The 55,564-nt window shown below is 64.1% G+C and carries 58 protein-coding genes and 1 tRNA gene (2 of these 59 only partly in view); 46 read left to right on the top strand and 13 right to left on the bottom strand.

From position 1 onward, the window contains the following. The 8 genes from NX775_RS04630 to NX775_RS04595 all read left to right on the top strand — a co-directional run. On the top strand, nt 1-746 hold the 3' portion of the coding sequence (locus NX775_RS04630) for a Gfo/Idh/MocA family protein (protein ID WP_258834915.1). It extends 496 nt beyond the left edge of the window; 746 of the gene's 1,242 nt are visible here — the last part of the coding sequence; its start codon lies off the left edge, out of view; it ends in the stop codon at nt 744-746. 26 nt (nt 747-772) lie between these two features. Next, on the top strand, nt 773-2,260 hold the full coding sequence (locus NX775_RS04625) for a cytochrome P450 (RefSeq protein WP_258834914.1): 1,488 nt from the start codon (nt 773-775) through the stop codon (nt 2,258-2,260). A gap of 123 nt (nt 2,261-2,383) precedes the next feature. Further along, nucleotides 2,384-2,644: a hypothetical protein gene (locus NX775_RS04620; RefSeq protein WP_258834913.1), complete on the top strand. Its 261-nt coding sequence runs from the start codon at nt 2,384-2,386 to the stop codon at nt 2,642-2,644. A gap of 114 nt (nt 2,645-2,758) precedes the next feature. Beyond that, nucleotides 2,759-4,096, top strand: a complete 1,338-nt coding sequence (locus NX775_RS04615) for an amidohydrolase (protein ID WP_258834912.1) — start codon at nt 2,759-2,761, stop codon at nt 4,094-4,096. 22 nt (nt 4,097-4,118) lie between these two features. Continuing rightward, nucleotides 4,119-5,276, top strand: coding sequence for a branched-chain amino acid ABC transporter substrate-binding protein (locus NX775_RS04610; protein ID WP_258834911.1), 1,158 nt, complete (start codon nt 4,119-4,121; stop codon nt 5,274-5,276). Between the two features lie 201 nt (nt 5,277-5,477). Continuing rightward, the gene (locus NX775_RS04605) at nt 5,478-6,062 is read left to right on the top strand and encodes a PEP-CTERM sorting domain-containing protein (RefSeq protein ID WP_258834910.1); all 585 of its coding nucleotides are present in this window, start codon (nt 5,478-5,480) and stop codon (nt 6,060-6,062) included. 67 nt (nt 6,063-6,129) lie between these two features. Next, nucleotides 6,130-6,357, top strand: a complete 228-nt coding sequence (locus NX775_RS04600; RefSeq protein WP_183557602.1) for a hypothetical protein — start codon at nt 6,130-6,132, stop codon at nt 6,355-6,357. 5 nt (nt 6,358-6,362) lie between these two features. Then, the gene (locus NX775_RS04595) at nt 6,363-6,722 is read left to right on the top strand and encodes a translation initiation factor Sui1 (RefSeq protein ID WP_258834909.1); all 360 of its coding nucleotides are present in this window, start codon (nt 6,363-6,365) and stop codon (nt 6,720-6,722) included. A gap of 16 nt (nt 6,723-6,738) precedes the next feature. Here the strand turns inward: NX775_RS04595 and NX775_RS04590 are convergent, their stop codons facing one another. Then, complete coding sequence (locus NX775_RS04590; protein WP_258834908.1) at nt 6,739-7,215, bottom strand: hypothetical protein; 477 nt, start codon at nt 7,213-7,215, stop codon at nt 6,739-6,741. Nucleotides 7,216-7,328: 113 nt separating this feature from the next. Then, nucleotides 7,329-7,685, bottom strand: coding sequence for a cupin domain-containing protein (locus NX775_RS04585; protein ID WP_258834907.1), 357 nt, complete (start codon nt 7,683-7,685; stop codon nt 7,329-7,331). A 74-nt stretch (nt 7,686-7,759) separates the two neighbouring features. Between NX775_RS04585 and NX775_RS04580 the strand changes: the two genes are divergently transcribed. Continuing rightward, nucleotides 7,760-8,605 (top strand): AraC family transcriptional regulator, encoded by an 846-nt coding sequence (locus tag NX775_RS04580; protein ID WP_258834906.1) that lies wholly within the window; start codon nt 7,760-7,762, stop codon nt 8,603-8,605. On the opposite strand, the gene NX775_RS04575 is transcribed toward NX775_RS04580, so the two are convergent. Beyond that, on the bottom strand, nt 8,576-9,586 hold the full coding sequence (locus tag NX775_RS04575; RefSeq protein ID WP_258834905.1) for a LysR family transcriptional regulator: 1,011 nt from the start codon (nt 9,584-9,586) through the stop codon (nt 8,576-8,578). The genes NX775_RS04580 and NX775_RS04575 overlap by 30 nt on opposite strands. A 141-nt stretch (nt 9,587-9,727) precedes the next feature. Between NX775_RS04575 and NX775_RS04570 the strand changes: the two genes are divergently transcribed. From NX775_RS04570 to NX775_RS04555, 4 genes are all read left to right on the top strand, one after another. After that, on the top strand, nt 9,728-10,903 hold the full coding sequence (locus tag NX775_RS04570) for an MFS transporter (protein WP_221290818.1): 1,176 nt from the start codon (nt 9,728-9,730) through the stop codon (nt 10,901-10,903). A 4-nt stretch (nt 10,904-10,907) separates the two neighbouring features. Further along, on the top strand, nt 10,908-11,888 hold the full coding sequence (locus NX775_RS04565; protein ID WP_258834904.1) for an LLM class oxidoreductase: 981 nt from the start codon (nt 10,908-10,910) through the stop codon (nt 11,886-11,888). Between the two features lie 46 nt (nt 11,889-11,934). Then, the gene (locus NX775_RS04560; RefSeq protein ID WP_258834903.1) at nt 11,935-12,933 is read left to right on the top strand and encodes an EthD domain-containing protein; all 999 of its coding nucleotides are present in this window, start codon (nt 11,935-11,937) and stop codon (nt 12,931-12,933) included. A 68-nt stretch (nt 12,934-13,001) separates the two neighbouring features. After that, nucleotides 13,002-13,202: a globin family protein gene (locus tag NX775_RS04555; RefSeq protein WP_183557631.1), complete on the top strand. Its 201-nt coding sequence runs from the start codon at nt 13,002-13,004 to the stop codon at nt 13,200-13,202. 103 nt (nt 13,203-13,305) lie between these two features. On the opposite strand, the gene NX775_RS04550 is transcribed toward NX775_RS04555, so the two are convergent. The 4 genes from NX775_RS04550 to NX775_RS04535 all read right to left on the bottom strand — a co-directional run bounded on the left by NX775_RS04550 (nt 13,306) and on the right by NX775_RS04535 (nt 20,165). After that, a complete protein-coding gene (locus tag NX775_RS04550) occupies nt 13,306-13,890 on the bottom strand; it encodes a cohesin domain-containing protein (protein ID WP_258834902.1) in 585 nt (194 codons plus the stop codon). A 75-nt stretch (nt 13,891-13,965) separates the two neighbouring features. After that, nucleotides 13,966-16,977 carry a reprolysin-like metallopeptidase gene (locus NX775_RS04545; protein WP_258834901.1) on the bottom strand — a complete coding sequence of 1,004 codons (3,012 nt, stop codon included), beginning with the start codon at nt 16,975-16,977 and terminating at the stop codon, nt 13,966-13,968. A 355-nt stretch (nt 16,978-17,332) separates the two neighbouring features. Continuing rightward, nucleotides 17,333-18,739: a M16 family metallopeptidase gene (locus tag NX775_RS04540; RefSeq protein ID WP_258834900.1), complete on the bottom strand. Its 1,407-nt coding sequence runs from the start codon at nt 18,737-18,739 to the stop codon at nt 17,333-17,335. A gap of 10 nt (nt 18,740-18,749) precedes the next feature. Then, nucleotides 18,750-20,165: a M16 family metallopeptidase gene (locus tag NX775_RS04535; protein WP_258834899.1), complete on the bottom strand. Its 1,416-nt coding sequence runs from the start codon at nt 20,163-20,165 to the stop codon at nt 18,750-18,752. Nucleotides 20,166-20,470: 305 nt separating this feature from the next. Between NX775_RS04535 and NX775_RS04530 the strand changes: the two genes are divergently transcribed. From NX775_RS04530 to NX775_RS04375, 32 genes are all read left to right on the top strand, one after another. Then, the gene (locus tag NX775_RS04530) at nt 20,471-21,247 is read left to right on the top strand and encodes a GIN domain-containing protein (RefSeq protein WP_258834898.1); all 777 of its coding nucleotides are present in this window, start codon (nt 20,471-20,473) and stop codon (nt 21,245-21,247) included. Between the two features lie 74 nt (nt 21,248-21,321). Further along, nucleotides 21,322-21,945 (top strand): tetratricopeptide repeat protein, encoded by a 624-nt coding sequence (locus NX775_RS04525; RefSeq protein WP_258834897.1) that lies wholly within the window; start codon nt 21,322-21,324, stop codon nt 21,943-21,945. A gap of 116 nt (nt 21,946-22,061) precedes the next feature. Beyond that, nucleotides 22,062-22,565, top strand: a complete 504-nt coding sequence (locus tag NX775_RS04520; protein WP_258834896.1) for an Rv1443c family protein — start codon at nt 22,062-22,064, stop codon at nt 22,563-22,565. A 94-nt stretch (nt 22,566-22,659) separates the two neighbouring features. Continuing rightward, nucleotides 22,660-23,628: an MYG1 family protein gene (locus tag NX775_RS04515; protein ID WP_183557657.1), complete on the top strand. Its 969-nt coding sequence runs from the start codon at nt 22,660-22,662 to the stop codon at nt 23,626-23,628. Between the two features lie 114 nt (nt 23,629-23,742). After that, a complete protein-coding gene (locus tag NX775_RS04510) occupies nt 23,743-24,729 on the top strand; it encodes an NAD(P)H-quinone oxidoreductase (RefSeq protein WP_258834895.1) in 987 nt (328 codons plus the stop codon). A gap of 147 nt (nt 24,730-24,876) precedes the next feature. Beyond that, nucleotides 24,877-25,626, top strand: coding sequence for a triose-phosphate isomerase (gene tpiA, locus NX775_RS04505; RefSeq protein WP_258834894.1), 750 nt, complete (start codon nt 24,877-24,879; stop codon nt 25,624-25,626). 86 nt (nt 25,627-25,712) lie between these two features. Continuing rightward, the gene (secG, locus tag NX775_RS04500; protein ID WP_258834893.1) at nt 25,713-26,135 is read left to right on the top strand and encodes a preprotein translocase subunit SecG; all 423 of its coding nucleotides are present in this window, start codon (nt 25,713-25,715) and stop codon (nt 26,133-26,135) included. 301 nt (nt 26,136-26,436) lie between these two features. Next, nucleotides 26,437-26,521 (top strand) — tRNA-Leu (locus tag NX775_RS04495). Nucleotides 26,522-26,693: 172 nt separating this feature from the next. Beyond that, a complete protein-coding gene (locus NX775_RS04490; protein WP_183557670.1) occupies nt 26,694-27,053 on the top strand; it encodes an NADH-quinone oxidoreductase subunit A in 360 nt (119 codons plus the stop codon). Nucleotides 27,054-27,056: 3 nt separating this feature from the next. Next, the gene (locus NX775_RS04485) at nt 27,057-27,533 is read left to right on the top strand and encodes a NuoB/complex I 20 kDa subunit family protein (RefSeq protein ID WP_147933132.1); all 477 of its coding nucleotides are present in this window, start codon (nt 27,057-27,059) and stop codon (nt 27,531-27,533) included. An 18-nt stretch (nt 27,534-27,551) separates the two neighbouring features. Beyond that, the gene (locus NX775_RS04480; RefSeq protein WP_258834892.1) at nt 27,552-28,145 is read left to right on the top strand and encodes an NADH-quinone oxidoreductase subunit C; all 594 of its coding nucleotides are present in this window, start codon (nt 27,552-27,554) and stop codon (nt 28,143-28,145) included. Continuing rightward, complete coding sequence (locus NX775_RS04475) at nt 28,145-29,398, top strand: NADH-quinone oxidoreductase subunit D (RefSeq protein ID WP_183557677.1); 1,254 nt, start codon at nt 28,145-28,147, stop codon at nt 29,396-29,398. Before NX775_RS04480 ends, NX775_RS04475 begins: the two co-directional genes overlap by 1 nt. A gap of 20 nt (nt 29,399-29,418) precedes the next feature. Then, nucleotides 29,419-29,895, top strand: a complete 477-nt coding sequence (gene nuoE / locus NX775_RS04470; RefSeq protein ID WP_258834891.1) for an NADH-quinone oxidoreductase subunit NuoE — start codon at nt 29,419-29,421, stop codon at nt 29,893-29,895. After that, nucleotides 29,892-31,187, top strand: coding sequence for an NADH-quinone oxidoreductase subunit NuoF (gene nuoF, locus NX775_RS04465; protein WP_258834890.1), 1,296 nt, complete (start codon nt 29,892-29,894; stop codon nt 31,185-31,187). Before nuoE ends, nuoF begins: the two co-directional genes overlap by 4 nt. A 21-nt stretch (nt 31,188-31,208) precedes the next feature. After that, nucleotides 31,209-33,551 carry an NADH-quinone oxidoreductase subunit NuoG gene (nuoG, locus tag NX775_RS04460; protein WP_258834889.1) on the top strand — a complete coding sequence of 781 codons (2,343 nt, stop codon included), beginning with the start codon at nt 31,209-31,211 and terminating at the stop codon, nt 33,549-33,551. Continuing rightward, on the top strand, nt 33,551-34,642 hold the full coding sequence (nuoH, locus tag NX775_RS04455) for an NADH-quinone oxidoreductase subunit NuoH (RefSeq protein ID WP_183557689.1): 1,092 nt from the start codon (nt 33,551-33,553) through the stop codon (nt 34,640-34,642). Before nuoG ends, nuoH begins: the two co-directional genes overlap by 1 nt. 10 nt (nt 34,643-34,652) lie before the next feature. Next, on the top strand, nt 34,653-35,141 hold the full coding sequence (gene nuoI, locus NX775_RS04450; protein WP_183557692.1) for an NADH-quinone oxidoreductase subunit NuoI: 489 nt from the start codon (nt 34,653-34,655) through the stop codon (nt 35,139-35,141). Between the two features lie 31 nt (nt 35,142-35,172). After that, nucleotides 35,173-35,856: an NADH-quinone oxidoreductase subunit J gene (locus tag NX775_RS04445; RefSeq protein WP_258834888.1), complete on the top strand. Its 684-nt coding sequence runs from the start codon at nt 35,173-35,175 to the stop codon at nt 35,854-35,856. Then, nucleotides 35,853-36,161 carry an NADH-quinone oxidoreductase subunit NuoK gene (gene nuoK, locus NX775_RS04440; protein WP_183557698.1) on the top strand — a complete coding sequence of 103 codons (309 nt, stop codon included), beginning with the start codon at nt 35,853-35,855 and terminating at the stop codon, nt 36,159-36,161. Before NX775_RS04445 ends, nuoK begins: the two co-directional genes overlap by 4 nt. Nucleotides 36,162-36,200: 39 nt before the next feature. Then, the gene (gene nuoL / locus NX775_RS04435; protein ID WP_258834887.1) at nt 36,201-38,315 is read left to right on the top strand and encodes an NADH-quinone oxidoreductase subunit L; all 2,115 of its coding nucleotides are present in this window, start codon (nt 36,201-36,203) and stop codon (nt 38,313-38,315) included. Between the two features lie 22 nt (nt 38,316-38,337). Further along, complete coding sequence (locus tag NX775_RS04430) at nt 38,338-39,840, top strand: NADH-quinone oxidoreductase subunit M (RefSeq protein ID WP_258834886.1); 1,503 nt, start codon at nt 38,338-38,340, stop codon at nt 39,838-39,840. Nucleotides 39,841-39,855: 15 nt separating this feature from the next. Beyond that, nucleotides 39,856-41,361 carry an NADH-quinone oxidoreductase subunit NuoN gene (gene nuoN, locus NX775_RS04425; RefSeq protein ID WP_258834885.1) on the top strand — a complete coding sequence of 502 codons (1,506 nt, stop codon included), beginning with the start codon at nt 39,856-39,858 and terminating at the stop codon, nt 41,359-41,361. Nucleotides 41,362-41,364: 3 nt separating this feature from the next. Continuing rightward, complete coding sequence (locus NX775_RS04420) at nt 41,365-41,691, top strand: DUF2818 family protein (protein ID WP_258834884.1); 327 nt, start codon at nt 41,365-41,367, stop codon at nt 41,689-41,691. Between the two features lie 56 nt (nt 41,692-41,747). Then, nucleotides 41,748-42,305, top strand: coding sequence for an NUDIX domain-containing protein (locus NX775_RS04415; protein WP_258835111.1), 558 nt, complete (start codon nt 41,748-41,750; stop codon nt 42,303-42,305). A 29-nt stretch (nt 42,306-42,334) separates the two neighbouring features. Then, nucleotides 42,335-43,006 (top strand): hypothetical protein, encoded by a 672-nt coding sequence (locus NX775_RS04410; RefSeq protein ID WP_258834883.1) that lies wholly within the window; start codon nt 42,335-42,337, stop codon nt 43,004-43,006. 19 nt (nt 43,007-43,025) lie between these two features. After that, nucleotides 43,026-43,745, top strand: a complete 720-nt coding sequence (gene ispD, locus NX775_RS04405) for a 2-C-methyl-D-erythritol 4-phosphate cytidylyltransferase (protein ID WP_258834882.1) — start codon at nt 43,026-43,028, stop codon at nt 43,743-43,745. Between the two features lie 21 nt (nt 43,746-43,766). Further along, entirely contained in the window at nt 43,767-44,282 is a 516-nt protein-coding gene (gene ispF, locus NX775_RS04400; RefSeq protein WP_258834881.1) for a 2-C-methyl-D-erythritol 2,4-cyclodiphosphate synthase, read from the top strand. A gap of 51 nt (nt 44,283-44,333) precedes the next feature. After that, nucleotides 44,334-45,590 carry an MFS transporter gene (locus NX775_RS04395; RefSeq protein WP_258834880.1) on the top strand — a complete coding sequence of 419 codons (1,257 nt, stop codon included), beginning with the start codon at nt 44,334-44,336 and terminating at the stop codon, nt 45,588-45,590. A 2-nt stretch (nt 45,591-45,592) separates the two neighbouring features. Further along, the gene (locus NX775_RS04390; protein ID WP_258834879.1) at nt 45,593-45,898 is read left to right on the top strand and encodes a hypothetical protein; all 306 of its coding nucleotides are present in this window, start codon (nt 45,593-45,595) and stop codon (nt 45,896-45,898) included. 71 nt (nt 45,899-45,969) lie between these two features. Further along, on the top strand, nt 45,970-46,524 hold the full coding sequence (locus NX775_RS04385) for an NADPH-dependent FMN reductase (RefSeq protein ID WP_258834878.1): 555 nt from the start codon (nt 45,970-45,972) through the stop codon (nt 46,522-46,524). Next, nucleotides 46,521-47,438: an ion transporter gene (locus tag NX775_RS04380; protein WP_258834877.1), complete on the top strand. Its 918-nt coding sequence runs from the start codon at nt 46,521-46,523 to the stop codon at nt 47,436-47,438. The genes NX775_RS04385 and NX775_RS04380 overlap by 4 nt, the downstream gene beginning before the upstream one ends. 23 nt (nt 47,439-47,461) lie before the next feature. Further along, nucleotides 47,462-48,076, top strand: coding sequence for a flavin reductase family protein (locus NX775_RS04375; RefSeq protein WP_258834876.1), 615 nt, complete (start codon nt 47,462-47,464; stop codon nt 48,074-48,076). A gap of 51 nt (nt 48,077-48,127) precedes the next feature. Here the strand turns inward: NX775_RS04375 and NX775_RS04370 are convergent, their stop codons facing one another. The 4 genes from NX775_RS04370 to NX775_RS04355 form a co-directional block, all read right to left on the bottom strand. Next, nucleotides 48,128-48,925 carry a hypothetical protein gene (locus NX775_RS04370; protein WP_258834875.1) on the bottom strand — a complete coding sequence of 266 codons (798 nt, stop codon included), beginning with the start codon at nt 48,923-48,925 and terminating at the stop codon, nt 48,128-48,130. Nucleotides 48,926-49,044: 119 nt separating this feature from the next. Then, entirely contained in the window at nt 49,045-50,262 is a 1,218-nt protein-coding gene (locus tag NX775_RS04365; RefSeq protein WP_258834874.1) for an acyltransferase family protein, read from the bottom strand. A 79-nt stretch (nt 50,263-50,341) separates the two neighbouring features. Beyond that, entirely contained in the window at nt 50,342-51,058 is a 717-nt protein-coding gene (locus tag NX775_RS04360; RefSeq protein ID WP_258834873.1) for a LytR/AlgR family response regulator transcription factor, read from the bottom strand. Then, complete coding sequence (locus NX775_RS04355) at nt 51,046-52,119, bottom strand: sensor histidine kinase (RefSeq protein WP_258834872.1); 1,074 nt, start codon at nt 52,117-52,119, stop codon at nt 51,046-51,048. The genes NX775_RS04360 and NX775_RS04355 overlap by 13 nt, the downstream gene beginning before the upstream one ends. A 175-nt stretch (nt 52,120-52,294) precedes the next feature. Here NX775_RS04355 and NX775_RS04350 point away from each other — a divergent pair, with 175 nt between their 5' ends. Further along, on the top strand, nt 52,295-53,905 hold the full coding sequence (locus NX775_RS04350; RefSeq protein ID WP_258834871.1) for a hybrid sensor histidine kinase/response regulator: 1,611 nt from the start codon (nt 52,295-52,297) through the stop codon (nt 53,903-53,905). Nucleotides 53,906-53,914: 9 nt separating this feature from the next. Here NX775_RS04350 and NX775_RS04345 read toward each other — a convergent pair whose 3' ends face one another. Together NX775_RS04345 and NX775_RS04340 are read right to left on the bottom strand one after the other, a co-directional pair. After that, nucleotides 53,915-54,862 carry an FHA domain-containing protein gene (locus tag NX775_RS04345; protein WP_258834870.1) on the bottom strand — a complete coding sequence of 316 codons (948 nt, stop codon included), beginning with the start codon at nt 54,860-54,862 and terminating at the stop codon, nt 53,915-53,917. Then, nucleotides 54,859-55,564: the end of a S1 family peptidase gene (locus tag NX775_RS04340; protein ID WP_258834869.1), read on the bottom strand. It continues 761 nt past the right edge of the window; 706 of the gene's 1,467 nt are visible here — the last part of the coding sequence; its start codon lies beyond the right edge, outside the window; the stop codon is at nt 54,859-54,861. Before NX775_RS04340 ends, NX775_RS04345 begins: the two co-directional genes overlap by 4 nt.

Below are 55,564 nucleotides of genomic sequence, written 5' to 3'. Positions count from 1 at the left end.
CCGAGTGCCGTCAGATGATCGATGCTTGCCGCAAGGCCGGGCGCCAGCTGATGATCGCCTACCGCAGCCAGTACGAAGCGCTCGATCGCACGTTGATCAAAATGGTCCGCGACAAAAAGCTGGGCGCGCTGAAGGAATTTAACTCGGTCAACTCGCAGAATATGGGCGACCCGCAGCACTGGCGCCTCAAGAAGGCGATGGCGGGCGGCGGCGCGCTGCCGGACATCGGCATCTATTGCATCAATGCCGCGCGCTTTCTCAGCGGCGAAGAACCGACCGAGGTATTCGGCAGCATCTGGTCGACGCCAGGCGATGCGCGCTTTCGCGAAGTCGAAGAATCGTGCCAGTTCGTCCTGCGCTTTCCCAGCGGCTTTTCGGCCACCTGCAGCACCAGCTATTCGGCGCACAAGTCGCAGATGTTCCGCCTGAATGGATTTGAAGCGTGGGCCGACATGGATCCTGCCTACGCCTATCACGGCAACAAGCTGCGGATCACGCGCGTGGTCGACGGCAAGGACCAGACCACCGAGATCCCGGCCGGCAAGACCAACCAGTTCACGCTGATGATCGACCACTTCGCCAGCTGCATCCAGCAAAACAAGGACGTGCACACGCCGGGCGAGGAGGGGTTGCAGGACCAGCGCATCATGGATGCGATCTATGAGTCGGCGCGTAGCGGCCGGGTGGTCAAGCTCAAGCCGCCGACGGGCAAGACGCGCGGACCGGAGCCGGAGAGCGCCGATTAACACGCTGTTTTGAAAGAGATGCTGAGATGAACAAACGCAATCGCAACCTGCTGCTCGCAGGCGCCCTTGGCCTGGCGGGCGGCCTGGTCGCCACCAGATTGATGACGCGCTCGCGCGGCGCCCCAGGCACCCGCGAGGGCGAGCTGCCGACCGCCGGCGTGCTCGACACGCTGGCTTTGGCCGTGGACGTGCTGGCCCCGACGTTTGCCAAGGGCGTGATTATCCGTCGCCCGGCCGTGGTAGCGCTGGCCGAACGGCTGGAGCTCGACCGGCGCGCGATCGGGCGCATGCAAAAGCTGCGCAACAAATATGGCAGCGGCCCGCTGATGCTGCCACTGCCGATCCGCAAGCAGGCGGTCATACTGACGCCCGAACACGCGCGGCGCGTGCTGGACGAGTCGCCCGAACCGTTTTCTGCTGCCAGCAGCGAGAAGCGCGCCGCGTTGTCGCATTTTGAACCGCACGGTTCGCTGATCTCGCAATGTCCCGAGCGGACTGCACGACGCCGCTTCAACGAGGACGTGCTGGAGCATGAGCGCGCGGTGCACCACATGGTCGACAAATTCCTGCCGGTGGTCGACGACGAAGCAGGGCGCCTGCTGGCCAAGGCGCGTACCCAGGGCGAGCTTGACTGGGACACCTTCAATACCGGCTGGACGCGCATGGTGCGGCGCGTTGTGTTCGGCGACGCTGCTGCCGGAGACCAGACCATCAGCGACATGATCATCGAGCTGCGCAAGGCGGCCAACTGGGCCTTCATGCATCCAAAGAAGACCGGCCTGCGGTCGCGCTTCCTGGCGCGCATCCAGGGTTACCTCGACCGGGCCGAGCCGGGCAGCCTGGCGGCGGTCGCGGCCAGCGTGCCCCAGAGCGCTGACACGATGGCCAACCATCAGGTGCCACAATGGCTGTTCGCGTTCGACGCTGCCGGCATGGCCACCTTCCGCGCGCTGGCGCTGCTGGCGGCGCATCCGGAACAAGCAGCGCGCGCCCGCGCCGAGTTGCACAGCCATCCCGGCATCGAACGCCAGTACCTGCCATTCCTGCGCTCGACCGTGCTGGAGTCGCTGCGCCTGTGGCCGACAACGCCGGCAATCCTGCGCCAGAGCACGCGCGCGACGCAGTGGGAAGGGGGCACGATGCCAGAGGGTACCGGCATCCTGCTGTTCACGCCGTTCTTCCACCGCGATGATCAGCGCATGGACTGCGCTGACCGCTTTGCGCCGGAGTTGTGGCTGAAGGATGACAAGGTACGCGATGTGCAGGACCGCGACTGGCCGCTGGTGCCGTTCAGTAGCGGGCCGGTGATGTGCCCGGCGCGCAATCTGGTGCTGATGCTGACCAGCGTGATGCTGGGCGCGCTGATTGGCGAGGATGACGGGATCCACGGGCTGACGCCGTCGCAACAGGGGCGGCTGGATCCGGCGCGTTTGCCGGGGACGCTCGACAATTACAGCTTGCGTTTTGTGGTCCTGGCAGATGGCGACGTCGGTACAACCAAATCGTTTGATTGAGCCAGTCAGCAGCCGCTTCCTTCGTATGGGTGCGGCCCCCGATTCGGTACGGCAGCCTGCAAGCGTGCGGCTACCGTGTCCATGCTATGTTGGGTTCCCATTTCCTTCCGGAGTACAAGCACCATGATGTTCAACCTTAAATTTCTTGAGCACAATGTCGCGATCGACCAGGACACCTGGACCGCATTGGCGACGACAGGCAGTGATGCATCGCTGGACAACGTGCGGGCCGCGATTCTCGGCGTGCTGGAAAGCGGCGGCACCTTCACGGTAGAAGACAGCAACGACCAGGTCGTGCGGCGTGTCGAAACGTTAGCCGAGTTCGAGGGCTATATGCAGGAAATCGCGATGCAGCGGGACCAGTTCCAGCAGGAGCAGGCATAAGTTTTCACGCCGCCCGGTGTTGAATCACCCCCGATTTGCCAGGTAATCGTGCGCGGCAGCATGCAGGTAGAATGAATCGGAACTGCCTCTTCCCAACTCTTGAAGCGAGTCACGATGTCATTTTCATGCACCTTCCGCCGCACTATCCTCGCCGCCAGCCTGCTCGCTGGCCTGTCCCAGGTTGGCTCCCACGCCGCGTCGCTTCCGGCGCCATTCGACACCCAGCTGGCGGCCGACTTTCCCAAGCTCGAAGCCTTCTACCGTGACCTGCACGCCAACCCCGAACTTGGCTTTGCGGAACACAAGACCGCGGCCAAGCTGGCCGAACGGGCCAAGGCGCTCGGCTTCGAGGTGACCACAGGCGTCGGTGGCACCGGCGTCGTGGCCATCCTCAAGAATGGTCCGGGACCGACCGTGATGCTGCGCACCGAGATGGATGCACTGCCAGTGCTGGAAAAGACCGGTCTGCCGTTCGCCAGCAAGGTCACGACGAAAAATGCCGCCGGGGACACCGTGCCGGTGGCGCACGCCTGTGGCCACGACCTGCACATGGCGGCCTGGTATGGCACGGCAAAACTGATGGCGGAGAACCGCAAGGCCTGGAGCGGTACGCTGATGCTGATCGGCCAGCCGTCCGAAGAAGCGTTGACGGGCGCCGCCGCCATGCTCAAGGACGGCTTGTTCACGCGCTTCCCGAAACCGGATTACGCGCTGTCGATGCACGACGATGCGTCGATGGCATCGGGCACGATCATGTGGCACGCCGGGGCGTTCCGCGCGTCGGCCGATACCGTCACCATCACGATGTTCGGGCAGGGCGGCCATGGCGCCGTGCCGCACGAGACGCGCGACCCGGTGGTGATGGCGGCGCGGCTGGTGATGGCGCTGCAGACCCTGATCTCGCGCGAAAACAATCCGCTCGACCCGGTCGTGATCACGGTCGGCAGCATCCAGGGCGGCACGCAGGCCAATATCGTGCCGGATCAGGTCAAGCTGGCGCTGACGGTGCGCACCTTCCGGCCCGAAGTGCGCCAGCGCGTGCTGGCCAGCATCGCCCGCGAAGCAAAGGGCGAAGCGCTCGCCGCTGGTGCGCCGAAGGAGCCGCTGGTGGAAGTCAAGACCGGCACCGACTCGGTCGTCAACGATCCGCAACTGGTGGCGCGCGCCGTCAAGGCGGTCGAGCAGGCCGTCGGCCCTGATTTTGTGAAAGAAATGCCGGCCAAGATGACATCCGAAGACTTCGCCATGTACGGCCAGCAGCCCGGCGTGAAGGCACTGCTGCTGCACGTGGGCGCGGTCGATGCCGGTCGCCTCGAGGCAGCGAAAAAGGCCGGCAAGCCCTTGCCGGGCACCCACTCGCCGCAATGGGCGCCGGATCTGAAGCCGACGCTCACCAATACCATCAAGGCCGAGACCGCGATCCTGCTCGACCTGATGGCGCCACAGCGCTAAGCGCATCTTCATAAGGCCCGTCATGCATTTTCTTGTCTTCGCCGCTGCGTCCTCGCTCGTCCTTGCCGCCGTACCGCTTGCCCAGGCCCAGCCTGCAGGCAAGGTTGTGCAAGTCAAAATCGGTACGGTGTCGCCGCTGTCCGGCCCCAGCGCCCATGCGGGCAAGGACATCGAAAACGGCGCCCGCATGGCGATTGATGACCTCAATGCGAAAGGAATTGTGCTTGGCGGCAGCAAGGTGCAATGGGTCTTGCAGCCCGAAGACGACGCTGCCGATCCGCGCACCGGCACGACGGTCGCGCAAAAGCTGGTCGATGCGAAGGTGGCGGCCGTCGTGGGGCACCTCAATTCGGGCACGACCGTGCCGGCCTCGAAAATCTACGCCAATGCCGGCATCCCGCAGATTTCGCCGGCGGCCACGACGCCTGTCTACACGAACCAGGGTTTCAAGACGGCGTTTCGCGTCGTCGCCAACGACAACCTGATCGGCCGCACGCTGGCCACGTATACGCTCGGCACGCTGAAAGCCAAGAAGATTGCCGTGATCGACGACCGGACGGCCTTCGGCCAGGGACTGGCGGACGAATTCGTCAAGGGCGTCAAGAAGGCGGGGGCTGGCACAAGCGTGGTCAGCCGCCAGTTCACGAGCGACAAGGCCACCGATTTCAGCGCCATCCTGACCCAGATCCGCGCGCGCGATCCTGACGTGATTTTTTATGGCGGCATGGACGCGGTGGCCGGGCCGATGCTCAAACAGATGAAGGCGCTCGGTCTGCGCGCCAAGCTTATTTCGGGCGATGGCGTCTGCTCGGAAAAGATGCCGCTGCTTGCCGGCGACGCGCTGGTCGACGACAAGGTGTACTGCGTCGTGGCGGGCGGCGTTGGCACTGCGCAGGAAGCTGGCCTGAATGCGTTCACACAGCGTTACCAGCAGCGCTACAAGCTCCCGGTGCAGTCGTATGCGCCCTATGCCTACGATGCGGTGATGGTCTTCGCGAAAGCGATGCAGACTGTAAATTCGAGCGACCCAGCCAAGTTCCTGCCGGCGTTGGCGGCCGTCAGGCACGAAGGTGTCACTGGCAGAATCGCCTTCGATCAGAAGGGCGATTTGCGCGACGCCGCGATGACGATCTATACCTTCCGCAAAGGCAAGAAAGTCAGGCTGGCCGTGCTGCGCTGACGTGCAGCGATCAACCGCAACCAGCCTGTTCCGGATCCTGCAACAACCGGGAATCCGTCGGGATTCTTTACAGTCAGTATTTTTTAAAATGTAAATACGATAGAAATCAAGCGCCTGGAATAACGGCACGGTAATTGCTCTGTAGCGTGTGCTCGATCAACTTTCTCTTTGACACAACGCAAGCTTTTTACAGGACCTGCCATGCATCGCTCTTATTCTTCTGCTCTGGTACGCCAGGCAACCAACGCCGCCATGCTGGCGATCGGCCTTTTTGGCGCGACGCTGGCGCAAGCCGGCACGCTCACCTTCACCGACACGACGCTCGGTGGCCCGACATGGAACCGTCCGCTGAGTACCACCACGCTCAGTGCGGTAGGCACAAATGTCGCCTACGATGTCAACCGCATCCGGGTCGACCAGACCGGCAACTACACGTTCTTCAGTCAAAGCCTGGTGCCAGCCGGTTGGGACAACTATCTCGTGCTGTACGCCAATGGATTCGCTGCTTCCTCACCCTTGGCGAACCTGATCGCGCTGAATGACGATCTCACCCTCGCCAGCTTCGGCCAGGCGGGATTCACGATCGCCTTGTCCGCCGGGATCGATTACTTCTTGGTCGAAACCGGATTCAGCAATGCCGATGCCGGCAGTTACAGCACGGTCATCACGGGCCTGAACGGCGGCACCGCAACACTTGCCAACGTGACCGATGTGCCGGAACCGGCCACGATGCTCCTTCTTGGTCTTGGCATGGCCGGACTCATGGCGGCCCGTCGCCGCACGTAGCATTGGTGTCGGCTGGCCTGGCGGCGGTGGTAGGATGCTGCTTTCGTTCAGAAGTCCAGAGGAAGCAATGACCATATTCGCCATGTCCGTCTTCGATGCAACCGTGATTTACGACGGCAAGGAACTCTTCAAGGGGCAGGGCGCCGCCACTGGCTGGGCCGAGAAGCTTGCGAAGGAGATCGAGAGCCGCGTCACCGTCGAAAAGATCGGCACCGGCTGGGCGCTCGTGGGGCGGGTCGATGGCGTCGATTGCCGTTGGGGCATCATGGGACAGCGTCTCAAGCGGCTGGACTGATCACGATGCGTAGTTCGAACGGCGGTCTCGTCTATTCCACGGAAACAGGCCGCATGTGCCCGATCTGTCGCCAGCCTGTGGCGCAGTGCACGTGCAAGACAGCTGCCAGTGCTGCGCCAGTCGGCGATGGCAATGTGCGCGTGTCGTTGCAAAGTAAGGGGCGGGGCGGCAAGAGCGTCACGCTCGTCAAGGGCGTGGCGCTCGATCCGATGGCGCTGGCTGTGCTCGGCAAGCAGTTACGCACGGCCTGCGGCGCCGGCGGGACTGTTAAGGACGGTGTGATCGAAGTGCAGGGCGATCATTGCGACACCGTTCTGCAGGCACTCGCCAAACTCGGGCATCGGGCAAAGCGGGCCGGCGGCTGACGCCGGCCCAGGTACATCAGTAGTCGCGTGCGGCGCGCGTTGCCAGCGCCACCACGGCAATGCCTGCCGTGACGATCAGCGCATCTTCAATCAGGCCGCTGCGGGTCTGACCGATCTTGGCCATCGCCTGCTTGCGGGCGGCCAGCGTGGCATACGCGAGTGGCACGGCAGTTGCGACCGCAACCGCTGCGCCGGCCTTTTCACGACCTTCTGGCGCCAGCGCCGCACCGGCGATGCCGGCGCTGGCAATGCGTGCCAGCAGGCCGAGGAACACGGTGCGGTCCGGCGCCGACTTCATCTTGTCGCCGTACAGTTCGCCGGCGCCCATGGCCAGTGCGCCGTACTTGAATAGTGGGCGATCCAGCAGCATGAGGTTACCCGACGTGTTGCGGCCGGCAAGGCGTGCGGCGGCAAGCGTGGCCATCGGGGTCATCGAGCGGGCGCTGGCGACGGCGCCAATCAGGGCGGAAGAAAGCAGGCTGGTAGATTTCATGGCAAGTCCTAAGGTAGTAGTGTTGTTCGATACGTTGTTCAACCGAATACAAGATTGATTCAGTTGCCTTATTTTTAACACAAAATCGAAAATCAGCCCGTTCTGTAAGGACGCTAAATGACGCGGCGTGGGGCCGCCGTGGCCACATCGCCGCTGTTGGGCGTGCCGGTGCGTTCGATCAGCATGATCTGCGCTTCGTGGGGCGCGCGGGGCCGGTGCCGCACGCCTTGCGGTACGACGTACAGCTGGCCGGGCCCCAGCGTCACGGTCGTTCCGTCGTCGAGATCGATCTCCAGACTTCCGGCGAGCACCAGGAAAAAATCGTCCGAATCGTCGTGCACATGCCAGTGGTAGTCGCCACGCAATTTGGCAACCATGACGTCATGGCCGTTGAACAGGCTGACCGTGCGCGGTTGCCAGGCTTCGGTGAATGTGGCCAGTTTGCCGGCCAGGTCGATTGCAGCGTTCATGCGTTCTCCTTGAGTGAAAAGTGAAAACGCCATGGTGCGCCTGCGGGCGGGTAGGGGTCTTGTACAATTGTTGCATGCACCCCGCACCCGCCCGGCCAGTGAACGACGCCACCTTTTCGGCACTGGCGGGCGGCGTCACGCTGATGCAGGCAAGCTTCACGGATCACGCGTTCGAGCGCCACAGCCACGATGGATTCGCGATCGGCGTGACGACCGCCGGGGTGCAGCGGTTTCGCTGCAAGGGCGCGCAGTACGATAGCCAGGTGGGCGACCTGGTTCTGTTCAATCCGGATGAAGACCATGATGGCAGCGCCGGCACGGCCGACGGGTTCCGCTATGCGATCTGGTATGTGCCGGATACGTTCGTGGCAAGCTGCATCGCGCCCGAGGGCGAGCGCGCCGATGGCAGGTATTTCACCCGGCCATGCGTAACTGACCACCAGATGGCGGCGACGTTTGCGCAGCTGTCCAGCAATTTGCTGGCAACGCCAGCCGAGTCGCTGCGGGCGGAAACGCTGCTGCGTGCGTTTCTTGGCACGATGCTGGCGCGCCATGGCGAGCGTCCCGACGCACCGGTTGTCCGGGCCGGCACATTCGCTGCCGATGCGCGCATGGCGCAGGTCAGGGACTATATCCGCACGTACTTCCAGCGCGATCTCACGGTGGCCGACCTGGCCGCCGTGGCCGGCATGTCGCGCACACATCTCACGCGCGCGTTCAGCGCCGCGTATCACACGCCGCCGCACGTGTATCTCAATTCAGTGCGCGTCGCTCATGCCTGCACGCCGATTCGGGGCGGGATGCCGCTCGCGGCGGTGGCGCCCGAATGCGGCTTTGCCGACCAGAGCCACCTGACCCGGCGCTTCAAGGGCTGTGTCGGCGTGACCCCGTCAGGCTGGCGCGACAGGCTGCGGCGCTAACGCGCCCGCTGCCTCACTTGCTGCCTTACTTGCTGCGTTACTCGCTCCGGTATCCGCTGCGTCGGCCGCCGCAGGTCGGATCGTCAGCGTCTGCGCAAAGTGCGCGATCAGCGCCGTGACCTTGGGCGCGTGCTGGCGGCTGCGCTGCCACACCAGATACAGCGGCAGGCCGGACGTGGCCAGCTCGGGCAGAATTTTTACCAGGCTGCCGTCGCGCAGCTGCTGCTCGACGAGCCAGGTTGCCAGCTGCGCGATGCCCAGTCCCATCTCCACGGCCGTGACCTCGGCCTCGGCCTGTCCCAATATGATGCGCCCGTTCACGTGCTGGCGCGCCAGCGGCAGGGCGCCATCCTTGATTAGCCATGGACTCGTGCTGCCGTCGGCGCGACCGTACAGAATGGCGTCGTGGCCCAGTAACGCATCGAGCGTCGTTGGCGCACCGTGCCGCGCCACGTAGGCGGGCGAGGCGCAGAAGACCAGTTCTTCGTCACCCAGGTGCTGGTAGCACAGCGCCGCCGGCCAGGTGTCCGAGCCGCCGATGCGCACGACCACGTCGAGGCCATCCTCGACCGGATCGACAAAGCGATCCGTGAACGACACGTGCGGCTGCACCTGCGGATACTGCTCGGCAAACGCCAGTAGCGAGCGCACGGCGTGCATGCGCCCGAAGGTGGCCGGCATGTCCACGCGCAACCGGCCCGACGGGGCGATATGGTCGTGCGCCAGCAGGCGCTCGGCCGCTTCGAGTTCATCCAGCACGCGCACGCAGACCTTGTAGAAGACGTTGCCGGCGTCCGTCATCTCAAGTTTGCGCGTGGTGCGGTCGAACAGTGGCCGTTTCAATCGCCCTTCGAGTCGGGCAATGGCCTTGCCGACGGCGGAGTTGGTCAGATTCAGCCGGTCGGCGGCCGCCGTGAAACTGCCGGCATCGGCCACGGCAACGAAGGTTTCAAGGCCTTTCAAACGTTCTGCGGGTGTCATTAGCCCTCTCCTGGAAATTTATTCCACATGATGCAGGAATTCTTATCCAACATGCGAATTTTTATCTCTTATATGATGACAGTCAGATAATTACCGGAGTTTTCTGCAATGCCCAATTCATCTACAACCACCGTCGATACGATGGCGGACAAGCCTCAGGCGACTGGCGGCACACTCTCCATCACGATTCTGGCCATTGCCGCGTTTGTCATCGTCACCACCGAGTTCCTGATCGTCGGCTTGCTGCCGGCACTGGCGCGTGACCTGTCCATCACGGTGGCCACGGCGGGCCAGCTCGTGACGCTGTTCGCCGTGGTCGTCATGGTGTGCGGCCCGTTCCTGACGGCGTGGCTGGCCAATGTCGACCGCAAGAAGCTGTTCGTCGCCGTGCTGGTGCTGTTCGCAGCAACCAATGCATTGGCCGCCGTCGCGCAAAACATCTGGGTGCTGGCGCTGGCGCGCCTGCTGCCGGCGCTGGCGCTGCCCGTGTTCTGGGGTACCGCGAGCGACACCGCGGCCCAGATCGCCGGTCCTGAAAAAGCCGGTCGCGCTGTCTCGACCGTGTATCTCGGCATTTCGGCTGCGATGCTGTTTGGTATTCCGCTCGGCACGCTGGCGGCAGACGCCATTGGCTGGCGTGGCGCGTTCGGCCTGCTGGCCGCACTGTCGCTGCTGGTGGCCGTGCTGATGTTCTTCAGCATGCCAACGGTGCGTGCATCGCAGCCGGTTGCCATGCGTGAACAGGCAAAGATCCTGAAAAGCCCGTTCTTCATGGCCAACGTGGCGCTGTCGATCCTGGTGTTTACTGCCATGTTCACGGGTTACACCTACCTGGCCGAGATGCTGGAGAAATCGGCCGGCGTGGCGCCGGCGCAGGTCGGCTGGTGGCTGATGGGCTTTGGCGCGGTGGGCCTGATCGGTAACTGGCTGGGTGGTCTCTGGGTTGACCAGAAACCGCTGGCCACCACCGCCATCTTCAGCCTCGTGCTGGCAGCCGGCATGGCCGCGTCGATGCTGTTCGCCGGCCTGAGCATCGGGTTCGCCATCGCGCTTGGCGTGTGGGGTATCGCCAATACGGCGCTGTATCCGATTTGCCAGATCCGCGTGATGAAGGCGGCAACCGGCGCCCAGGCGCTGGCCGGCACCATCAATGTGTCGGCGGCCAACGGCGGCATCGCGCTGGGCGCCGTGATCGGTGGCCTTGCAGTGGCCAACTGGGGCGCGGGCAATGTCGGTTATGTGGCTGCGGGCATCGCCGTGCTGGCTGCGCTGGCGACCAGCCTGGTGGCACGCATGAATCCACCAACCAAGGCATAACATCATGGCACTCGCACCCATTGGCCCGTTGCCAGCCGAACTGGCAAGCCACGCCGGCTACCAGCGTATCTTCAAGCCGGGCAAGCTGACCTTCGGCTTCATCATGCCGCTTGAAGGCTATCCGGATTCACCGTTTCCGACTCTGGCCAATCACCAGACGATGGCGCGCATGGCCGACGAGGCCGGTTTCTCGACCCTGTGGCTGCGCGACGTGCCGTTTTACGATCCGAACTTCGGCGACACCGGCCAGGTGCTCGATCCGATGGTGTACATGGGCTTTCTGGCGGCGCACACGAGCCGCATCGCGCTGGGCACCGCCGGCATCGTGGCGACGCTGCGCGAGCCGTTGGTCGTGGCCAAGCAGGCGGTGTCGGTCGACCAGCTGCTGGGCGGGCGCCTGGTGCTGGGTTTGTCGACCGGTGACCGGCCCGTCGAGTATCCGGCGTTTGGCCTGGATTTCGACAACCGTGGCGAGCGTTTTCGCGAAGCGTTCGGCCTGATCAAGACCGTGACCGAACAGGACTTTCCGCATGCGCGCACGGCGCACTACGGCAACCTCGACGGGGGTATCGACCTGGTGCCCAAGCCGGCGGCGCCGCGCCTGCCAATGATCGTTGTCGGCCGCGCACGCCAGGACATGGCGTGGATTGCCCGGCACAGCGATGGCTGGATCTGGCACCTGAGCGACTTTACCCGCCTGCCGCAACTGATCGAGGCATGGCGCGCCAGCCACGAGCCGGGGCAGTGGGTGCGCCCGTACGGCTACGGCACGATGTTCGACCTGGCCGAAGACCCGGATGAGCCGATGCGCTTTGTGCGCAACGGCATTCGTAGCGGCCGCCATGCATTGGTCGAGCTGTTTTACCATCAGCAGGAACAAGGCGTGAGCCACGTGGCGCTGAACCTGAAGCCGCTGCGCCGGCCGGCGCAGGATGCGCTGGCCGAACTGGCGGAGCACGTGCTGCCGCTGTTTAACGCCGACTGATTTTTTACCATTGTCTTTTAACGCACGATCAAGAAAAAGGAATGTCATGACCATTGATTTCGACCGTAGCGACAACCTGCAACGCCCGCCGATGGGCCAGACCCGCGATCCGATTACGCATCCGCTGATCGTCACGGCGACCTTTGTCAGCCGTGTCGACAGCACGCCGCGCAGTGAGCGTCCGCAAGACGCAGGCTCTGCCAAAAGCAAGCACGGCAACGAGGTGCATCTGCCGAACTGGCGTCCCGGCGCGCTGGCGCTGGAAGGCAATGAAAACCTGGCGTTCGAGCACTGGGACGAATACTGGCGCAAGGTCCACGGCCCGAAATTCGCGTGGGATGAGCCGGGCAGTTCGTCCGAGCGCGTGCTGCGCTACGATCAGGTACACCGTATTGCCTCGGGCCCGTCGTCGTTCTTCCCGCCACCGTACCGCGCGATGATCGGCGACGATGGCAAGCTGCCGGCCGAGCCAGAAAAATGCGTGCCGCCGTATGGCCGCCCGCGCTGGGATGGCCTGGCCTACATCACGTATGCTGAACAGGACGATATCGAGCGCGTGCTGGGCCAGGAGAAATTTGCCGAGCGAATCATCGCCGATGAGCAAGTGGCGTTTCGCATGGTCACGCGTGAAATCACGCGCGAATACATCCTGATCCCGAGCGCGCGTCACCGCGATCCGATCAGCCTGGTCAAGATCCACATGCGCAACCCGGACCTGTCGCGCGAAGAATTCCAGCGCCGCCTGCTGGACGAGCACGCGCCGCTGGTCATGGGCCAGTCGGCAACGACCGAGTTCGTGAAGCGCTACGCGGTGCTGCTCAATATCGGCTCGACCCAGAAGGACCCCGAAGGCAGCAAAATCGATGCGGTCTCGATCCTGTCGTTCGCGTCACTGAACGATGTCGAGGATTACCTGGTCAGCAGCGACCATGAGGCGATCGCGCAATCCGAAGCGGCGCTGACCGGCGAAGGCTCGGAGTGGTGGACGGCGATTAACTACAGCGTCATGAATCGCCTGATGCCGGAAGTGGCCACCGAGCGCTGACCGGCTACGGTAGAATCACGCCAACGCCGGTCGCGCCGACCGGCGGTAACGTGATACGGGGATTTGCCATGGCCAAGAAGGAAGAAGAACTCGATGAAGAAACGCTGGCGTTCGTCAACTGGTGTATCGAGGTCGAGGGGTTTTTAGTCGCGGGCGGCGCGACCGTACGGCAGGCGCAAGACCATATCGAGGAAGAAATCGAATGGTTCACCGACCAGTTCTACGATTCGCTCACGCCTGAAGAGGCGGCCAAGGAAGCACTGGCGTAACGACAGCACTGTCAATGAAACAGGCCTGCACCGCGGTTACGCGGTGCAGGCCTGTTTGCTTATCGCCGTTGCTCGTTGCCCGTGGCTCGTTGCTCGTTGCTGATTATGCGCGGGCGCCTGTGCGGCGGCGACGCAGTGCGGCAGCGCCCGCCAGGCCGGCGCCGAACAGCAGGACACTGGCCGGTTCCGGCACGTCAACCGGTCCACCCGGGTCGGCGAGTACGACGCCCTGACCCGACAGCGCAGTCAAGCCGGCAATGTCGTCGCCAACCGAATCGAGGAAGATCACGTCAGCGAACGACAGCGCGGACGTGCCCGCACCGATCGCTTCAAAGGTGATGCTGGCCAAGAGGCCGCTGCCCGAGGCGCCCGGGATCGGGCCGAGCAGGCTGCCGTACACGAAGTCGATGAGCCCTGCGTCCATGCCAAGAACACCGCTGACTGTGCTGCCTGCCGTGCCCAGGAAGGCGCCTTCGGTCACGTTGAGTGCGCGCAGGTAGCGCGCATCGTAGTTGATCGAGAACTGGTACGCATACAGGTCGGCGATATCGTCGATCGCGATGTTATACGTCACGGTCGAGCCGACTTGCGCGGCCGGACCGGTGGAAAATGACAGGATGGGGGCGGCCCAGGCCTGGGTGGTGGCGCCCAGCAGGACGGCGGCGATGAAGTGCTTCCATTTGCTCATGGTGTGATCCTAAAGTTGAGTATGCATTCAATGGTTCTGGCGGGCCGGATACGTTGATCCGGCCCGCCGCCTGGATCAGTTGCAGACCGTGCCCGCTGGCACGCGCTGCGTGACGACGTTCAGGTCGCGGATATTGACGATGCCATCGCTGTTCACGTCGGCGCGCGGATCGAACCCGGCCTGGCCGGTGCGCTTGTTCAGCGATGCACGCACCACTGCCACGTCGGCGCAATTGACCACGCCGTCACCGGTCACGTCCCCCACGACCGGCGCGTTCGCCAGCGTGAAGTTGGCGTCCGAGACGTCGAAGAACACATTGCCCACCGCCTCGATCCTGATGCGGCCCTGCGTGGTTGCCACTGCCGGGAACGTGACGCTGGCGCTGCCTGTGTTCGGCACGCTGGCCGCCAGCAGGTATGGCCAGGTCGCGCCGCCGTCGGTCGACAGCGTGATCTTCACGTTCGCGGTGCTCACTGGCGCCGCGTCCGTGTTGGCCACGCTCCAGGTCACGGTCTGCGGACCGGCGTTGATGGTGGCCGCCGTGTTGGGCGACGTGACCAGGAACGGACCGGCAGCAGGTGCCAGCACCAGCGTCGTGGTGGCGCTGTTGACGCCGCCACGGCCGTCACGCGCTGTCAGCTTGAAGTTCAGCGACGCCGGTGCGGCGTTGGCCCCGAAGCCCACGTACGCAGCCGTTGGCAGGAACTCCGAGAAGCAGTCGATCTCGGTTGCCGTTGGCGTGGTGCTGGCAGTGGGGCAGGCGCCGGTGAGGGCATTGGTGTTGTTTGACAGGATCTGCGCCATGTCCGGGAAGACACGGGTTGGATCCGTGGTCACCTGGTTCTGGCCTGGCGACGAGTACTCGAGCGTGCCGGAACTGGTCACGATCGCGCGCGTGCCGAACTGGCGGAACAGCGGGCCGTTGAGCTTGACGTTATTGATCAGCGAGGTACCGGTGCTGCCGCCCCGGTCGTTCTGCTCCCACATATACGTCACGGTGTCGTCGTCGCCATCGACGGCGCTGCCGGTCAGGGCAAATGGCGTGCGTACCGGGATCGTGAAGCTTGGCGGCACGGTGACGCTCGGCGCCGAATTGGTAGTGCCCGCGACGCTGCCGCCGCGATTGGTCAGACCACCGCGTGCGACTTCACCGATGAAGCCGGTTCCGGCGCCACTGACGTTGCTGACCACCAGTGAAGGCACGTTGGTGCTGGCGAGCGTGCCGCCGAAGGTGACGGTGAAGCCCGTATCGCTCAGGGTGCTGACCGATACCGTGGCGCCACTGGGCCAGCCGGGAATGCTTTCGATGGCCGCCTTGACGCCCACCGTGGTGTAGTTGACGCCGCGCACGATCGGAGCCGACAGGTTGCCGTTAAAGCTCAGCTGGAACTGCTGGTCAGCAGCGGTAAAGCCGGCCAGGGCGGCTACCTGTACTTCGTTGATCGCGATATCGGCGCCCGACGTGTAGGCGACGATCTCGTCGAAGCTGCGTTGCGACCAGTATGGATCGCTGTGCGGCTGCAGGTTGTCGGTGGCGCAAATGCCGGCGTAGGCCATGATCGACGAGCCGCTGCCCGGTTCGACCGAGGTGGTGGCGCTGCGGTTGCCGCCGCTGCAGCTGCCTGCCGTGCCATTGAACGTATGGTTGCCCGAGAACTGGTGACCCAGTTCGTGCGCGACGTAGTCGACGGCGAAGAAGTCGCCGGTCGGGGTCGGGATGCCGGTGCAACCCTGGGCCTTGCCGTTGCCGCCCACGACACCCAGGCTGGCGACGCCGCCGCCGTTCAGACCGAAGGCGATGTGGCCGACGTCGAAGTTGCTGGCGCCCGCCAGCAGGCCGGTGACGATCCGGTTACGGCTCAGGGTGCCGCTCGTGCAGCCGGATGCCTGGGCCGGCGTGTAGCAGGCCGCGCCGCCGCAGGGACCGTTGGTGCCGGTCATCTGCTCGGGAGTATTCAGGTTGAGCGCATCGGTGGCGTCGATCAGCACCAGGCTGATCGAGGTCTCGTCTTCGTAGACCTGGGTCACGCGGTTGATCAGCGTGACCTTGGCGGCGGTGACGTTGGCAGGGCCGAAGTAGGTCGCGTAGCTCGGGTCGGTGACCAGCGCCAGGCGGTAGGTGCGCAGTGCGCTGCCGACGACGGCATTGGCCGCCATGCTGGCATCGACCACGCGGTAGGGCGCGCTGGTGCTGTTGCGGCCATCGGTGGCGGTGATATCGAATGCGCCCTGACGTGCTGCGGCAGCCGGCAGCGTGACACTGATCGCGCCGTTCTTGTCGGCGGTGGCTGTGGCATTGTGCAGCGCCACGCCATCGCCATCGGCCGCGATGTTCAGTGTGACGCTGGCGCCCGGGGCAAAGCCCGCGCCGTTCACCACGACGCTGTCGCCTTCCTGGTAGAACGAGCGCGACAGGCTCAGTTGTGGTTCGATAGCGCCTTCGATCAGCGGGCCACGTGGGTTGATCAGGTCGGCGCGCTTGTAGCTGGCGTAGACGCTGGTGTCATTGCGGTAGTACGGATCGACATACCAGCCGCCATCCGGCGAACGGACCGACGCGTGCAGGCCAAGCTGCGTGATGTCCATGCGCAGCGTGGCGCGCGGATCGTCGACGCCCTTGCCGCGGTAGGTCTTGATGTCGGGGTGCTTGGCGGCCAGGCCCGGCTCCATGATCGGCGACTCTTCGAGCGTGAAGCGCTGGTAGCCGCCGTCCGGATGCGGCAGCGAGATGGTCAGGCTGCTGTCCGACAGGTCGCCGCTGCGCGCCATCGGCGCTTCGCGGGCAACGCCCCGCAGACCGGCCAGGTCGAGGCTGGCGGCGCGCACCCGGCGCAGTTGCAGCGCCGGTGTTTTGGCGCTGGAAGTGCGCGCGGTCGTCGATGCCGCCGGCACCGTCACGTCCTGCCAGAACGCGGCCGCGCGCTGGTTCTGTACCTGCACCGGCCCGACTTGTGCCGCCAGCACGGATGGGCTGCCGCCAGCCAGGGCCAGCGCGATGCACAGCGCGAGCGAACCTTTTTTCAGGGGGGCGGTATGCAGCTGGCTTTGCTTGCCGTGGTACGGCGAGCTCGAAGGCTTCGTTCTCATGCGTAGTCCTTTCGCGACTGGTGGGCGTGGGTCGTTGTGGTAAGCGGTGATGCGTCTTCCGGGGGCTTCCTCGTGGTGCCAGCGATGCGTTGCACATCGAAATTCACGATGCAAATAATGCAATGCGAGCGCATAGATATTATTGCTGCATTGATATCCGACGCAAGTAAATACTTTCTTGTTGTAATCTCGTTGAAATAATTAGTTCGCGCAATTGTGGCGCTGGCTTACGGTCTTTTATCGTGCTAAATATGCACGCTCATGCAGCCGGAATATTTGTTAGCGAATAAAGATTGAGTCGAAAAAAATGCCCCGCAAACTACACGGGGCAAGCATCGGTATTGTGGTGAATGGATTACTTCTCGGTCACCGTAAATTCGCCATATGGCGCCAGCTGCGCATCGAGCTTGGACGGATCACCGACAATCACGATCGACTGGTTCTCGGGCGCAAAATATTTCTGCGCCACCGTGCGCACTTGCTGCGGTGTGACCTTGCGCATCAGCGGCACGTAGTCGCCCAGGAACTCGGGCGGCAAGCCGACCAGCCAGTTCGCGGCCAGCGTGTTGGCCACCGAACGCTGCAGCTGGTTATTCAGCAGGTAGCCGCCTGCAACATAGCGCTTGTTCATGTCCATCTCGGCCGTCGTGACCAGCTCGCTGCCCAGGCGCTTGTACTCCTTGAAGTATTCGGCCAGCGCCGCGCCCGTCACTTCATTGCGCACGTCGGCGCCGCCGACCATCATGCCGCCCGCGCGGCTCATGCGCGCGCCCGCTGAGGCGCCATAGGTATAGCCCTTTTCTTCGCGCAGATTGGTGTTGATCCGGCTCGAGAAGCCACCGCCGATGATGGTGCTGGTCAGGCGCAGCGGGATCTGGTCGGCGGCGCTGGCCGCGATGCCAGGGCTGCCCACGCGCAGCGTCGACTGCACGCTGCCGTCGCGCTTGAGCAGGATGCGGGCCGGCTTCACGTTCGTGGTGACGGCAGGCGTGTCCGGCAAGGCCGCGCCGCTGCCCTTCCAGTCGCCAAATGCGGCTTGCGCCAGCTTCAGCGCCTGTGCTTCGGTGATGCGGCCGGTGATGACCAGCAGCGCGCGCTCCGGACGGAAGCGTTTTGCGTGCTCGCTGCGCAGCAGCGCGGCGCTCACGGCATTGATCGACTCGGCCGTCGGATCGGTGCGGCTGTACGGATGGTCGAGGTAGACCGCTTTCTTGATCGCGCGCTCGGCGCGGAAACCCGGCTGGGTTTCGGCCACGCGCAGCGCCTGCAGCGCATTGGCTTTCGCCAGCGCCACTTCGTTCTCGGGGAATGACGGCTGGCGCGCGATTTCGGCCATCAGGTTCAGCATGCCGCCCGCCTGCGAGGCGACGGCGTTGGCCGACAGGATGATGCCGTCGGCGGCCGGGCTGGCGGCAACTTCGCCGCCCATGCCTTGCGCTGCTTCGGCGATGGCGCGCGAATCGCGTTTGGCCGTGCCTTCGTTGAGCATCCCGGCGAGCATCGCCGCAAAACCGCCCTGTGCCGGAGCATCGGCCGCAAAGCCGGCGCCGCGCAGCGCCAGCACGAAGTCCACGCGCGGCAAGCCCTGGCGCGGCACGACCCACACGGTCAGGCCGTTGGCCAGTGTCTGCTTGGCGATCTTCGGTGCGGGAATCGATTTTTCCTGGCCATACGCAGGCATGCCGTTCGGCGCCCTGGTTTGTGCATGCAGCGTCGGCGCGAACGCCAGCGAAACGGCAAGCGCGAGCATCAATTTGTTCATGATGCGCTCCTTATTTGTTCACGCCGGCAGGCGCAGTGGTGGTGGGGGCAGACGTCGCGGCGGTCTTGGCGGCCTCGATCATCGCGGCCGGTTTGCGGTCGATGACGGTGCGGTTGGTCGGGACGAGATAGGTCTTGACGACGCGCTGGATGTCGCTCGAGGTCACGCCATCGATCCAGCCCGGAATCTTGTTGACGACATTGGCGTCGCCCCACAGCACCTGCAGCTTGGCCATCGTGTCGGCGCGGTTGACGAAGCTTTCCAGCTTGTTGTTCCAGTCGGCCAGCATGCGCGTCTTGACGCGCTTGAGGGTGGCGTCGTCGACGCCGTCTTTGGCCACCTTGGCGATCTCTTCATCCATGGCCTTGAGGATCGCGTCCGCGCTGCTGTCGGGCTTGTACAGCGCATGCACGGTCATCAGGGTAGGGCCGTTGTATTCCCACGGGCTGGTCAGGCCAAACAGGATGTCGACGTTCAGCGCGATTTCGCGGCCCTTGACCAGGCCTTGGTAGAACAGCGATGCATCGCCGCCGCCCAGCAGTTCGGCCAGCACGGCGACCGGCGCCTGGTCGCGGCTGCCGCGCTCGGGCACCTTCCAGGCCGCCGCGATCGCCGGCACCTGTGCCAGTGCGTCGCTTTGCTGCAGGCGTTTTTCGGCCGTGTTCAGGGGCTCGCTGAAATCGGTTCCTTTCGGTACCGGCCGAGCAGGAATGGCGCCGAAGTATTTCTGGGCCAGCGCGAAGCCCTGCTGCGGCGTGATGTTGCCGGCGATGGCCAGCACTGCGTTGTTCGGGCCGTAGTAGTCGCGGTGGAACGCGCGCACGTCGTCCAGGCTGGCGTTTTCCAGGTCTTCGAAGCTGCCGTAGCCGTCGTGGTTGTTTTCCCATTTCTGGAACGCATGCTGGCTGATGTCGATCCACATGAAGCCGCCATACGGCTGGTTCTTCACGTTGACGCGGATTTCTTCCTTGACGACGTCCTGCTGGTTCTTCAGCGTGGTTGCGCTGAAGTCGAGCGTCTTCATGCGGTCCGCTTCCAGCCACAGGATCGGCTCCAGTGCCGAGCTTGGCACGGTCTCGATGTAGTTGGTGAAGTCAGGGCGGGTCGAGCCGTTGTTCCAGCCGCCGCCACCCGTGATCGTCGTATCGAAGATGCCTTTCGGCGCGTTCGGCGTGCCCTGGAACATCAGGTGTTCGAACAGGTGCGCAAAGCCCGTGCGGTTCTTCGGCTCGAGGCGCATGCCGACGTGGTAGACGACCGAGACGCCGACGGTGGGCGAGGTGCGGTCTTCCGACACGATCACGGTCAGGCCGTTGTCGAGTTTTTTCATGGTGACTGGCAAGGTCCACCCGTCAGCCGGTGCGGCAAATGCCGACATCGACAGGGTGAACCCGGCCAGCAGGGCGGGGTAGTGGCGCATGCGCATGGGGACCTCTAAATGGATCGCAATGAAATGGGTATGACCGGGACGCGGTGCGCCACCGGCGAAACATCTTAGCGCAATGGCATGCTTAAAAAGAATGTTTTTGTTACGCTGGCGCAGGACGACGTGGGGTCATGCTGGCTGCATCGGGCGCTCTCGCTCAGCTGCAATCTGCCACGGCTGCGCAGCTCGGGCGCCGTTTTTTGCAGTTCATCGCATGGGGTGCGGCGGCGCTTGACTTTCGGGCTATAGTTTCATCATGACAAGTCCCGGCATTGGCCCGGGCCGCAACATACTGGAGAACCTCGATGAATCACCTTTTCAAGCTGGGCGCCGTGGCCGCCTTGTTGGGCGCCACGGCGGGCATCGTGCGCGCCGCGCCGGACACGGCCAGTGAAACGCGGCCGGTCGATGCGCAAGTCGTGCGCGTGACGCTCGAAGGGGTCGGGGATCTGGTCATCCGCCAGGGCGCGACGGCCACGCTGGTGCTGACGGGCGACGCGCGCCTGCTGTCGCGCACCACGACCACGCAGCGCGGCGACACGCTCAATATCGAAACCGAAGGCCGCCGCGGGGGCTTCAACTTCGGCCGTTCGTCGGGCATCCAGGCCGAACTCGTGCTGCCGAACCTGCGCGCCGTATCGTCCGAAAGTATCGGCGCCACCACGGTCAGCGGCTTTGCCGGCCAGTCACTGGACATCAATCTCGATGGCGCCGGGTCAATGTCGGTATCATCATCGAATTATCGTTTCATTACCGCCAACCTGGGCGGCGTGGGCAACCTCAAGATCAACGGCATCGACAGCGAGGGCATCGACCTGAACCTGGGCGGCGCCGGCTTCGTGACCCTGACCGGACGCAGCAAGCGCCTGAAGGCCGAGCTGGGCGGCCTGGGCGGGCTCGATGCGCAGGGCTGCAGCGTCGACTCGGTGGCGCTCGATCTGTCGGGGCTGGGCAATGCCACCGTCAATGTGCGCCAGAGCATCAACGTGTCGCTGTCGGGCATGGGATCGGTGACGGTACTGGGCAAGCCAGTCAACCGCAAGGTGGCGCTCGACGGGCTGGGCAAGGTCAACTGGAAATGACGGACACGCGACAACCACGCTGGCCGGGGACACCCCGGCGGCACCGGCAACGACCTGGATTCTGTGTGCGAACCATGAAGACACCATTCTTTGCAGTTCTCCTGGCGCTGTGCCTGCAGTTCGGTCTGCAGGGCAGCGCCCAGGCCGGTTTCCCCGAAGGCGCCAGTGCCTACAATGCCCGCAACTATGCGCTCGCTTTGAAAGAAGTCACGCCGCTGGCCAAGGCCGGCCACGCCGAAGCGCAGCATCTGTTGGGACTCATGTACTACATGGGGCGGGGCGTGCCGCGCGACTACAAGCAGGCATTTGCCTGGCACCAGAAGGCGGCGCTGCAGGGCAAGGCCGACGCGCAGTACGTGGTCGGGGCCATGTATTACACGGGGAACTCGGTGCCGCAGGACCAGAAGCACGCCGTGACCTGGTTCCGGAAGGCCGCCGAGCAGGGCCATGCCGAGGCGCAGAATGCCCTCGGGCTGATGTACCGCTACCACGTGGCCGGGGTGCCGCAGGATGTCGTGCTGGCCTACATGCTGTATAACCTGGCCGCGGCCGGCGGCAACCGCAACGCCGTCGACCAGCGCGCTGCCATTGCCAAACGCATGACGCAGGAGCAGATCGAAGAAGCGCAGGCACTGTCGCGCACCTGGAAGCCGGGCACGCCGCTGCCGGTGACGTCGAGGACGGGCGGCGACACGTAACGCGCCAGTGTGGCCGGCGCAATCGCCTGGCAATCGTCCCGTTATGCGGGTTGGCGAACCGAGCCCGGGGGCAGGGCGGGCCATGATGGTGCGAACACACTGTCAAGGAGTCCCCGATGGCCAAGGTAACACTGACGATGACGACCGATGTGCCGGTCTCGACTGGCGAAGCCTGGGCCTGGTCGACGTCGCTCGAAGGCGTGCGCACCGAAATGCGCCCACTGCTCAAGGTCGTCTTTCCCAAGGCAATGACGCACATCGGTCCCGATACGGCGCTCAACACGGTCCTGGGCCGCTGCCAGTTCTTGCTGTTTGGTCTGTTTCCGATCGATATGTCCAAGCTGCGCTTTACCGAGATGGTGCCGGGCCACCGCTTTGTCGAGGAATCCGACCTGTTGTCGATGCGCTCGTGGCGCCATGAACGTGTGATCACGCCCTCAGCCGACGGTCGCGGCGCGCAGGTCACCGACCATCTGGCGTTCACGCCACGTCTGGCCACGCCCGTCGTGCGCTACCTCGTCAAGCTGTTCTTCGCGCACCGCCACAAGAAGCTGGCGCAGGCGCTGGGTGTTCGCGGGGCTACCGTTGCGGGCCGCGGCGCAGCCGGCAGAGCACGCTGAGACAGGCTGAGATGCGTCCCCGCATGGTAGGCTTCGGCTTTGACTCATTCGCGCGCCCGATGCATTCGCGGCGTTGCGGCAATTTGGAGCTTGTATGTTGATTGCCACTCACGGCGGCAAATTCCACGCAGACGATGCGTGGGCCGTCGCCGTCCTGAAGGTGTTGTTCCCCGATGCCGACGTGATTCGCACCCGCGAGCAGGCCCGGATCGATGCCGCCGACTTCGCGATCGACGTTGGCGGGGTCTGGGACCCGGCCACCGGCCGGTTCGACCACCACCAGAAGGAATTCAATGCCACCCGGCCGTCCGGCGTGCCGTATGCGAGTGCCGGCCTTGTCTGGCGCGACCACGGCGCGCGCTGCGTTGCTGCGCTGGCGCTGCGCCACACGGGCGAGACCTTGTCCGACGATACGGCCCAGCAGATCGCGTACGCCATCGACGTCGATATCGTGCAGTACCTCGATTTGTCGGATGTCGGCGTGGCCAAGAACGCGCCGGGCAGCTATGGCCTGTCGGCCGTGGTCTCGGGCTTTAATCCGGGCTGGCTCGACGAGCAGCGCCTGGGTTACGGCGAAGCAGTGGACGTGTATCGCATGGGCCAGTTCATGCGCGCCGTGGAGTTTCTCACCGACATCATGGGCAATGCCGTGCGCTACCGCGTGGGCGCCATGCTGGCCGTGACGCAAGTGCGCCAGGCCGAGGTGCTCGAGGGCGGCAAGCTACTGTTCCTCAAGAACGCCGCGCTGCCGTGGAGCAGCATCGTGCGCAAGGAAATGCCGAAGATCCTGTTCGTCATCAGCCACAGCCTGACCGAGAACCGCTACATCCTGCACACGGTGTCGGTCGACACGGAAAGCTTCGATGCGCGCGCCGACCTGCCCGAAACCTGGGCTGGCCTGCGCGAAGCGGATCTGGCGGCCGTGACGGGCGTGCCGGACGCCGTGTTCTGCCACACGGGCCGCTTCATCGCCGCTGCGCGCAGCTACGACGGCATCCGGACCATGGCACGCCAGGCACTCGATGCGGTCGAGCAGGGCGTGACGGTCACGACGTATTCGTAGCCTGCGGGCGCGTTCACTGGCACCGTCACGGGCGGCGCGCACGATCGCCGGGGGCGTCGGCAAGCCGCCGCCGACTCCCGTACAATTGCGGTTTTGCTAATGCGGGAGCTTTCCATGCGCGCCATCGAGATCACCAAGCCGGGGGAACCCGACGTCTTGCAACTGTGTGAACGGCCATTGCCGGTCCTGAAAACCGGCGAAGTCCTGATCAAGGTCCATGCTGCCGGGATCAACCGCCCCGACGTGTTCCAGCGTCTGGGCAAATACCCTGTGCCACCGGGTGCTTCCGATCTGCCAGGCCTCGAAGTGGCCGGCGAGATCGTCGATGGCGACCTTGGTGACAGTGGTTTTTCCAAAGGCGACCTCGTCTGCGCACTGGTGCAGGGCGGCGGTTACGCCGAATACTGCGCCGCGCCACTCGAGCAATGCCTGCCGGTACCAGAAGGGTTGACCCCGCTGGAAGCGGCCACCTTGCCGGAAACCTATTTCACGGTCTGGAGCAATGTCTTTGACCGTGCCCGCCTGAGCGAAGGCGAGAGCCTGCTGGTGCAGGGCGGCAGCTCGGGTATCGGCGTGACCGCCACCCAGGTCGCCAGCGCACTGGGTCACCGCGTGTTCATCACGGCCGGCAGCGACGACAAATGCCGCGCCGTCGAAGCGCTGGGCGCCGAGCGGGGCATCAACTACCGCGACGAAGATTTCGTCGCCGTGGTCAAGGAACTCACGGACGGCCGTGGTGTCGATGTGATTCTGGATATGGTCGCCGGCGACTACGTGGCACGCGAGATCGAGTGCCTGGCCGACGATGGCCGCCTGGTCGTCATCGCGCTGCTGGGCGGGCCGCAAGCCAACCTGGACATGAACCACGTGCTGCGCCGCCGCCTGACGATTACCGGTTCAACGCTGCGTCCACGTCCGGTCGCGTTCAAGGCGGCGATTGCGCGCCAGTTGCGCGAGCAGGTCTGGCCGCTGTTTGCGCAGAAAAAGATCAAGCCGGTGATCCACCACGTGTTCCCGCTCGAAGAAGCCGCGGCAGCGCACACGATGATGGAATCGAGCGCCCACGTGGGCAAGATCGTCCTGCAGGTACTGGCTGACTGACCATAAAAACAACAGGCGCGCCGGTGGGGCCCACAAGCCCTGCGCGGCGCATCCACGGGCGGTATCAGGCAGATTGGCACTCCCAGCCATCGTTTGACCGCCACAATATCGACCGCTAGAATAGCGGGTTATTTGACATGGGGTAGTATGCGTCCCACACTCGTAGTAGGTAACTGGAAGATGAACGGCAGCCGGGCAGTCAATGCCGAGCTGCTGCAAGGCATTCTCGCGGGTCTGAGCCCGGATATTCAGGCAACGTGCGCGGTGTGCGTCCCCGCGCCGTATCTGTTCCAGTGCGAGCAGTTGTTGGCCGGTAGCAGCGTGGCCTGGGGCGCGCAGGATGTCGCGACCGAGCCGTGCGGCGCCTTCACTGGCGAAGTATGTGTCTCGATGCTGCACGATTTTGGTTGCCGTTACGTCATCGTCGGCCACTCCGAGCGCCGCGGTTACCACGGTGAGTCGAACGAGCTGGTCGCGCGCAAGGCAAAAGCGGCGCTGGACGCCGGCCTGACCCCGATCGTGTGCATCGGCGAAACACTCGAGCAGCGCGAAGCGGGCGAGACCAACGACGTTGTCGGTGGCCAGCTGCACGCGGTGCTGGAACTGGTGGGCTTCGAAGATGTGTCGCGCCTGGTGCTGGCCTACGAGCCGGTGTGGGCAATCGGTACCGGCAAGACGGCCACGCCCGAGATGGCGCAGCAAGTGCACGCCGACATGCGCGCGTTAGTGCGCAAGTGCAACGTTGATGCCGCAGAAACCGTACAAATCCTTTACGGCGGCAGCATGAAGCCGGAGAATGCACGCGAGCTGCTGGCGCAACCGGATATCGATGGCGGCCTGATCGGCGGGGCGGCACTGAAAGCCGACGACTTCCTCGCCATTCTGCGTGCTGCTTAAAGACTTAATCTTGCGCATTTAGTTTTGCGAAGATTTTGGAATTACAAAAAATTTGAAACGCTGTTAAACCTTGGAATGGAATTGCAATGATCTGGTCTAATCTTATTATCGTCGTGCAGGTTATCTCGGCCCTGTCCATTATTGGCCTGGTCCTGATGCAGCACGGCAAGGGCGCTGATATGGGTGCGGCCTTCGGTTCCGGCGCGTCGGGCAGCCTGTTCGGTGCATCCGGTTCGTCGAACTTCCTGTCCAAGGCAACGGCAGTGGCTGCCGCCGTGTTCTTCGGCACCACGCTGACGCTGGCCTACATCGGCAACAACCGCACCGGCAGCGACAACGCCGGCGTGATGGGCCGTGCCCAGGCGCCAGCAGCCGGCATTCCGGTCACGGCGCCAGTGCAGACCGCGCCAGCCGATGTGCCGACGCTGCCAGCCGGCAGTGCCGTCCCTGCAGCCCCGGCAGCGGGTGTTCCGGCCGCTCCACCGACCCCGGCGCCAGCGACCAGGTAAGCCACGCAGTCCCGGCGCCACGTGCGCCAATGCTGTTCCAAAACAATGCGCCTTTTTATCGGGCGCATTGTCGTTTTTAGGCGTAGAATACTGCGGCGCGTGACAGGGTTGAACAACCGGTCTGTGCAGCCTTGAAATATTGACGCTGTTGTCGCAACGAACTTTGTCATGCTCATGTCAGTAAAAGAGCGTCCAATAGATTGTTCGGCGATATGATTCAATTAAATGGCAAATATCTTTGTGATTGCGCAATTTGAGCATTGAAAGATAGTGCTAAAGCAGGGTAAAATACTGTTCTCCAGCCGACGTGGTGAAATTGGTAGACACGCTATCTTGAGGGGGTAGTGGCGCAAGCTGTGCGAGTTCGAGTCTCGCCGTCGGCACCAAAATTTAGAAAGAAAGCCAGCAAGGGCGCACGAGTTTTTACCTCATGCCTGAGCTGGCTTTTTTACGAGGATCTGTCGTACGATCCTGGCGGCAGGCTCGAAGCCAGGTTCGCACGATTCGGTGCTGCATCTCTGCAGCGTTCCATTAACCGATCGTTCAGAAGGCTTCATCGTGAACCTCGAAAGTTATCTCCCCGTTCTTCTCTTTATCCTGGTTGGCATCGGTGTCGGTGTCGCCCCTCAGGTGCTTGGTCGCCTGCTCGGGCCGCACAAACCCGACGATGCCAAACTGTCCCCGTATGAATGCGGCTTCGAAGCCTTCGAAGACGCGCGCATGAAGTTCGACGTCCGGTACTACCTGGTCGCGATCCTGTTTATTTTGTTTGATCTTGAAACGGCATTCTTCTTCCCATGGGGCGTCTCGATGCGCGAACTGGGGTTCACCGGTTTCATCACGATGATGGTGTTCATCGCCGAATTCGTCGTGGGCTTCTGGTACATCTGGAAGAAAGGTGCCCTTGATTGGGAATAAGCCATGGCTATTGAAGGCGTACTAAACGAAGGTTTCATCACCACCACAGCCGACAAGCTGGTCAACTGGGCACGTACCGGGTCGATGTTCCCGATGACGTTCGGTCTGGCCTGCTGCGCGGTCGAGATGATGCACGTGGGCGCGGCCCGCTACGACATGGACCGCTTCGGTATCGTGTTCCGTCCGTCGCCACGCCAGTCCGACGTCATGATCGTTGCCGGCACGCTGTGCAACAAGATGGCGCCGGCGCTGCGCAAGGTCTACGACCAGATGGCCGAGCCGCGCTGGGTCATCTCGATGGGCTCCTGTGCCAACGGTGGCGGCTACTACCACTATTCGTATTCGGTCGTCCGTGGCTGCGATCGCATCGTCCCGGTCGATGTCTACGTGCCAGGCTGTCCACCGACCGCCGAAGCTCTGCTGTACGGCATCATGCAGCTCCAGAACAAGATCAAGCGCACCAATACCATCGCGCGCTAAAAACGGACGGCGTACTCCATGACGACAAAACTCGAAACCCTTCAACTCGCCCTGCAGACTGCATTGGGCGAGGGCGCCGCGATCTCGGCGGCGCTGGGTGAAGTCACGGTGGTGGTCAAGGCCGCCGACTACATCCGCTCGATGACGGCCCTTCGCGATACCCCTGCGCTGGCGTTCGAGCAGATGATCGACCTGTGCGGCGTCGACTATTCGGAATATGGCGAAGGCACCTACGAAGGACCGCGCTTTGCGGTCGTCGTGCACCTGCTGTCGCTGACCCACAACTGGCGCGTGCGCGTGCGGGTGTTCTGCCCGGACGACGACATGCCGCTGGTCGAATCGATCACGCCGATCTGGCGCGCCGCCAACTGGTTCGAGCGCGAAGCGTTCGACCTGTTCGGCATCCTGTTCGACGGCCACGGCGACCTGCGCCGCATCCTGACCGACTACGGTTTCATCGGCCACCCGTTCCGCAAGGACTTCCCGATCTCGGGCTATGTCGAGATGCGCTACGACCCCGAGCAGAAACGCGTGATCTATCAACCCGTCACGATCGAACCGCGCGAGAACATTCCCCGCGTGATTCGCGAAGAGACTTACGGGACGAAATAATGGCTGAGCTTAAGAACTACACCCTGAACTTTGGTCCGCAGCACCCGGCAGCGCACGGCGTGCTGCGCCTCGTGCTCGAGCTCGACGGCGAGGTGATCCAGCGCGCCGACCCGCACATCGGCCTGCTGCACCGCGGCACCGAGAAGCTGGCCGAAACCCGCACCTACCTGCAATCGGTGCCGTACATGGACCGTCTCGACTACGTGTCGATGATGTGCAACGAACACGGCTACGTGCTGGCCATCGAAAAGCTGCTCGGCATCCAGGCGCCGATCCGCGCCCAGTACATCCGCACGATGTTCGACGAAGTCACCCGCATCCTGAACCACCTGATGTGGCTCGGCGCACACGCGCTGGACATCGGCGCCATGGGCCCGTTCCTGTACTGCTTCCGCGACCGCGAAGACCTGTTCGACGTCTACGAAGCGGTATCCGGCGCGCGCATGCACGCGGCCTACTACCGCCCGGGCGGCGTGTACCGCGACCTGCCGGACACGATGCCACAGCACAAGGCTTCGCCCATCCGCAGCGCCAAGGCGATCGACGCACTGAACGAACACCGCCAGGGCTCCGTGCTCGACTTCCTCGACGCGTTCACGAAGCGCTTCGATGGCTATGTCGACGAATACGAAACCCTGCTGACCGATAACCGTATCTGGAAGCAGCGTACGGTCGGCATCGGTGTCGTGACGCCGGAAGACGCGAAAGCCATGGGCTTCACCGGCGCCATGCTGCGTGGTTCGGGCATCGCCTGGGACCTGCGCAAGACGCAGCCGTATGCAGCGTACGACAAGGTCGAATTCGACATCCCTGTGGGCACCAACGGCGACTCGTACGACCGCTACCTGGTGCGCGTGGAAGAGATGCGCCAGTCGAACCGCATCATCAAGCAATGCATCACCTGGCTGCGCGCGAATCCGGGCCCGGTCATGATTGACAATAACAAGATTGCGCCGCCGAACCGGATGGACATGAAGTCCAATATGGAATCGCTGATTCACCACTTCAAGCTGTTCACCGAAGGCTTCCACGTCCCAGAGGGCGAGGCGTACGCTGCGGTCGAGCATCCGAAGGGCGAATTCGGCATCTATATCGTCTCCGACGGCGCCAACAAGCCATACCGCCTGAAAATCCGCACGCCGGACTATGTCCACCTGCAGAGCCTCGACGAAATGGCACGCGGACACATGATCGCTGATGCCGTCGCCATCATCGGTACGCAAGACATCGTGTTCGGCAGTATTGATCGCTAGTCCGAAAGGCAGAGAAGAATATGTTATCCCCGCAGTGCTATCAAAAAATCGATCGGGAGCTGGCCAAGTACCCAGCCGATCAACGCCAGTCGGCCGTGATGGCCTCGCTCGCCCACGCCCAGGTCGAACTGGGCTGGCTGTCGCCAGAGACGATGCAGGAAATCGCCGACTACATCGAGATGCCGGCGATTGCCGTGCAAGAGGTGGCGACTTTCTACAATATGTTCAACGTCAAACCGGTTGGCCAGCACAAGATCACCGTGTGCACCAACCTGCCATGCGCATTGTCGGGCGGCGAACGCGCGGCCCAGCGCATCAAGGACGCCCTGAACATCGACTTCCGTGACACCACGGCGGACGGCAAGTTCACGCTGATGGAAGGCGAGTGCATGGGCGCCTGCGGCGACGCACCCGTCATGCTGGTGAACAATCACCGCATGTGTTCGTTCATGAGCGATGCCAAGATCGACGCCCTGCTTGAGGAACTGAACAAATGACCAGCCTGCACGATCGTCACATCAAGCCGCTGATCCTGAAGGATCTGAATGGCACCAACTGGCACCTGTCCGACTACGTCAACCGTGGCGGCTACTCGGCGCTGCGCCGCATCATCGAAGAAAAAATCACGCCCGAGCAGATCATCGCCGACATGAAGGCATCGGGCCTGCGCGGCCGTGGCGGCGCCGGTTTCCCGACCGGCCTGAAGTGGAGCTTCATGCCGCGCCAGTTCCCAGGCCAGAAATACCTCGTCTGCAATACTGACGAAGGCGAGCCGGGCACGTTCAAGGACCGCGATATCATTCGCTACAACCCGCATGCGCTGATCGAAGGCATGGCCATCGGCGCCTACGCGATGGGCATTACCGTGGGCTACAACTACATCCACGGCGAAATCTTCGAAGACTACCTGCGCTTTGAAGAAGCGCTGGAAGAAGCGCGCGCCGCCGGCTTTTTGGGTGACAACATCCTGGGCAGCACGTTCTCGTTCCAGTTGCACGCGCACCACGGTTACGGCGCCTACATCTGCGGCGAAGAAACCGCGCTGCTCGAGTCGCTCGAAGGCAAGAAGGGCCAGCCGCGCTTCAAGCCGCCGTTTCCGGCCTCGTTCGGCCTGTACGGCAAGCCGACGACGATCAACAACACCGAGACCTTCGCTGCGGTCCCGTTCATCCTGAACATCGGCGCCGAGAACTACATGGCGCTGGGCAAGCCGAACAACGGCGGCACCAAGATCTTCTCGATCTCGGGCGACGTCGAGCGGCCAGGCAACTACGAAGTTCCGCTGGGTACGCCATTTGCGACCCTGATGGAACTGGCCGGTGGCATGCGCGGTGGCAAGAAGATCAAGGCCGTGATTCCAGGCGGTTCGTCGGCGCCAGTGGTGCCGGGCGAGCAGATGATGCAAACCGATCTCGACTACGATTCGATCGCCAAGGCCGGCTCGATGCTGGGTTCGGGCGCCGTGATCGTCATGGACGAGACGCGCTGCATGGTCAAGTCGCTGCTGCGCCTGTCGTACTTCTATTACGAAGAATCGTGCGGCCAGTGCACGCCATGCCGTGAAGGCACGGGCTGGATGTACCGCATGGTTCACCGCATCGAGCATGGCCAGGGCCGACCGGACGACATGGATCTCCTGAACAACATCGCTGACAACATCAAGGGCCGCACGATTTGCGCGCTCGGCGATGCGGCCGCGATGCCAGTGCAGGCCATGATCAAGCACTTCCGCGAAGAATTTGAATATCACATTGAGCACAAGCACTGCCTCGTGCCCTCATACCTTTAAACCAGGTCAGGTAACGATCCCATGGTTGAAATTGAATTAGACGGCAAGAAAGTTGAAGTCCCACCGGGTTCGATGGTGATGGACGCCGCAAACAAGCTCGGAACGTACATTCCGCACTTCTGCTATCACAAGAAATTGTCGATCGCTGCGAACTGCCGCATGTGCCTCGTCGAAGTGGAAAAGGCGCCGAAGCCTTTGCCAGCGTGCGCGACTCCGGTTTCGCCGGGCATGATCGTGCGCAGCCACAGCGACAAGGCCGTGCAGGCCCAGAAGTCGGTGATGGAATTTTTGCTCATTAACCACCCGCTCGACTGCCCGATCTGCGATCAGGGCGGCGAATGCCAGTTGCAGGATCTGGCCGTGGGCTACGGCAAGAGCGGTTCGCGCTACGAAGAAGAAAAGCGCGTGGTGGCCCCGAAAGAAGCGGGCCCGCTGATCTCAATGGAAGAGATGGCGCGTTGCATCCAGTGCACCCGTTGCGTGCGTTTCGGCCAGGAAGTGGCCGGCGTCATGGAATTCGGCATGCTGGGCCGCGGCGAGCATTCCGAAATCACGACGTTCGTCGGCAAGACCGTCGACTCGGAAGTCTCGGGCAACATGATCGACCTGTGCCCGGTCGGCGCGCTCACCAGCAAGCCATTCCGTTATTCGGCACGTCCATGGGAACTGCAGCGCCGCAAGTCGGTCTCGCCGCACGATTCGCTGGGCGCGAACCTGATCGTCCAGGTCAAGGGTGGCCGTGTCATGCGCGTGCTGCCGCTCGAAAACGAAGCGGTCAACGAATGCTGGCTGTCGGACAAAGAGCGTTTCTCGTACGAAGCGCTGAACAACACCGACCGCCTGACGAAGCCAATGATCAAGCAGGGCGGCATGTGGCAGGAAGCCGAGTGGCAGACTGCCCTCGAGTACGTCGCCCACGGCCTGCGCAATATCCGTCACGAACACGGCGCCGATGCGATCGCCGCCGTCGCCACTGCGCACTCGACCGTCGAAGAACTGCACCTGCTGAACAAGGCCATGCGTGGCATGGGCTCCGACAACGTCGAGTTCCGCCTGCGCCAGAGCGACTTCTCGCTCGACGGCCAGGTCACGCCATGGCTCGGCATGCCGATCGCCCAGCTGAGCACGCTCAAGCGCGCACTGGTCATCGGCTCGTTCCTGCGCAAGGATCATCCGCTGGCCGCGACCCGCCTGCGCGCCGCCACCAAGTCGGGCCTGCGCCTGTCGCTGGTTGCCGGCGCAGATGACGAGCTCTTGATGAAAGTCGCGCACAAGCTGATCGCCGCACCGAGCGACTGGCTCGTCGCGCTGTCGGAAATCGTCGTCGCCATCGCTGCCGACAAGGGCATCGCGGCGCCGGCCGGTTTCGAGCAGATCGAAGCATCGGACATCGCCAAAGCGATTGCCGCCTCGCTGGTCGTCGTCGGCGACGTTGAACTGCCAGGCGCGATCCTGCTGGGTAACGCTGCTGCGCAACATCCGCAAGCGTCGAAAATCCACGCTGCTGCGCAGTGGATCGCCGAGCAGACCGGTTGCTCGTTCGGTTATCTGGTCGAGTCGGCCAACACGGTCGGCGGCCACCTGGTGGGCGCCACGTCGGGCAAGAACGAAGCACCGTTCGCGACGCCGAAAAAAGCCTACGTGCTGCTGAACGCCGAACCGCAACTGGATGCCGCCAACCCGCAGCAAGCCACGGCTGCGCTGGCTGCTGCCGAGATGGTCGTCGTCATGTCGGCCTTCAAGCATGGCCTGGACTACGCCGACGTGCTGCTGCCAATCGCGCCGTTCTCGGAAACCTCGGGCACGTTCGTCAATTGCGAAGGCCGCGCACAAAGCTTCAACGGCACCGTGCGTCCGCTGGGCGACACCCGTCCAGCCTGGAAAGTGCTGCGCGTGCTGGGCAACCTCTTGGGCCTGCAAGGCTTCGACTACGACACGTCCGAATCGATCCGCGATGAGCTGTTCGGCAAGGGCGTCACCGATCTGTCGGGCAAGCTGAACAACAAAGCCACGCTGGCACCGACCGTTGGCGCCTATGCGCCGGCGGGCCAGCTCGAGCGCGTGACCGACGTGCCGGTGTACTTCACCGATGCGCTGGCACGCCGCGCCGAACCGCTGCAGCGCACCGCCGACGCGAATGCGCCGCTGGTGACGCTGTCGAAAGCGGTGGCTGAATCGATCGGCGTCAAGGCCGGCGACAGCGTCACCGTCACGCAAGGCGCCGGTTCGGCCGTGCTGGTGGCCGATGTCGACGCCACGCTGCCATCGAACGCAGTGCGTGTCGCCGCCGGCCATCCGGCCGTGGCAGGCCTGGGCGCCATGTTCGGTTCCATCCAAGTTGCAAAAGCAGGGGAGAGCAAGTAATGGCCGCGCCCGGTTACATTGATTCATTCAACGCCGGCGGTGCAGACCTGCTCGGCCCGGTCTGGCCGATCGCCTGGACCCTGATCAAGATCATCGCGGTGCTGGCACCGTTGATGATCGCGATCGCCTACGCCACGCTGTGGGAACGCAAGTTCATCGGCTGGATCCAGATCCGCGTCGGCCCGAACCGCGTCGGTCCTGGCGGCCTGCTGCAGCCAATGGCCGACGGCTTAAAGCTCCTGATCAAAGAGATCGTGATCCCGGCCAAGGCCAGCAAGAGCCTGTTCGTGATCGGTCCGGTCATGACGATCATGCCGGCGCTGGCTGCCTGGTCGGTCATTCCGTTCGGCCCGCAGTTTGCGCTGGCCAACGTGAACGCCGGCGTGCTGCTCTTGATGGCCATCACCTCGGTCGAGGTCTACGGCATCATCATCGCCGGCTGGGCGTCGAATTCGAAGTACTCGTTCATGGGCGCCATGCGCGCATCGGCCCAGATGATCTCGTACGAAATCCCGATGGGCTTCGTGCTGGTGGTCGTGCTGATGGTGACGGGCAGCCTGAACCTGTCGGACATCGTCGCCGGTCAGCAGATGGGCACCTTCGCCGGCTGGGGTGTCAACTTCCTGTCGTGGAACTGGCTGCCGCTGTTCCCGCTGTTCATCATCTACCTGATTTCGGGCCTGGCCGAGTGCGGTCGTCACCCGTTTGACGTGATCGAAGGTGAATCCGAGATCGTTGCCGGTCACATGGTCGAGTACTCGGGCATGTCGTACGCGATGTTCATGCTGGCCGAGTACGGCAACATGATCCTGATCGCCTGCCTGGCTTCGCTGTTCTTCCTCGGCGGCTGGTCGGCACCATTCAGCTTCCTCGAAGTGGGCGGCACCCTGGGCGGCTTCATCGGCTTCTTCTGGCTGTTCCTGAAAACGTTCTGCCTGGTCACGTTCTTCATCTGGGTGCGCGGTACGTTCCCACGTTACCGTTACGACCAGATCATGCGTCTGGGCTGGAAAGTGTTCATTCCGATCACGCTGGTCTGGCTGGTGTTCATCGCCGCCTGGATGCAGACGTCGTGGAATATTTGGAAGTAAGGGGACGCACATGTCACGTATGAAAGAAATCCTCGGCAGCCTGATGCTGACCGAGTTGATCAAGGGCCTGGCCCTGACCGGCCGCTACGCTCTGTCGCGCTCGATCACGGTCCAGTACCCGGAAGAAAAGACCCCGATGTCGAACCGCTTCCGCGGTCTGCATGCGCTGCGTCGCTACCCCAACGGGGAAGAGCGCTGCATCGCCTGCAAACTGTGCGAAGCAGTCTGCCCGGCCATGGCGATCACGATCGAGTCGACCCAGCGCGAAGACGGCACCCGCCGCACCTCGCGCTACGACATCGACCTGACCAAGTGCATCTTCTGCGGCTTCTGCGAAGAATCGTGCCCGGTGGATTCGATCGTCGAAACGCACGTGCTCGAATACCACGGTGAAAAACGCGGCGACCTCTATTACACCAAAGAGATGCTGCTGGCCGTGGGTGACCGCTACGAAACCGAGATTGCCGCTGCCCGCGAGGCGGACGCCAAGTTCCGCTAAGTGTTAATTACAAGAGGCTCCTGGGTTAGTCATGACATTTACTGATATTTTGTTCTACGTGTTTGCGGCCGTGATGGTGCTGGCAGGCCTGCGCGTCATCACCGCCAAGAACCCGGTTCACGCCGCGCTGTTCCTGGTGCTGGCCTTCTTCAACGCCGCCGGTATCTGGCTGCTGCTGAAGGCCGAATTCCTCGCCATCGTGCTGGTGCTGGTCTATGTCGGCGCCGTCATGGTGCTGTTCCTGTTCGTCGTCATGATGCTCGATATTAATATCGACCGCATGCGCGAAGGTTTCTGGGGCTTCCTGCCGCTGGCAGCCGGCGTCGGCGCCCTGATCGTGCTCGAGATGGGCGCGGTGCTGTGGCACGGCTACAGCAACTTCCAGCAAACGCCGGAAGCAGCTGCCCTGAACATCGGCGGCACCAAGGAACTGGGCCTGCAGATCTACACCCGCTACATCTACGGCTTTGAAATTGCTGCCGTGGTGCTGCTGGTGGCGATCATCGCCGCCGTGGCCCTGACGCTGCGCCGCCGCAAGGACAGCAAGGCCATCGATCCGGCCGACGCCGTGCGTGTGAAACGCAACGACCGCCTGAAGATCATCAAGGTCGCGACCGTGAACCAGCCGGCCATCGATGCCGCGAACGTGGCCAAGGCCGCTGCAGCCGCTGCTGCTGCAGCGCCAGCTGCCGCCGAACCGAAGGAAAGCAAATGACCGTCTCCCTTGCACACTATCTGATCCTGGGCGCGATCCTGTTCGCGATCTCGGTGGTCGGTATCTTCCTGAACCGGAAGAACATCATCATCTTGCTGATGGCCATCGAATTGATGCTGCTGGCGGTGAACCTGAACTTCATCGCGTTTTCCCACTACCTGGGCGACGCGGCGGGGCAGATCTTCGTGTTCTTCATTTTGACCGTCGCGGCCGCCGAAAGTGCAATTGGCCTGGCGATCCTGGTGGTCCTGTTCCGCAATCTGGACACGATCAACGTGGAAGACCTCGACAGCCTCAAGGGCTGATCGGTCTCGCTCGATAACTTATAACGAATAAGGTTCAACATGGCGGGGCAAATTTCAACCTCACTCTTACTGGCAGTGCCACTGGCACCGCTCGCAGGCTCGGCAATTGCCGGTCTGCTGGGTACCAAGTTCCTGGGCAATGTCGTCGGCCGCAAGGTGTCGCATACCGCGACCATCCTCGGCGTGGCGATCGCGCTGGTCATTTCGGTCATGACCCTGATGGCCGCGCTCGACGGCTTCACGCTCAACCAGGATCTGTACACCTGGATGACTGTCGGCACGCTCAAGCTGGCCGTCGGCTTCCAGATCGACACCCTGACCGCGATGATGATGTGCGTCGTCACGTCGGTGTCGTTGATGGTGCACATCTACACGATCGGCTACATGGCCGAGGATGACGGCTACAACCGCTTCTTCTCGTACATCTCGCTGTTCACGTTCGCCATGCTGATGCTGGTCATGTCCAACAACTTCCTGCAGCTGTTCTTCGGCTGGGAAGCAGTGGGCCTGGTTTCGTACCTGCTGATCGGCTTCTGGTACACGCGGCCAACGGCGATCTTCGCCAACATGAAAGCGTTCCTGGTCAACCGCGTCGGCGACTTCGGCTTCATCCTCGGTATCGGCCTGATCCTGGCCGCTGCCGGCACGATGAACTATGCCGAAGTGTTCGCGCAGGCCGACCAGCTGGCCCTGATGACCGTGCCGGGCACCGACTGGCCGCTCTTGACCGCCGCCTGTATCTGCCTGTTCATCGGCGCGATGGGCAAGTCGGCGCAGTTCCCGCTGCACGTTTGGCTGCCTGACTCGATGGAAGGCCCGACCCCGATCTCGGCACTGATCCACGCCGCGACGATGGTTACCGCCGGTATCTTCATGGTGTCACGCATGTCGCCGCTGTTCGAGCTGTCCGACGGCGCGTTGTCGTTCATCATCGTCATCGGTTCGATCACCGCGCTGTTCATGGGTTTCCTGGGCATCATCCAGAACGATATCAAGCGCGTGGTCGCTTACTCGACGCTGTCGCAGCTGGGCTACATGACCGTTGCACTGGGCGTGTCGGCCTACTCGGTCGCCGCATTCCACCTGATGACGCACGCGTTCTTCAAGGCGCTGCTGTTCCTTGGCGCCGGCTCGGTCATCATGGGCATGCACCACGACCAGGACATGCGCAACATGGGCGGCCTGCGCAAGTACATGCCGATCACCTGGATCACTTCGCTGATCGGTTCGCTGGCCCTGATCGGTACCCCGTTCTTCTCGGGCTTCTACTCGAAGGATTCGATCATCGAGGCAGTGCACGCAAGTAACCTGCCAGGTACCGGCTTTGCCAACTTCGCGGTGCTGGCCGGCGTGTTCGTCACGGCGTTCTACTCGTTCCGCATGTACTTCCTCGTGTTCCACGGCGAAGAGCGTTTCGGCAAAGCGCACGCACATGATCATCATGACGATCACGCGCATCACAAGGCAGCTGCCAACGATCATTCGGATCCGCATGCACTGCACGATTCCGGTTCGCACCATGAGGAAGACGCTCACGACGACCATGGCCACCACGGCCTGGCCCCGGGCCAGAAGCCGCACGAGTCCCCTTGGGTCGTGACGGTGCCGCTGGTCCTGCTGGCCATCCCGTCGATGCTGATCGGTTTCTTCACGATCCAGCCGATGCTGCATGGCACGTTCTTCGATGGCGTCATCACCGTGAACCCGAACCACCCGGCCATGGCCGAACTGGGCGAGATGTTCCACGGCGCTGCCGCGATGGCCCTGCACGGTCTGCAGACCGCACCGTTCTGGCTGGCACTGGCTGGCGTCGTTGCTGCCTACTACTGCTACATGATCAACCCACGCGTGCCGGCCTGGTTCTATGCCAAGTTCAAGCCGCTGCACACCCTGCTGGACAACAAGTACTACATGGATGCGTTCAACCAGAAAGTCTTCGCCGGCGGTTCGCTGCTGCTGGGCGGCGGCCTGTGGAAAGTGGGCGACCGCGGCCTGATCGACGGCCTGGTCGTCAACGGCAGCGCCAAGGCAGTCGGCTGGTTCTCGACCATCACCCGTAAAGCACAGACCGGTTACATCTACCACTATGCGTTCGTGATGATCGTTGGCGTGCTGGCGGCCATGCTGTACTTCTTCCCGTTCTGGCGCGGTTAATCACAGGCAGAGATAACGAAAAATGATGCAGTCTACAATTTCAACATTTCCACCGTACCTGAGCCTGGCCATCTGGCTCCCGATCCTGTTCGGCGTGCTGGTCCTGGCCGTCGGCCGCGACAAGAACGCCGGCATGGTACGCATGCTCTCGCTCGTGGGCGCCATCGTCAGCCTGTTGCCGACGATTCCCCTGATCACGAACTTCGACAACGCCGCCCACGGCATGCAGTTCTTTGAAGAAGCGGCCTGGATCGAGCGCTTCAACATCTTCTACCGCCTGGGTGTCGATGGCCTGTCGCTGTGGTTCGTGCCGCTGACCGCCTTCATCACGATCATCGTCGTGCTGGCGGCCTGGGAAGTGATCCAGGAACGTGTCGCCCAGTACATGGGTTCGTTCCTGATCCTGTCGGGTCTGATGATCGGCGTGTTCTGCGCGCTGGACGGCCTGCTGTTCTACTTCTTCTTCGAAGCGACGCTGATCCCGATGTTCATCATCATCGGCGTGTTCGGCGGCCCGAATCGCGTGTATGCAGCATTCAAGTTCTTCCTGTACACGTTCTTTGGTTCGCTGCTGACGCTGGTTGCGATCATCTACCTGTACAACGCCTCGGGCTCGTTCAACATCCTCGACTGGCACCTGCTGCCACTGACGATGAAAGAGCAGATCCTGATCTTCTGCGCGTTCTTCATGGCATTTGCCGTCAAGGTGCCTATGTGGCCAGTGCACACGTGGCTGCCGGATGCCCACGTCGAAGCGCCAACCGGCGGTTCGGTCGTGCTGGCTGCGATCATGCTGAAGCTGGGCGCCTACGGTTTCCTGCGATTTTCGCTGCCGATCACCCCGGACGCAAGCCAGTACCTGGCGCCGGTCGTCATCGTGCTGTCGCTGATCGCCGTGATCTACATCGGTCTGGTTGCGCTGGTCCAGAAGGACATGAAGAAACTGGTGGCGTACTCGTCGATTGCTCACATGGGCTTCGTGACGCTGGGCTTCTTCATGTTCAACGACCTGGGCGTGCAGGGCGGCCTGATGCAGGCAATCTCGCACGGCTTCGTGTCGGGCGCGATGTTCCTGTGTATCGGCGTGCTGTACGACCGTGTGCACTCGCGTGAAATCGCTGCCTACGGCGGTGTGGTGAATACCATGCCGAAGTTCGCTGCCTTCGCCGTGCTGTTCTCGATGGCCAATGCCGGCCTGCCGGCGACGTCGGGCTTCATCGGCGAGTTCATGGTCATCCTGGGCGCGGTCGAGTTCAACTTCTGGACCGGTCTTGCTTCAGGCACCGCGCTGATCCTGGGCGCCGCCTACTCGCTGTGGATGGTCAAGCGCGTCATCTTCGGCCCGGTCGCCAACAAGCATGTCGCCGAGCTGGTCGACCTGAACGGCCGCGAGTTCGCCATCCTGTCGGTGCTGGCCATCGCCACCCTGGCCATGGGCCTGTACCCGGCGCCGATCGCCGAGACCCTGCAGGTGTCGGTCACCGATCTCCTGCAACATGTCGCAGTCAGCAAAGTGCCTCAATAAAACGCCATGAACGAGATGAACACAACCCTGTTATCGGCGGTCGACACCAATCTGGTGCCGGTCTACGCCGAGATCTTCCTCCTGATCGCCACCTCGGCGATCCTGCTGATCGACATGTATCTGAAGGCCGGCAAGCGCAACCTGACGTATGCGCTGTCGCTGCTGGCAATCGCCGGTTGCGCCGTGTTCTCCTTCGTCGATTTCAATGCCGGCACGACCGTCTTCACCTTCAACGGGATGTACGTGTCCGACCCGATGTCGAACCTGCTCAAGCTGTTCACCTACGCAGCCACGGCCATGACCCTGGTCTATTCGCGCCAGTACATTGGCGAGCGCGACATGATGTCGGGCAATCTGGGCGGCGAGTTCTACGTGCTCGCGCTGTTCGCGATGCTGGGCCAGATGATCATGATCTCCGGTAACAGCATGCTGTCGATCTACCTGGGCCTGGAACTGATGTCGCTGTCGACCTACGCCCTGGTGGCATTGCGCCGCGATCATGCGATCTCGACCGAAGCGGCGATGAAGTACTTCGTCCTCGGCGCACTGGCCTCGGGCTTCCTGCTGTACGGCATGTCGATGATCTATGGCGCCACCGGTTCGCTGGACATCACCACGATCGGCCAGGTCACGACCGCCAATCAGGCGGATCCGATGATCCTGGTCTTTGGCCTGGTGTTCCTGGTGGCTGGCCTGGCGTTCAAGCTCGGCGTCGTGCCATTCCACATGTGGGTGCCGGACGTGGTGCAGGGCGCCCCGACGGCCGTCACGATCCTGCTGGGCGGCGCGCCGAAGCTGGCAACGTTCGCCATCATCATCCGCCTGCTGGTCGAAGCGCTGCCATCGATGGCGTTCGACTGGCAGCAGATGCTGATGGTCGTGGCGGTGCTGTCGCTGGCCTTCGGTAACATCACCGCGATCGCGCAGACCAATCTCAAGCGCATGCTGGCGTACTCGACCATTGCGCAGATGGGCTTTGTCGTGCTGGCCCTGGTGGTGGGCAATATCGGTGGCGATACGACCGATGCCGCCGCTGCTTACAGCGCCGGTATGTACTACACGATCATCTATGTGCTCACGACGGTCGGTACCTTCGGTCTGATCATGATGCTGGCCCGGGCCGGCCATGAAGCTGAGCTGATCAGCGACTTCAAGGGTCTCGGCAAGCGCAGCCCATGGTTCGCGATTGTCATGACCATCCTGATGTTCTCGCTGGCTGGCGTGCCGCCGATGGTGGGCTTCATCGCCAAGTACGCAGTGCTGCAGGCCGTGGCCAATGCCGGCATGGTGTGGCTGGCCGTCGTCGCCGTGATGTTCTCGCTGATCGGTGCGTTCTACTACCTGCGCATCGTCAAGACCATCTGGTTCGACGAAGCCGTCGACACCTCGGCCATTTCGACTCCGCTGGACATGCGCATCATCATGTCGCTCAACGGCGTGGCGATCGTGGTAATGGGCGTGATTCCAGGCAGCCTGCTGGCCGTCTGCTACACCGCCATGCAAGCCACGCTGGCCAAGTAAGGCGTGGATCTGAACCTGGCCGCCTGGCTGGTGGTGCTGCTTGCACTGGCCGCCGCCAACCTGCCGTTCATCAACGAGCGCCTGTTCGGGCTCGTGACGCTCCCCAGCCGCAAGCCGGCCGGGGAGCGCCGCACCAAGCCGTTCCCGGTGCGGCTGCTCGAGCTGATCGTGCTGTACTTCGTGGTGGGCTTTATCGCCCGCCTGCTCGAATCGCGCATCGGGTCGGTGGCCCTGCAGACCTGGGAGTTTCATGCGGTGACCGGGTGTCTGTTCCTGGTGCTGGCGTTTCCCGGCTTCGTGATGCGGTATCTGCACAAGCCACGCAGGTAGAGATCGGGCGGTTCGCTTATGATGCTTCGTATCGCAGCCTCAACGATAAGGAGCACATAGTGTCGGAACTGAAAGAAACCCGCCTCGACGGCGGCGTCGTCTACGATGGTCCCTTCCTGAAGGTCGAACGCGACCGCATTCGTCTGCCGGATGGCAAGGAAAGCCACCGCGAATTCATCCGCCACCCCGGCGCCGTCGTCATTCTCCCGCTGTTGCCCGATGGCCGCATACTGCTGGAACGCCAGTTCCGCTACCCGAATGGCAAGGTCTTCGTCGAATTCCCGGCCGGTAAGATCGATCCGGGCGAAGACCACCTCGACTGCGCCAAGCGCGAACTGGTCGAGGAGACCGGCTACACGGCGGCCAAATGGCGCTTCGTCTGCACCATCCACAATGCCATTGCCTACTCGGATGAGCATCTCGAGATATTCCTGGCCGAAGACCTGACGCACGGCGAGCAACAGCTCGATGCCGGCGAATTCCTCGAACTGTTCAGTGTCACGCTGCCCGAACTGCTGGAGCTCGTGCGCCGTGGCGAGATCACCGACGTCAAGACGATCATCGGCACGTTCTGGCTCGAGAAGATCCTGGCCGGTGACTGGACGCCTGCCTGAACGCGATGCAGCCCTGGTTGTTTGCAGCAGTGCTATCCCTGTTGGCTTCGGCGGCATCGGCGCAGACGCGCACGCCGCTGCAGGCGCGCTGCGAAGACACGATCGGCGAGAGCATCTCGGTGCTGTCGACGCGTGAGCAGGGCTACCGGATCGACAACACGCGCTCGTTCTACGACCTCACGCGCCTGATGCCCAGCGTGCGCCGCGGTTCATGGGTGCTGGGCCTGACGCACACCGAAGCGCGCGTGCGCATCAGTGTCGGCGGGCGCATGCTGGCGGACCCGGCAACGGGTTACGAATGCGTGGCGCCGCGCATTGACGTCAGTCTCGATTACGCGCCCATCGTCGTGTATGTCAGCCGCGAATTCCCGCCCGCATCGTGCGCCTACCGCGAAGTGCTGGCCCATGAAATGCGCCACCTGACGACGTACCAGACCTTCATGCCGAAGGCAGAGGCCACCGTGCGCGCCCGCCTGGCGGGGCGCTTTGCAGGCAAGCCGCTGTACGCACCCATTGGCCAGGCGCAGGCGCTGCTGCAGCGCGAAATCGACCGCAGCTGGATGCCCTACATTAAAGGCGAGATGGCCAAAGTTGAAGTGCTGCAGGCCGCGATCGACACGCCGCAGGAGTACGCCCGCCTGGGCAAGGTTTGTGCAGGTGAGGTACAGTCCTTGCTGAGACCTGCACGTCGCAGTGGATGACAAAAAGCAGTTGATGACAATGAACGAACAACCCGACGTAACCCGCCACGTGGCCCTGATTCCGGCCGCCGGTGTCGGCGCCCGCATGGCTGCCGGCAGTCCCAAGCAATACCTGCCGATCGGCGCCAAGCCCATGCTGCGTCACACGGTCGATGCCTTTCTGTCCAGCCCGCTCATTGCGCACACGTATGTCGTTGTCAGCGCGGACGACCCGTTCATCGACACCGTGCTGCCGGACGCAGGCGAGCGCGCGAGCCGCGTCACGGTCTTGCGCTGCGGCGGCGCGACACGCATGGAGTCGATCCGCAATGGCTTGCACGCCGTGCGCGCCGTGCTGGCGGATACCGATCACGTTCTCGTGCACGACGCCGCGCGTCCCGGCCTGAACGCGGCCCTGATCGAACGCCTGATCACCGAGACGGGCGACCATCCGGCCGGCGGGCTGCTGGCCCTGCCAGTGGTCGACACCGTCAAGCGCAGGGTCGACGGCGGCATCGCCACCGTCGACCGCGCCAACCTGTGGCTGGCCCAGACGCCGCAGATGTTTACCTACGCGCTGCTGTGCCGCGCGCTCGACGCGGCGACCGACCCGGCCGCGATCACCGACGACGCCAGCGCCGTGGAAGCCCTCGGCCTGGCCCCCAGGCTGGTCGAAGGGCACCCGCGCAACCTCAAAGTCACGCTGCCATCGGACATCCGCATCGCCGAGATGTACCTGGCCGCCGACGCCTCCATTTGACCAAGACAAGAAACGACCATCATGGCACTCGCATCCTACAATCCCACTCCACCGTTTCGCATCGGCACCGGCTATGATAACCACGCGCTCGTCGAAGGGCGCAAGCTCATCGTCGGCGGCGTGACCATCCCGCACCGCCTGGGCCTGCAAGGCCATTCGGATGCCGACGTGCTGCTGCACGCGATCATCGATTCGCTGCTGGGCGCTGCCGCGCTGGGCGACATCGGCAAGCACTTCCCGGACACCGACCCGATGTTCGCCGGCGCCGATTCGCGCACGCTGCTGCGCGAAGTGGGGCACCGCGTGCTGCAATCGGGCTACACGATCGGCAATATCGACGCGACCATCATCGCCCAGCAACCGAAGATGGCGCCGCACATCCCGCTGATGGTCTCGCGCATTGCCGAAGACCTGGGTGTCTCGCCGCAGCAGGTCAACATCAAGGCCAAGACCAACGAGAAGCTCGGCTACCTCGGGCGCGAAGAAGGCATGGCCGCGCAATCGACCGCGTTGCTGATCCGCGCGCCAGCCGACTAAGCTGAGACTGATCGCTGCCCACGGCAGGGGCGCTGGCTCTATAATTGCCAAATGACAAACACCCCCGCCAACCTGTCGCCGCGCGCGGCCTGGACACTGATCCTGGTCGCCAGCGCCGTTATGATGATCACGACGGGGACGCGCCTGACGAGCGGCCTGTTTCTGTCGCCACTGAACACGGCCACCGGCCTGGGCGTGGCCACCATCAGCTTCGTGATGGCGGTGGCGCAGCTGATGTGGGGCGTGGCGCAGCCGGTCTTTGGCGCCGTGGCCGACAAGTACGGCCCGGGCCGCGTGATTGCTCTGGGGGGCGTGATGCTGGCGGTTGGCACGGCCGCCACGCCGTTCGTCGGGTCCGAGTGGGCGTTGCTGCTGACGATGGGTTTCCTGTCGGCGGCCGGGGCAGGGGCGGGCAGCTTCTCGATCCTGATCGGCGCCACGGCCCAGCGCCTGCCGCCGGAGCGCCGCGCGTTCGCATCCGGCTTCATCAATGCCGGCGGTTCGTTTGGCCAATTCGCACTGGCACCGCTGATGGGCGCGATCATCGCCGGCGCGGGTTGGATCGTGGCGATGCTGACGCTGGCCGCCACCGCCTTGCTCACCATTCCGCTGGCCTGGCCGCTTCGGCGCAAGCGCGCTGCTGTCGCGCCCGCATTGACGGCGGCAGCACCGGCAGCACCAGCGGTACCACCCATCGCCCTCGGCCAGCAACTGCGCCAGGCACTGCGCGACCGCAGCTACCTGTGCCTGCATGCGGGCTTCTTCACCTGCGGATTTCACATTGCCTTTCTCGTCACCCACTTGCCGGGCGAAGTCGCCATGTGCGGCTTGCCGACGACGGTGTCGGCCACGGCGCTCGCGCTGATCGGCCTGTTCAACATCGCTGGCAGCCTGTCGGCCGGCATGCTGGCTTCGCGCTATCGGATGAAGTCGCTGCTGTTCTGGATCTACGCGAGCCGCGTCGCCATCGTCGGCCTGTATCTGCTGGCGCCCAAGACGGCGTGGACCTTTTATGTTTTTGCCGGCGCGCTCGGCTTTACCTGGCTGGCCACGGTGCCGCCCACGGCAGGGCTGGTCGGCAAGCTGTTCGGCGTGCGCTACCTGGCCACGCTGTTCGGCATGACCCTGCTGTCGCACCAGATCGGTGGCTTCTTCGGCGCCTGGCTGGGCGGGCTGGCCGTCGTCCACACGGGTGACTATAGCTGGATGTGGTACGCCGACATGGCCCTGGCGGCGGCTGCCGCGCTGATCAACCTGCCGATCCGCGAGGCGCACGTGGTCCGCGCGCCAGCGCTGGCAAAGGCGTAACGATGGCGCGCGATGCATGGGCGTACCGCGAGGTGGCGGTGGAATCCAGCCTGGACTGGCGTGGCCGGCCGATCATCCGGCCTGTCTCGGGACAGGCGTTTTCGACTGGCATGCGGGTGCAATGCTCGCGCCGCCTGCTCGACCTGGCGCAGTACCCGCTTGGTACGTCGTTCCTGCTGTCGGTGCGCATCAGCGACCGCCAGGGCGGCGCGCCGTTCCTGTATGCGTGGCATGGTGACCCGGTGGTGGTTTTGACCAAAGCCCGCCGCAAGCACTTCCTGCAAATGTACCGGCGCCTGCGCCTGTAACGGCGCAGCGTTGCGGTGAAATGGTTATCATGGGAGATCGATAACACATCATGCACAATCAAAGGATCCCCATGACCACCAAGAAAATCGCCGTCCTCGTCGGCAGCCTGCGCAAGGAGTCGTTCACCCGCCGCGTTGCCAACAGCCTCATCGCCGTGGCACCGGACGGTTTTGAACTGACGATCGTCGAATTGCGCGACCTGCCGCTGTACAACGAGGACGACGAGACCGCCACGCCGCCGCCGGCGTTCACGGTGTTCCGCGAGGCGATCCAGAGCGCGGACGGCATCCTGTTCTGCACGCCAGAATACAACCGTTCGGTGCCGGGTTCGCTCAAGAACGCCATCGACGTCGGCTCACGCCCGTATGGCAAGGCGGCATTCGCCGACAAGCCGTGCGCCGTGGTCAGCGTTTCGCCCGGTGCCCTGGGCGGCTTCGGCGCCAACCACCATCTGCGCCAGATGCTGCCGTTCCTGAACATGCCGACGATGCCGGCGCCAGAGGCCTATATTGGCGGCGTCGCGAGCAAGTACGAAGGCGACCGGCTGATCGACGACAGCACGCGCGCCTTCTTTGAAAAATTCATGGCCGAATTTGGCGCCTGGGTCACGCAGCACGCCCGATGAGCCGGGCGACCGACAACCACACCGTACCGACCGCGCCGCGCGATATGCCAACCCTGCTGGGCCGCCCGCCCGGCGGCTGGCGCGCGCGCATGTTCGATGTCATCTTCGGCACCGACACGCCGGCCGGGCGCCGCTTTGACCTCGCGCTCGTCGCAATCATCCTGCTCAGCATCCTGACCGTGGTGCTCGACAGCGTGCCGGCCATCGGCCGGCGCTACGCGGCGCAGATGTCGGTGCTCGAATGGACGTTTACAATTTTCTTCACGCTCGAGTACATCGCGCGCCTGGTCTGCGTGCAGCGCCCGATGCGCTATGCGCGCAGCTTCTATGGCGTGATCGATCTGGTCTCGGTGCTGCCGACCTGGATTTCACTGCTGGTCCCGGGCAGCCAGGTATTTCTCGACGTGCGCATCCTGCGCCTGCTGCGCATCTTCCGCATCCTCAAGCTCACGCGCTACGTCGACGAGTACACGCGCCTGGGTGAGGCGCTGGTCGCCAGCAAGCGCAAGATCATGGTGTTCCTGTCGGTCGTGCTGATGCTGATCCTGATTCTCGGCACCGTGATGTACGTGGTCGAGGGGCCCGAGAGCGGCTTTACCAGCATCCCGATGGCGATGTACTGGGCCACGGTGACGATCACCACGGTCGGCTATGGCGACATCACGCCGCACACGCATCTGGGCAAAGCCATCGCGTCGTTCATGATGCTGCTCGGCTGGGGCATCCTGGCGGTGCCGACCGGGATCGTCAGCGCCGAGATGACGTCGCAAAAACTGTCGCGCCATGCACCGCGCGGCGAACCGCGTACCTGCAGCAGCTGCGGCAGTTCGGACCACGATCCGCGCGCGCAGTTCTGCAAGGATTGCGGCGCAGGGCTGGCGACAGAGGCCGCCCGCACAGTCAACCCATCCTGAACCCTTCACGAAAAAACCATCTCATGTCGATCCATTTCTACGAACCCCGTCAAGGCCACGGGCTGCCCCACGATCCCTTCAACGCCATCGTCGGGCCGCGCCCGATCGGCTGGATCTCGTCGCTGAGCAGTGCGGGCGTGCGCAACCTGGCACCCTACAGCTTCTTCAACGCCTTTAACTATGTGCCGCCGATCGTCGGGTTTGCCAGCATCGGCGCCAAGGACACGCTGCGCAATGTGCAGGAGACTGGCGAATTCGTGTGGAATCTCGCAACCCGGCCGCTGGCCGAGGCGATGAACGCGTCGTGCGCCGCTGTCGGTCCGGAAGTCGATGAGTTCACGCTCGCCGGGCTGACGCCCACGCCGTCGCGCCTGGTGGCGGCGCCGCGCGTGGCCGAAAGCCCGGTCGCGTTCGAATGCAAGGTCACGCAGATCATCCAGCTGCAGCAGGCCAGCGGCGAGACCGTGCCGACCTGGCTCGTACTGGGTGAAGTGGTGGGTGTGCACATCGCCGCAGCGTCACTGAAGGATGGTGTCTACGACACGGCCAATGCCGGCCATATCCTGCGGGCGGGCGGGCCGGCCGATTACTTCTCGGTCGGGCCGGAACAGCTGTTCCAGATGCACCGGCCACGCTAGACGATTATCCGGTGCGCACCACGCTGGCGTACGGCGCACCGGATTGGTGGGTTACGGCATGGCCGCGTGGTGGGCAAAGCGTGGTGCAGCGCGGCCCGGCAATGGTGCACAAGGGCGCGTCAGCGTGACCGCTGGCGGGGCAGCGGCGTCGCGTTCGAGCCAGTAATTGAATTGACCGAAGCTCGGCAGACCGCCTGCATCCTGGCCCTGGAAGAAGTCTCCCAGCATCTGGCGGTACGCCGCGCGACGCGAAAAATCGTCGTGGCTGGCGGCGTAGCGCGCTGCAGCGGCGCGGAAGATCGCGCGCATCCGTTCGTCCGCATTGGTGCCGGTGGCCTCGCCCTTGCGTGGCCGGCCGCGCTTGATGCCGGCGGTGACGGCGCGCGTGCGGCCCGGGGCGCCCGAGTTGCCATAGTCCGGCAGCAGCGCGTCCGGCGTCTGGCCCCGCTCCCAGTAGCGGCGCAGGTAGCGCAGGATGCTGGACTTCGAGATGCCATGCGCTGCCGCGTAACCGGCCATCAGGATGGCGCGCTCGCGCGGCTGGTACAGCGCCTGGCGGTCGGCGTGCAGGGCGCGCACCGCCGACCAGGCCTTGGTTTGCAGGGCCAGGTAGCCTTGCGGTACCGGCTCTTGCGGCGGCGCGGCCGCGAACGGATCGACCAGCAGCCGGCGCACCCCACCGGCGCGCAGTGCTTCCTCGAGTTCGGCCAGAAGCACGGGCTCGGGCAGGGCCGCTTGGCTGCCCAGACGGTACGTCCAGGCCAGCGCCTGTGAACGGTCGATCCACAGCACGCGGATCATATGGCCATGCATGCCCGTGTATTCGAGCACATCGTTTTGGGTAAACATCGACTTCTCCCGCAGTTCAGTGTGCTTTTATACATGCAAGGATCGGGCCAGCCCCGTTGACCGACTGGCCCGCCTTGATGCGACCACTTTTGGTGCACGCCGAAGGCGCGGGATGCTGCTTACTGCGGCACTGCGGTTCCCGTCACAGATCCACTTGGGCGAACGGCGCGCGCTTGCCGCGTCAGGCCGAACAATGGCCGCATGGGCGGCACGCGCCGCACCACCTCGTAGAGCGCGAAGCTGCCGCAGGCGGTCAGGATCATCAACAGCACCGCTTCGAGGCCAGGCGCCAGCTGCAGCGGCTTGAAGGCATGCGCCATCGTGATGATCAGCGTCTGGTGCACAATGTAGACGGGGAACACGGCGTCGGTCAGGTAGCGCCGCGCCGGGCCGTCGCGGTTCAGGTGGCAACGGGCGAAGCCGCAGGCCGCGATGATGGCGCTCCAGGCGCACAGCGCATACACGAACCGCATCCCGGTGCGCCAGCGTTCGATGTCGTGCGGCGCCATGGTCTCGTGCGGCCCCAGCAGCCACAGCGCGATCCCGGCCCAGGCCGCCAGGGCCAGGCACAGCGCAGGCCAGCGCTGCGCCGTCATCGTGGCCCAGATCCGCGGCGTGCGCGCCAGCAGCGCACCGAGCACGAAGATGGGCAGGTAGGTGGCATGGTTGTACCAGTCGTTCGTCAGCGAATGGTCTTGCGGAAAACGGTCGAGCAACAGGATGCGTACCAGGCCCAGAAACACGACCGGCAATACGATCAGGCGCCACCCGTCCAGCAGGGCACCGACCCGGCGCGCAAGCGCAGCAATGCGCAGTTCTCCCAGCAGCGCCGCGCCGGCGGCGAGCACCGCCGTATAACACCACAGGTACAGCACGAACCACAGATGGTTCCAGGTGGGCAGCGACAGGCAATCCTCCCGGCAGAAGCCGTCGTAGCCGGCCAGGTACAGCCGCATGAATGCCAGGTAATCGCCCGTGTAGCCGAGTTTTTCGACGACTTCGAGATACGGCTGCGGCGGCACGATCACGAGCATCCCGAACAGCAGCGGCACCAAGAGGCGCAGGCTGCGCCGGCGCAGGAACATCCGCGGGCCAAGGCGCGCGAGCATGAAATGCGAGGCCACGCCGGCCACGAAGAACAGCAGCGTCAGGCGCCAGGGCGACGACAGCAGCATGAAGGGCTCGGCCGCTTCGCTGGCGTACGGACTCTTCACGTGCCAGTCCCAGCTCACGTAGTACATGCCCACGTGATAGGCGATCAGCACGAAAAACGCCAGGATGCGTACCCAGTCGAGAAAGTACAGGCGCTCGCTGGTGGCAGGAACAGATGGCTGCATGGGGTGTCCTCGGAATGTGAAGGCCCCAGCATCGCGCAGGCGTGCATGACGACGCCAGCGCGATGGGGTGAACCGGACTTCAGGCGGGGCGAAGCGGATCGAGCAGGGCGGCCCGGTATTGCCGGCTGCACGGAACGACTGCGCCGCTATGCAGCACGAGTGTGCAATCGCCTTTGCTGTGCGGGACGATGCGGTTGACAGCGGTCAGGCGCACCGCCGCGCAACGATGACAGCGCACGAACGCGGGGCCGAGTTGCCCGAGCAGCGTGCCCAGAGATTGGCGCAGCAGCGGCGCGCCGTCGCGTGTATGCAGCGCGACGTAGTTGTCGGCTGTTTCGAGCCACTCGATATCGGCGACCTGCACGATGCGGGTGGCCCCGCGCTCGGTCACCAGCAACTGGCGCGGTGGTGTACAGGTGCTGGCCGGCGCGTGTGCCGCTGCGGTCAGTCGACTCTGCAGCCGATCGAGTGTACGCCGCAGCCGCGCGCCATCGAACGGCTTGAGCAGATAGTCGACCGCCTCGGCATCGAACGCACGCAGCGCGTAGTCGTCATACGCGGTCACGAACACCACCAGCGGCGCCGGCGCCACCAGCGAGGCAGCCACATCGATGCCCGACAGTTCCGGCATCTCGATATCGAGCAGCAGCGCGTCGGGCGCGTCGCGCGCGATCAGCGCCAGCGCTTCCACGCCATCCGCGGCTTCCGTCACCGACGTGATGCCCGGTTCGTGCGCGAGCATGCGGCGCAGGCGCTCGCGCGCCGGCCGTTCGTCGTCGACGATCAGGAGGCGCATGGCACCCTCAGTTCGGCGCGTACGCCGGCCGGTTGCAGCGCGTGCAGCGCCAGGCCTGCGCGATCGCCATGCAGCGCAGCCAGGCGGGTGCGCAGGTTGATCACCGTGATGCCGGGCGTGCCGGGCGTGCCGGGCGTGTCGGATGGCGCCAGCACGCCGCCATCGTCCTCGATCGACAAGTGCAGCGCGCCGTCCACGATCCGGGCCTCGACCCGGATTGCCGTCGAAGCGCGCCGGTGCGCCACCGTGTGCTTGAATACGTTCTCCAGCAGCGGCTGCAGGCTGATGGCCGGCAGCTGCACCGCCAGGGCCGCCGGCTCGATGACCCAGGTCAGCGTCACGCGCCCGTCGAAGCGTTCCTGCATCACGGCGGCGTAGCCCTGGGCCAGACGCAATTCGTCATCCAGGCTCGCCTGCGGCTTGTCGCCCAGCGCCAGTGTCGCGCGCAGCACATCGGCCAGCCGCACGAGGGTCGCATCGGCGCGCGCCACATCGGTATGCATCAGCGAGGAAATCGTGTTGAGCGCATTGAACAGGAAGTGGGGCTGCATCTGGCGCGTCAGGCGTTCGAGCTGGGCTTCGCGCAGCAGGGCGCCGGCCTGCTCGGCGCGCACGCGTTCCTTCATCATCTCGCGGTATGACAGCAGGCCGAAGCCGATCGTCGTGAAGATGCCGAAGAACAGCGAGATCTTGAGCGCCTCGTAGACGAATACCTCGGCCCAGGCCTCGTGCTCGTAGCGAGTGCCGGCCAGGGCATAGACGGCGTGGCGCAGCGCGAATACGATCGGCGTGAAGCCGAACCAGTACAGCGGCAGCCAGCGCGCCTGCTGGCCGAACCAGCGCCAGGGCGTGGCGACCAGCACGTCGTGCTGCGCGCTGAAGCGGCGCTGGATCACGAACAGACAGGTTGCCACCAGCGCCGATGAGGTCTCCCACAAGACTGGCTGCCACGGCGCGCTGCCCCCGTCACGCCGGTAGTCTTCGACGGCGACGAGTACCATCAGCGTCCAGAACAGGAGCCAGGCAATGCCGGCGACGAGCATGGTGCGGCGTGATGGCATAGGGCAGACCGGAAGGGGAACGGCCGATCTTCCAGCATTCGTGACCACATGTCAAAGCGCCATGCATGCTGCGTACCGGCGCTGCGAAATTGCATCATCTAGAAAGCAATTGCCGACCGTCAATTGGAGTTCGTGCGACAATCAGGCCATGAGCGATCCGGGCCGACCTTCTTCCATGTCCTCCGACCATCGACGCATGCGCGCGCTGGTGCGCAACCACGATTGGGCAGCAACCCCACTGGGCGACGCGGCCGGCTGGCCGCCCGAACTGCGGGTGGCCGTCGACCTGATGCTCGACGCGCGGCAGCCGGCGCTGGTTGGCTGGCGCACGCCTGCATCGGACGTCATGCCCGTACTGTTCAATGATGCCTACGCCAGCCTGCTGGGCGAGCAAGCGTCGCAGGCGCTGGGCCAGCCGTTGGGCGACATTCTGCCCGCCGCCTGGCCGCACCTCGCGCCGCTGGTCGACAGTGCACTTGCCGGCGCGCCGGCCTGGCTCGACGACGTGCTGCTCGGACCCGGCACGCGCCACTTCAACACGGGTTTCTCGCCACTGCGCGATGCCGTCGGCACGGTGCATGGCTTCTTCCATACGGCCTTCGAAATCGACGCCGGCGAGCATGGTCGCGTCGAAGCAGCCTTGCAACGCCAGGCGCACGAATCGGCCGAGGCCAGCCGTCACCGCAGCGAATTCCTGGCAGTGCTGGCCCATGAGCTGCGCAACCCGATGGCCCCGATCCGCACCGGCCTGGAAATCATGCGCCTGCGCGCCGACAGTCCCGAGACGATCGAGCGCGTGCGCGAAATGCTCGAACGCCAGACGCGCCAGATGACGCACCTGATCGACGATCTGCTCGATGTCGCCCGCGTCACCAGCGGCAAGATCGATATCCGCAAGCAGCTGGTCGACCTCAATCGCGTCGTGGCGAGCGCGGTCGAGACCAGCACGCCGATGATCCAGGGCGCGCGCCACGTGCTCGATGTGGAGATGTGGGGCGAGCCGCTGCTGCTCGATATCGACCCGACCCGCGTCGCGCAGGTGATCAACAATCTGCTGACCAATGCAGCCAAGTACACGCCGCCCGGCGGCAGCATCCGCCTCACGGTGCACAAGGACCGGAGCGATGGCGGACAGGCCGTGGTGGCAGTGACCGACAGCGGCGTGGGCATCCCGCCCGAGCACCACGACACGATCTTCGAGATGTTCAACCAGGTCGGCCGCAATATGGGCCTGGCGCAGGGCGGGCTGGGCATCGGTCTGTCGCTGGTACGCCAGCTGGTGGCGCTGCATGGCGGCAGCGTCAGCGCCGAAAGTCCCGGCGCCGGCCTTGGCAGCACGTTCACCGTGCGCCTGCCGCTGGGCGCGCGCATGGCGGTGGCGGGCGACGACGCGGCGCGCCAGGACCGCCGCACGGCGCAGCGCCGCACGTTCCGCATCCTGGTGGTCGACGACAACACCGACGCCGCCGAAAGCCTGTCGCTGCTGCTGCAACTGAATTCGCACGAGATCCGCACCGCGACCAATGGCCGCGATGCGCTGGCTCTGGCCGAGGCGTTCGTGCCGGACGTCGCATTCCTCGATATCGGCATGCCCGGCATGACGGGCTTCGAGCTGGCCACGCGCCTGCGCGCGATGCCGGCGCTCGCGCGGATGACCATCGTCGCCGTAACCGGTTGGGGTTCGGAAGAAGACCAGGCACGCTCGCGCGAGGCCGGGTTCGACCAGCACTTTACCAAGCCGATCGCGGCCGAAACGGTGAGCCGCCTGCTGGCGGCGCTGGACTAGGTCTGTACTTTACTGGGCGTCGCCACGGCGCTCGGCGTCGATCTCGCGCTTCATCGCGCCCACGCTGCCCATGTACTCGGCCACCGGCACAGCGGGACTGGCGCGCAGCTCGGGCGGCAGCAGCACCGGCATGTACAGCTCATCGGCGGTGCGGCCATTGCGCTGCATGTTCCCGGCCAGGATCAGGAGCGAAACCAGCACCGCAATCCCGGCGCAGGACAGGCGCAGGCGGCGCCGGAACTGCGGCGTCACGGTGGCCAGGTGGAAGTAGATCATCATCGACACCGTCACCACGACCGCGTGCGAGCCATAGCCGGTCAGCCATTCGAGCGACCACGCATAGGCCACCACGCTGGCCAGCAGGCGCACCCCGACCAGCGCCGCCAATCCAAAGCCGACGATGAACAAGTGCCGCCCGAGGCGTGCGCGGCGCCCGAACAGGCGGTTGGAAAACGCCCACATGCCGCTCCAGGCCAGGCCGGCGCCCACGGCCACCGCCGGGTACACCCCGTAGCGTTCGGGGTCGCCCCCGGCGTCGAGCAGCCATGCCACGAACAGCGCGGTGAGCAGGCACAGCACGATGCCGGCGCCGCCCGGCAGCATGCCTTCCCAGCCGTGCATCGTGCGGTCGACCAGTTCAGGCGGCACCGGGTGCGCGGCCGGGCGGATACGCAGCGATGTGTGCCCCATGCGCACGACGGTGTCGCCGCCCAGCGTCAGTTCCTTGATGCGCCGGCCCTTGTGGTTGATGCCATTACGCGTGTCGAGGTCGCGCAGCAGCAGGGCGCCATCGGCGCCAAGCTCGACCAGCGCATGGTGCGCGGCGGCGTATTCATCATCGACGATGAAGTCGTTGTCGTAGGCGCGGCCAAGGCGGATCGGCAGCGTGGTCACGCGATGCCGGTGCAGCACCTCGCCATTGCGCGCCAGCGTCTCGATGGTCCAGGGGCCGCTCATTTGCGCACCGGGCGTCCGAAGGCGCCAAGATAGGCGCGCGTGACTCGCATCCCGTTTTCGTACGACACGCCCGACACATCGAGCCGGCTTTGCAGGCTGGCCTGCGAGGCGTCGGTGCTGGCCGTGAGCAGCGTGAAGTTGTACAGCCCTTCGAACTTGCGGTAGGCGCGCACGCAGGTCACGGCGCGCAGCGGCAGCGTGCGCGTGTGCACGAAGCGCTCGGTGCAAAATGGCTTGGTCAGGCGCGGATCGCCCGTGCTCCCTAGATTATCGACCTGGAAGATGTCGGTGGCCAGCGCCGCAAACCGCATCGGGTCCATCGTCCCCGAGCGGATGTAGCGGTGGGTCATCGAGACGTTACCGGTCTGCTGGACGTCCGAGACGAACACCGCCGACTGCATCACGCAGCTCATGGCGTCGACCGCGTAGGCGGCGCCCCGCGCATTGGAGCGCCCCCAGCAGCGCACCTGGCCGGACTCGCGCACCGGCACCAGGTACGGCCCCATACCCTTGAGCGTCAGCGGTTCTTCGAGCAGCCGGTCGACCATGCCGGCCTGGTGCGCCAGCAGCTGCTTGCCGATCAGCGGATTGAAGTCAAGCGGCGGCGCGGCTTGCTGCGCCACCTTGCGCAGCAGCTCCTGCGCGTACATCACAGGCACCAGGAAGCTGACCGATTCGCCGTCGCGCCGGCGCGAAACGTTG

The organism is Massilia aurea, assembly GCF_024753205.1.
Taxonomy (GTDB): domain Bacteria; phylum Pseudomonadota; class Gammaproteobacteria; order Burkholderiales; family Burkholderiaceae_D; genus Telluria; species Telluria aurea.
Note: the sequence above shows the minus strand (reverse complement) of the source record. Positions and strands in the feature narration are given on the sequence as shown.

What these genes read in the sequence shown, in the direction of transcription:
- NX775_RS04625 (WP_258834914.1), top strand. Translation starts at nt 773, where the DNA reads ATGAACAAACGCAATCGCAACCTGCTGCTCGCAGGCGCCCTTGGCCTG.
- NX775_RS04620 (WP_258834913.1), top strand. Translation starts at nt 2,384, where the DNA reads ATGATGTTCAACCTTAAATTTCTTGAGCACAATGTCGCGATCGACCAG.
- NX775_RS04615 (WP_258834912.1), top strand. Translation starts at nt 2,759, where the DNA reads ATGTCATTTTCATGCACCTTCCGCCGCACTATCCTCGCCGCCAGCCTG.
- NX775_RS04610 (WP_258834911.1), top strand. Translation starts at nt 4,119, where the DNA reads ATGCATTTTCTTGTCTTCGCCGCTGCGTCCTCGCTCGTCCTTGCCGCC.
- NX775_RS04605 (WP_258834910.1), top strand. Translation starts at nt 5,478, where the DNA reads ATGCATCGCTCTTATTCTTCTGCTCTGGTACGCCAGGCAACCAACGCC.
- NX775_RS04600 (WP_183557602.1), top strand. Translation starts at nt 6,130, where the DNA reads ATGACCATATTCGCCATGTCCGTCTTCGATGCAACCGTGATTTACGAC.
- NX775_RS04595 (WP_258834909.1), top strand. Translation starts at nt 6,363, where the DNA reads ATGCGTAGTTCGAACGGCGGTCTCGTCTATTCCACGGAAACAGGCCGC.
- NX775_RS04590 (WP_258834908.1), bottom strand. Translation starts at nt 7,215, where the DNA reads ATGAAATCTACCAGCCTGCTTTCTTCCGCCCTGATTGGCGCCGTCGCC.
- NX775_RS04585 (WP_258834907.1), bottom strand. Translation starts at nt 7,685, where the DNA reads ATGAACGCTGCAATCGACCTGGCCGGCAAACTGGCCACATTCACCGAA.
- NX775_RS04580 (WP_258834906.1), top strand. Translation starts at nt 7,760, where the DNA reads ATGCACCCCGCACCCGCCCGGCCAGTGAACGACGCCACCTTTTCGGCA.
- NX775_RS04575 (WP_258834905.1), bottom strand. Translation starts at nt 9,586, where the DNA reads ATGACACCCGCAGAACGTTTGAAAGGCCTTGAAACCTTCGTTGCCGTG.
- NX775_RS04570 (WP_221290818.1), top strand. Translation starts at nt 9,728, where the DNA reads ATGGCGGACAAGCCTCAGGCGACTGGCGGCACACTCTCCATCACGATT.
- NX775_RS04565 (WP_258834904.1), top strand. Translation starts at nt 10,908, where the DNA reads ATGGCACTCGCACCCATTGGCCCGTTGCCAGCCGAACTGGCAAGCCAC.
- NX775_RS04560 (WP_258834903.1), top strand. Translation starts at nt 11,935, where the DNA reads ATGACCATTGATTTCGACCGTAGCGACAACCTGCAACGCCCGCCGATG.
- NX775_RS04555 (WP_183557631.1), top strand. Translation starts at nt 13,002, where the DNA reads ATGGCCAAGAAGGAAGAAGAACTCGATGAAGAAACGCTGGCGTTCGTC.
- NX775_RS04550 (WP_258834902.1), bottom strand. Translation starts at nt 13,890, where the DNA reads ATGAGCAAATGGAAGCACTTCATCGCCGCCGTCCTGCTGGGCGCCACC.
- NX775_RS04545 (WP_258834901.1), bottom strand. Translation starts at nt 16,977, where the DNA reads ATGAGAACGAAGCCTTCGAGCTCGCCGTACCACGGCAAGCAAAGCCAG.
- NX775_RS04540 (WP_258834900.1), bottom strand. Translation starts at nt 18,739, where the DNA reads ATGAACAAATTGATGCTCGCGCTTGCCGTTTCGCTGGCGTTCGCGCCG.
- NX775_RS04535 (WP_258834899.1), bottom strand. Translation starts at nt 20,165, where the DNA reads ATGCGCATGCGCCACTACCCCGCCCTGCTGGCCGGGTTCACCCTGTCG.
- NX775_RS04530 (WP_258834898.1), top strand. Translation starts at nt 20,471, where the DNA reads ATGAATCACCTTTTCAAGCTGGGCGCCGTGGCCGCCTTGTTGGGCGCC.
- NX775_RS04525 (WP_258834897.1), top strand. Translation starts at nt 21,322, where the DNA reads ATGAAGACACCATTCTTTGCAGTTCTCCTGGCGCTGTGCCTGCAGTTC.
- NX775_RS04520 (WP_258834896.1), top strand. Translation starts at nt 22,062, where the DNA reads ATGGCCAAGGTAACACTGACGATGACGACCGATGTGCCGGTCTCGACT.
- NX775_RS04515 (WP_183557657.1), top strand. Translation starts at nt 22,660, where the DNA reads ATGTTGATTGCCACTCACGGCGGCAAATTCCACGCAGACGATGCGTGG.
- NX775_RS04510 (WP_258834895.1), top strand. Translation starts at nt 23,743, where the DNA reads ATGCGCGCCATCGAGATCACCAAGCCGGGGGAACCCGACGTCTTGCAA.
- tpiA (WP_258834894.1), top strand. Translation starts at nt 24,877, where the DNA reads ATGCGTCCCACACTCGTAGTAGGTAACTGGAAGATGAACGGCAGCCGG.
- secG (WP_258834893.1), top strand. Translation starts at nt 25,713, where the DNA reads ATGATCTGGTCTAATCTTATTATCGTCGTGCAGGTTATCTCGGCCCTG.
- NX775_RS04485 (WP_147933132.1), top strand. Translation starts at nt 27,057, where the DNA reads ATGGCTATTGAAGGCGTACTAAACGAAGGTTTCATCACCACCACAGCC.
- NX775_RS04480 (WP_258834892.1), top strand. Translation starts at nt 27,552, where the DNA reads ATGACGACAAAACTCGAAACCCTTCAACTCGCCCTGCAGACTGCATTG.
- NX775_RS04475 (WP_183557677.1), top strand. Translation starts at nt 28,145, where the DNA reads ATGGCTGAGCTTAAGAACTACACCCTGAACTTTGGTCCGCAGCACCCG.
- nuoE (WP_258834891.1), top strand. Translation starts at nt 29,419, where the DNA reads ATGTTATCCCCGCAGTGCTATCAAAAAATCGATCGGGAGCTGGCCAAG.
- nuoF (WP_258834890.1), top strand. Translation starts at nt 29,892, where the DNA reads ATGACCAGCCTGCACGATCGTCACATCAAGCCGCTGATCCTGAAGGAT.
- nuoG (WP_258834889.1), top strand. Translation starts at nt 31,209, where the DNA reads ATGGTTGAAATTGAATTAGACGGCAAGAAAGTTGAAGTCCCACCGGGT.
- nuoH (WP_183557689.1), top strand. Translation starts at nt 33,551, where the DNA reads ATGGCCGCGCCCGGTTACATTGATTCATTCAACGCCGGCGGTGCAGAC.
- nuoI (WP_183557692.1), top strand. Translation starts at nt 34,653, where the DNA reads ATGTCACGTATGAAAGAAATCCTCGGCAGCCTGATGCTGACCGAGTTG.
- NX775_RS04445 (WP_258834888.1), top strand. Translation starts at nt 35,173, where the DNA reads ATGACATTTACTGATATTTTGTTCTACGTGTTTGCGGCCGTGATGGTG.
- nuoK (WP_183557698.1), top strand. Translation starts at nt 35,853, where the DNA reads ATGACCGTCTCCCTTGCACACTATCTGATCCTGGGCGCGATCCTGTTC.
- nuoL (WP_258834887.1), top strand. Translation starts at nt 36,201, where the DNA reads ATGGCGGGGCAAATTTCAACCTCACTCTTACTGGCAGTGCCACTGGCA.
- NX775_RS04430 (WP_258834886.1), top strand. Translation starts at nt 38,338, where the DNA reads ATGATGCAGTCTACAATTTCAACATTTCCACCGTACCTGAGCCTGGCC.
- nuoN (WP_258834885.1), top strand. Translation starts at nt 39,856, where the DNA reads ATGAACACAACCCTGTTATCGGCGGTCGACACCAATCTGGTGCCGGTC.
- ispD (WP_258834882.1), top strand. Translation starts at nt 43,026, where the DNA reads ATGAACGAACAACCCGACGTAACCCGCCACGTGGCCCTGATTCCGGCC.
- ispF (WP_258834881.1), top strand. Translation starts at nt 43,767, where the DNA reads ATGGCACTCGCATCCTACAATCCCACTCCACCGTTTCGCATCGGCACC.
- NX775_RS04395 (WP_258834880.1), top strand. Translation starts at nt 44,334, where the DNA reads ATGACAAACACCCCCGCCAACCTGTCGCCGCGCGCGGCCTGGACACTG.
- NX775_RS04390 (WP_258834879.1), top strand. Translation starts at nt 45,593, where the DNA reads ATGGCGCGCGATGCATGGGCGTACCGCGAGGTGGCGGTGGAATCCAGC.
- NX775_RS04385 (WP_258834878.1), top strand. Translation starts at nt 45,970, where the DNA reads ATGACCACCAAGAAAATCGCCGTCCTCGTCGGCAGCCTGCGCAAGGAG.
- NX775_RS04380 (WP_258834877.1), top strand. Translation starts at nt 46,521, where the DNA reads ATGAGCCGGGCGACCGACAACCACACCGTACCGACCGCGCCGCGCGAT.
- NX775_RS04375 (WP_258834876.1), top strand. Translation starts at nt 47,462, where the DNA reads ATGTCGATCCATTTCTACGAACCCCGTCAAGGCCACGGGCTGCCCCAC.
- NX775_RS04370 (WP_258834875.1), bottom strand. Translation starts at nt 48,925, where the DNA reads ATGTTTACCCAAAACGATGTGCTCGAATACACGGGCATGCATGGCCAT.
- NX775_RS04365 (WP_258834874.1), bottom strand. Translation starts at nt 50,262, where the DNA reads ATGCAGCCATCTGTTCCTGCCACCAGCGAGCGCCTGTACTTTCTCGAC.
- NX775_RS04360 (WP_258834873.1), bottom strand. Translation starts at nt 51,058, where the DNA reads ATGCGCCTCCTGATCGTCGACGACGAACGGCCGGCGCGCGAGCGCCTG.
- NX775_RS04355 (WP_258834872.1), bottom strand. Translation starts at nt 52,119, where the DNA reads ATGCCATCACGCCGCACCATGCTCGTCGCCGGCATTGCCTGGCTCCTG.
- NX775_RS04350 (WP_258834871.1), top strand. Translation starts at nt 52,295, where the DNA reads ATGTCCTCCGACCATCGACGCATGCGCGCGCTGGTGCGCAACCACGAT.
- NX775_RS04345 (WP_258834870.1), bottom strand. Translation starts at nt 54,862, where the DNA reads ATGAGCGGCCCCTGGACCATCGAGACGCTGGCGCGCAATGGCGAGGTG.